This is a genomic window from Streptomyces tauricus (assembly GCF_014650955.1).
Taxonomy (GTDB): Bacteria; Actinomycetota; Actinomycetes; order Streptomycetales; family Streptomycetaceae; genus Streptomyces; species Streptomyces tauricus.
Genome location: NZ_BMVY01000051.1, coordinates 1 through 41177, shown reverse-complemented (window position 1 = coordinate 41177; position 41177 = coordinate 1). Strand labels below are relative to the sequence as shown.

39 protein-coding genes and 4 pseudogenes are annotated in these 41177 nt (G+C 68.6%); 17 read left to right on the top strand and 26 right to left on the bottom strand.

The window, feature by feature from the left end:
- Both IE278_RS43375 and IE278_RS39040 read right to left on the bottom strand, forming a co-directional pair.
- Nucleotides 1-422: transposase (locus tag IE278_RS43375; RefSeq protein ID WP_213089782.1), on the bottom strand; the 422-nt coding region annotated here is incomplete at its 3' end.
- Nucleotides 423-465: 43 nt separating this feature from the next.
- The gene (locus IE278_RS39040; RefSeq protein ID WP_189779758.1) at nucleotides 466-1014 is read right to left on the bottom strand and encodes a hypothetical protein; all 549 of its coding nucleotides are present in this window, start codon (nucleotides 1012-1014) and stop codon (nucleotides 466-468) included.
- Nucleotides 1015-1047: 33 nt separating this feature from the next.
- Here IE278_RS39040 and IE278_RS39035 point away from each other — a divergent pair, with 33 nt between their 5' ends.
- Nucleotides 1048-1593 carry a GrpB family protein gene (locus IE278_RS39035; protein ID WP_213089781.1) on the top strand — a complete coding sequence of 182 codons (546 nt, stop codon included), beginning with the start codon at nucleotides 1048-1050 and terminating at the stop codon, nucleotides 1591-1593.
- Nucleotides 1594-1718: 125 nt separating this feature from the next.
- Here IE278_RS39035 and IE278_RS39030 read toward each other — a convergent pair whose 3' ends face one another.
- A complete protein-coding gene (locus IE278_RS39030) occupies nucleotides 1719-2621 on the bottom strand; it encodes an SDR family oxidoreductase (RefSeq protein ID WP_189779757.1) in 903 nt (300 codons plus the stop codon).
- A 28-nt stretch (nucleotides 2622-2649) separates the two neighbouring features.
- Entirely contained in the window at nucleotides 2650-3054 is a 405-nt protein-coding gene (locus IE278_RS39025; RefSeq protein WP_189779756.1) for a Dabb family protein, read from the bottom strand.
- Nucleotides 3055-3176: 122 nt separating this feature from the next.
- Between IE278_RS39025 and IE278_RS39020 the strand changes: the two genes are divergently transcribed.
- Nucleotides 3177-3794: a TetR/AcrR family transcriptional regulator gene (locus IE278_RS39020; RefSeq protein WP_189779755.1), complete on the top strand. Its 618-nt coding sequence runs from the start codon at nucleotides 3177-3179 to the stop codon at nucleotides 3792-3794.
- 261 nt (nucleotides 3795-4055) lie between these two features.
- Here IE278_RS39020 and IE278_RS39015 read toward each other — a convergent pair whose 3' ends face one another.
- Complete coding sequence (locus IE278_RS39015; RefSeq protein ID WP_189779754.1) at nucleotides 4056-4709, bottom strand: TetR/AcrR family transcriptional regulator; 654 nt, start codon at nucleotides 4707-4709, stop codon at nucleotides 4056-4058.
- Nucleotides 4710-4823: 114 nt separating this feature from the next.
- Between IE278_RS39015 and IE278_RS39010 the strand changes: the two genes are divergently transcribed.
- Together IE278_RS39010 and IE278_RS39005 are read left to right on the top strand one after the other, a co-directional pair.
- The gene (locus IE278_RS39010) at nucleotides 4824-5279 is read left to right on the top strand and encodes a YybH family protein (protein WP_189779761.1); all 456 of its coding nucleotides are present in this window, start codon (nucleotides 4824-4826) and stop codon (nucleotides 5277-5279) included.
- A 107-nt stretch (nucleotides 5280-5386) separates the two neighbouring features.
- On the top strand, nucleotides 5387-7387 hold the full coding sequence (locus IE278_RS39005) for an alpha/beta hydrolase (RefSeq protein ID WP_189779753.1): 2001 nt from the start codon (nucleotides 5387-5389) through the stop codon (nucleotides 7385-7387).
- A 209-nt stretch (nucleotides 7388-7596) separates the two neighbouring features.
- Here the strand turns inward: IE278_RS39005 and IE278_RS39000 are convergent, their stop codons facing one another.
- Nucleotides 7597-8340 carry an SDR family oxidoreductase gene (locus IE278_RS39000; protein ID WP_189779752.1) on the bottom strand — a complete coding sequence of 248 codons (744 nt, stop codon included), beginning with the start codon at nucleotides 8338-8340 and terminating at the stop codon, nucleotides 7597-7599.
- A gap of 95 nt (nucleotides 8341-8435) precedes the next feature.
- On the opposite strand from IE278_RS39000, the gene IE278_RS38995 reads away from it, so the two are divergent.
- On the top strand, nucleotides 8436-9005 hold the full coding sequence (locus tag IE278_RS38995) for a TetR/AcrR family transcriptional regulator (RefSeq protein WP_189779751.1): 570 nt from the start codon (nucleotides 8436-8438) through the stop codon (nucleotides 9003-9005).
- Nucleotides 9006-9353: 348 nt separating this feature from the next.
- Here IE278_RS38995 and IE278_RS38990 read toward each other — a convergent pair whose 3' ends face one another.
- The 3 genes from IE278_RS38990 to IE278_RS38980 all read right to left on the bottom strand — a co-directional run bounded on the left by IE278_RS38990 (nucleotide 9354) and on the right by IE278_RS38980 (nucleotide 10777).
- Nucleotides 9354-9791, bottom strand: a complete 438-nt coding sequence (locus IE278_RS38990) for a DUF2267 domain-containing protein (RefSeq protein ID WP_189779750.1) — start codon at nucleotides 9789-9791, stop codon at nucleotides 9354-9356.
- 60 nt (nucleotides 9792-9851) lie between these two features.
- Nucleotides 9852-10247, bottom strand: coding sequence for a DUF2267 domain-containing protein (locus IE278_RS38985; protein WP_189779749.1), 396 nt, complete (start codon nucleotides 10245-10247; stop codon nucleotides 9852-9854).
- Between the two features lie 98 nt (nucleotides 10248-10345).
- Nucleotides 10346-10777: an Hsp20/alpha crystallin family protein gene (locus tag IE278_RS38980; protein WP_189779748.1), complete on the bottom strand. Its 432-nt coding sequence runs from the start codon at nucleotides 10775-10777 to the stop codon at nucleotides 10346-10348.
- Nucleotides 10778-11162: 385 nt separating this feature from the next.
- Between IE278_RS38980 and IE278_RS38975 the strand changes: the two genes are divergently transcribed.
- Both IE278_RS38975 and IE278_RS38970 read left to right on the top strand, forming a co-directional pair.
- The gene (locus tag IE278_RS38975) at nucleotides 11163-11774 is read left to right on the top strand and encodes an acyl-CoA-like ligand-binding transcription factor (RefSeq protein WP_189779747.1); all 612 of its coding nucleotides are present in this window, start codon (nucleotides 11163-11165) and stop codon (nucleotides 11772-11774) included.
- Between the two features lie 83 nt (nucleotides 11775-11857).
- Nucleotides 11858-13363, top strand: coding sequence for an FAD-dependent monooxygenase (locus IE278_RS38970; protein WP_189779746.1), 1506 nt, complete (start codon nucleotides 11858-11860; stop codon nucleotides 13361-13363).
- On the opposite strand, the gene IE278_RS38965 is transcribed toward IE278_RS38970, so the two are convergent.
- Together IE278_RS38965 and IE278_RS38960 are read right to left on the bottom strand one after the other, a co-directional pair.
- The gene (locus IE278_RS38965; protein WP_189779745.1) at nucleotides 13353-13634 is read right to left on the bottom strand and encodes a hypothetical protein; all 282 of its coding nucleotides are present in this window, start codon (nucleotides 13632-13634) and stop codon (nucleotides 13353-13355) included. The two genes, IE278_RS38970 and IE278_RS38965, sit on opposite strands and share 11 nt — an antisense overlap.
- Nucleotides 13635-13736: 102 nt before the next feature.
- Nucleotides 13737-14417, bottom strand: coding sequence for a TetR/AcrR family transcriptional regulator (locus IE278_RS38960; RefSeq protein WP_189779744.1), 681 nt, complete (start codon nucleotides 14415-14417; stop codon nucleotides 13737-13739).
- 108 nt (nucleotides 14418-14525) lie between these two features.
- Here IE278_RS38960 and IE278_RS38955 point away from each other — a divergent pair, with 108 nt between their 5' ends.
- The gene (locus tag IE278_RS38955; RefSeq protein ID WP_189779743.1) at nucleotides 14526-15491 is read left to right on the top strand and encodes an NAD(P)-dependent alcohol dehydrogenase; all 966 of its coding nucleotides are present in this window, start codon (nucleotides 14526-14528) and stop codon (nucleotides 15489-15491) included.
- Between the two features lie 389 nt (nucleotides 15492-15880).
- Here the strand turns inward: IE278_RS38955 and IE278_RS42720 are convergent, their stop codons facing one another.
- From IE278_RS42720 to IE278_RS38940, 4 genes are all read right to left on the bottom strand, one after another.
- Nucleotides 15881-16480, bottom strand: coding sequence for a Gfo/Idh/MocA family oxidoreductase (locus IE278_RS42720; RefSeq protein ID WP_246571496.1), 600 nt, complete (start codon nucleotides 16478-16480; stop codon nucleotides 15881-15883).
- A 9-nt stretch (nucleotides 16481-16489) separates the two neighbouring features.
- Nucleotides 16490-16978 carry a Gfo/Idh/MocA family protein gene (locus tag IE278_RS42715; RefSeq protein WP_246571494.1) on the bottom strand — a complete coding sequence of 163 codons (489 nt, stop codon included), beginning with the start codon at nucleotides 16976-16978 and terminating at the stop codon, nucleotides 16490-16492.
- On the bottom strand, nucleotides 16971-17363 hold the full coding sequence (locus IE278_RS38945) for an ester cyclase (protein WP_189779742.1): 393 nt from the start codon (nucleotides 17361-17363) through the stop codon (nucleotides 16971-16973). The genes IE278_RS42715 and IE278_RS38945 overlap by 8 nt, the downstream gene beginning before the upstream one ends.
- 202 nt (nucleotides 17364-17565) lie before the next feature.
- On the bottom strand, nucleotides 17566-18171 hold the full coding sequence (locus tag IE278_RS38940; protein WP_189779741.1) for a TetR/AcrR family transcriptional regulator: 606 nt from the start codon (nucleotides 18169-18171) through the stop codon (nucleotides 17566-17568).
- A gap of 149 nt (nucleotides 18172-18320) precedes the next feature.
- On the opposite strand from IE278_RS38940, the gene IE278_RS38935 reads away from it, so the two are divergent.
- Together IE278_RS38935 and IE278_RS43370 are read left to right on the top strand one after the other, a co-directional pair.
- Complete coding sequence (locus tag IE278_RS38935) at nucleotides 18321-19292, top strand: aldo/keto reductase (protein ID WP_189779740.1); 972 nt, start codon at nucleotides 18321-18323, stop codon at nucleotides 19290-19292.
- A gap of 252 nt (nucleotides 19293-19544) precedes the next feature.
- Nucleotides 19545-19745 (top strand): annotated as a pseudogene (locus tag IE278_RS43370) (DUF5959 family protein); the annotation flags it as partial.
- Here IE278_RS43370 and IE278_RS38930 read toward each other — a convergent pair.
- The 3 genes and pseudogenes from IE278_RS38930 to IE278_RS38920 form a co-directional block, all read right to left on the bottom strand.
- Nucleotides 19723-20111 (bottom strand): annotated as a pseudogene (locus IE278_RS38930) (transposase); the annotation flags it as partial. The pseudogenes IE278_RS43370 and IE278_RS38930 sit on opposite strands and share 23 nt — an antisense overlap.
- A 246-nt stretch (nucleotides 20112-20357) precedes the next feature.
- Nucleotides 20358-21344, bottom strand: a complete 987-nt coding sequence (locus IE278_RS38925) for an NADPH:quinone reductase (RefSeq protein WP_189779738.1) — start codon at nucleotides 21342-21344, stop codon at nucleotides 20358-20360.
- 175 nt (nucleotides 21345-21519) lie between these two features.
- Nucleotides 21520-22356, bottom strand: a complete 837-nt coding sequence (locus IE278_RS38920) for an enoyl-CoA hydratase/isomerase family protein (RefSeq protein WP_189779737.1) — start codon at nucleotides 22354-22356, stop codon at nucleotides 21520-21522.
- A 107-nt stretch (nucleotides 22357-22463) separates the two neighbouring features.
- Here IE278_RS38920 and IE278_RS38915 point away from each other — a divergent pair, with 107 nt between their 5' ends.
- Nucleotides 22464-22856, top strand: coding sequence for a winged helix-turn-helix transcriptional regulator (locus tag IE278_RS38915; protein ID WP_246571500.1), 393 nt, complete (start codon nucleotides 22464-22466; stop codon nucleotides 22854-22856).
- A gap of 699 nt (nucleotides 22857-23555) precedes the next feature.
- On the opposite strand, the gene IE278_RS38910 is transcribed toward IE278_RS38915, so the two are convergent.
- The 3 genes from IE278_RS38910 to IE278_RS38900 form a co-directional block, all read right to left on the bottom strand.
- A complete protein-coding gene (locus IE278_RS38910) occupies nucleotides 23556-24104 on the bottom strand; it encodes a hypothetical protein (protein WP_189779736.1) in 549 nt (182 codons plus the stop codon).
- A 137-nt stretch (nucleotides 24105-24241) separates the two neighbouring features.
- Nucleotides 24242-25507, bottom strand: a complete 1266-nt coding sequence (locus tag IE278_RS38905) for a NucA/NucB deoxyribonuclease domain-containing protein (RefSeq protein ID WP_189779735.1) — start codon at nucleotides 25505-25507, stop codon at nucleotides 24242-24244.
- Between the two features lie 388 nt (nucleotides 25508-25895).
- Complete coding sequence (locus IE278_RS38900) at nucleotides 25896-26606, bottom strand: nitroreductase (RefSeq protein WP_189779734.1); 711 nt, start codon at nucleotides 26604-26606, stop codon at nucleotides 25896-25898.
- 1539 nt (nucleotides 26607-28145) lie between these two features.
- Between IE278_RS38900 and IE278_RS38895 the strand changes: the two genes are divergently transcribed.
- A complete protein-coding gene (locus tag IE278_RS38895; protein WP_189779733.1) occupies nucleotides 28146-28862 on the top strand; it encodes an NADPH-dependent F420 reductase in 717 nt (238 codons plus the stop codon).
- A 356-nt stretch (nucleotides 28863-29218) separates the two neighbouring features.
- Here IE278_RS38895 and IE278_RS43365 read toward each other — a convergent pair whose 3' ends face one another.
- Together IE278_RS43365 and IE278_RS38885 are read right to left on the bottom strand one after the other, a co-directional pair.
- On the bottom strand, nucleotides 29219-29629 hold the full coding sequence (locus IE278_RS43365) for an NAD(P)-binding domain-containing protein (protein ID WP_213089780.1): 411 nt from the start codon (nucleotides 29627-29629) through the stop codon (nucleotides 29219-29221).
- Between the two features lie 162 nt (nucleotides 29630-29791).
- On the bottom strand, nucleotides 29792-30415 hold the full coding sequence (locus IE278_RS38885) for a TetR/AcrR family transcriptional regulator (protein ID WP_189779732.1): 624 nt from the start codon (nucleotides 30413-30415) through the stop codon (nucleotides 29792-29794).
- Nucleotides 30416-30992: 577 nt separating this feature from the next.
- Here IE278_RS38885 and IE278_RS38880 point away from each other — a divergent pair.
- On the top strand, nucleotides 30993-32597 hold the full coding sequence (locus IE278_RS38880) for a DHA2 family efflux MFS transporter permease subunit (protein ID WP_189779731.1): 1605 nt from the start codon (nucleotides 30993-30995) through the stop codon (nucleotides 32595-32597).
- Nucleotides 32594-33933 (top strand): annotated as a pseudogene (locus IE278_RS43360) (NtaA/DmoA family FMN-dependent monooxygenase). The gene IE278_RS38880 and the pseudogene IE278_RS43360 overlap by 4 nt, the downstream one beginning before the upstream one ends.
- 62 nt (nucleotides 33934-33995) lie before the next feature.
- Here IE278_RS43360 and IE278_RS42700 read toward each other — a convergent pair.
- On the bottom strand, nucleotides 33996-34376 hold the full coding sequence (locus tag IE278_RS42700) for an alpha/beta fold hydrolase (protein WP_246571490.1): 381 nt from the start codon (nucleotides 34374-34376) through the stop codon (nucleotides 33996-33998).
- 251 nt (nucleotides 34377-34627) lie between these two features.
- Nucleotides 34628-37417, bottom strand: coding sequence for a helix-turn-helix transcriptional regulator (locus IE278_RS38865; protein WP_189779730.1), 2790 nt, complete (start codon nucleotides 37415-37417; stop codon nucleotides 34628-34630).
- A gap of 181 nt (nucleotides 37418-37598) precedes the next feature.
- Between IE278_RS38865 and IE278_RS38860 the strand changes: the two genes are divergently transcribed.
- The 3 genes from IE278_RS38860 to IE278_RS38850 are packed head-to-tail and all read left to right on the top strand — an operon-like array spanning nucleotide 37599 to nucleotide 40440.
- Nucleotides 37599-38513, top strand: coding sequence for an MBL fold metallo-hydrolase (locus IE278_RS38860; RefSeq protein WP_189779729.1), 915 nt, complete (start codon nucleotides 37599-37601; stop codon nucleotides 38511-38513).
- A 22-nt stretch (nucleotides 38514-38535) separates the two neighbouring features.
- Nucleotides 38536-40026: a carboxylesterase/lipase family protein gene (locus IE278_RS38855; protein ID WP_189779728.1), complete on the top strand. Its 1491-nt coding sequence runs from the start codon at nucleotides 38536-38538 to the stop codon at nucleotides 40024-40026.
- A gap of 30 nt (nucleotides 40027-40056) precedes the next feature.
- The gene (locus tag IE278_RS38850; protein ID WP_189779727.1) at nucleotides 40057-40440 is read left to right on the top strand and encodes a RidA family protein; all 384 of its coding nucleotides are present in this window, start codon (nucleotides 40057-40059) and stop codon (nucleotides 40438-40440) included.
- A gap of 11 nt (nucleotides 40441-40451) precedes the next feature.
- Here IE278_RS38850 and IE278_RS38845 read toward each other — a convergent pair.
- Nucleotides 40452-41080: pseudogene (locus IE278_RS38845) on the bottom strand (IS5 family transposase); the annotation flags it as partial.
- Nucleotides 41081-41177 lie beyond the last annotated feature (97 nt).

Genomic DNA, 41177 nt, shown 5'->3' with positions numbered 1-41177 from the left:
CCCCGCCAGCTGCCGTACTTCTCCGGCAGGTGCACCCACTGGGTGCCGGTCTGGAACTTGAAAGCGATCGCGTCAATCACCTCACGATGGTCCCGCCAGCGGCCACCCCGCTTCGGCGTCCGGTCCGGAAGCAACGGCTCAATCCGCGCCCACTGCGCATCAGTCAACGGCACACCCGGACCAACGACCGACTGATCCAAACGAAATGACCTAGCGGCAAACTCCAGGGTTATCCGCGTTGCTGGTCCGCAGCCTGCATGCGTCGCACCGTGGCTACGCCACCGTGGCCCAGGACGGGCGATGGCGAGTCTCCTCACGCTGACCCGACCGTGAAGGCATGCGTATGAGCCCTTTCCGGGCGGTGTCTCTGTCCAGATCGGCCGCCAGATGCCCTGGGCTCCCCGGAGTGCAAGTCCCGTCATCTGGGGCTCCCTTCTCGTCGGTACGAGGGGGGACCAGGTGTTGTCACTCGTAGCCGAGATCTTCCTCGGAGTGCAGGCGCCACCCGTCGTGCCGCTTCACCAGAACGAAGGCGGTGCGCTGAAAAACGTCGTAGTACCCGGAATCCGGGTCGTGGCCGCATGTGAACCAGAGCGCCTCGACCCGCGCCGTGTCCGGGGTCTCGCTGACGACGGTCACCCTTTCCAGCGTTGACTCGGCGCCGAATTCATCGGTCTTCTTACAGTTGTGTGCCTTGGTGTACTCGGCGCAGAAGTCGGCAGGGCTCTGGTAGAGCATCTGAACCTCTTGGGTGAGGGGTGCGGCCGGTTGTCTGAGCATGATGGCATTGTCGCGCTCACGGAAGTCGCCGTTTCTCGGCCCGGATCGCGCTTCCCGCCTCAGGAACTCGAAGGAGTTGCAGTAGTCGGTCGTGCCGTTCCCTTTTGACCGCGGCTTTGACTTCGGCTCAAGCCGGGAAAACGACGGACGGGCCAGAAACTGGTGCAACCGCCCGTCGAGGCTGGGACACGCCGCCTTAGCAGCACCAACCTCCCTGCTGACCTGCTTCAACACGCAGATTCAGGGAATCGTGGAAGACTTTTTGGTGTGGGAGACCCCGTCGAGATCATGCCGTACGACCCTGCTTGGCCAGCCATGTTCGCCAGGTGGGGCGTGGGCCTGCGTGCAGCCCTGGGCGATGCTGCGGCGCGTATCGACCACATCGGGTCGACCTCGGTGCCGGGGCTGGCGGCCAAGCCTGTGATCGACATCCAGATCTCACTGGCATCGCTGGAAGCGTTGGATTCGTTCCTGGGCCCGCTGACCGGTATGGGGCTCGTGTACCGGGCGGACAATCCCGAACGGACGAAGCGATACTTCCGCGAACCTCCAGGTCAGCGCCGGACACACGTGCACGTGCGGCAACTGGGCAGCTTCTCCCAGCAGTTCCCCCTGCTGTTTCGCGACTACCTCCGGTGCCATTTGGCTGCCGCGAACGAGTACGCAGCAGCCAAACAACACTGCGCGGCCGAGTTCCGCAACGACCGTCCCGGTTACGTCCAGGCAAAGGATGCCTTCGTATGGGACATCATCCGACGTGCTGACGCCTGGGCCCAGCACACCGGCTGGGCCCCCGGTCCCAGTGACGCCTGACCATGCCTCCTGATCACACCTGAAGCCAAGATCATTTGGGGTTACAGGACAGCCTGCTGCCGTGAGCACGGACGTTCACGGTGTCGGCGGGCCTGCCGTCGACGTGCCGGTGTGGCCGTGGGAGTTCAGCCGACCTCGTTGCGGACGGCGGTGTCGAGGTCGGTGGCGGTCAGGTCGAAGGTCTCGGCGGTCTCCGTGGCATCCATGTGGAACGGCGCGTACCACTGGTAGTCCATCTCGGCCATCTCGCGGGCGATCGGCACGATCAGCCCGGCCGTACGCGTCACGGAGCGCGGTATCCGGATCAGTTTGACCGGGGGCCGGCCCGCCGCGACGGCGTAGCGCCGCGCCAGCTCGCGAATGGTGACGGCCGGCGGGGACGGCACGTGCCAGGGGCGGCCCCACGCACGTTCTTCCGAGGCCAGCGTGATGAGGGCCTGTGCCATGTCGCCATTGAAGGTGAAGGTGTGCGGCATGTCCAGGTGGCCGGTGATCCAGGCCGCTTTTCCCTTCTGCAGGGCCGACTTGATGAGCAGGGAGTAGATGCCGTTGGCGTCCTTGCCGATGTAGTCGGAGCCGCGGACCTCGACGGTGCGGATCCCCCCGGCGAGGGCCTGTTCCCACATGCGTCTGCGCAGGCGGCCCTTGTGCCCGGTGGCGGCCATGGGGGTGTGTTCGTTCATCCGGCCACCGGGCTGCGGACCGTAGGCGTAAAGGCTGCCGGTCAGCGCGAGGACGGCGTCGTTCGCCTTCGCGGCGGTGATGGCTGCCGTCTGCAGGGGCGGCAACAGGCGTTCCCACACCGTGTATGAGGGTGGATTGGCGCAGTGGTAGATGACTTCCGCGCCGCGGGACAGCTCGGTGAGGCGGGTCGGGTCGGACGCGTCCGCGGCGACCCGGTCGATCAGCGGGTGCTCGGGGCCGGAGCCGCTGCGGGTGACGATCCGGATGCTCTCGCCGCGCTCGGCGAGCAGACGAGCGACGTTGGTACCGATGGAACCGGCACCGATGACGACGTGCTTGGCCATAACGATTTCTCCTTCTCCGGGGTATCGGTCAGTCGTCCACGCCGGAGCCGGTATAGGTGGGCACGTCTGCGAGCATGTCGGCGATCTGCGGGTTGAGTTCGTTGCGGCGCCGGTGCAGTTCCTGGATCTTGGCGTTCAGGTCTGGGTCGCCGTCGTCACTGACGTCGAAGATCTCCAGCCGTTCGACCAGGTGCAGCCCGAGGTGGTCGGTCTGGTAGGTGGTCGGGTGCGTCAGGTAGGCGAAGAGCCCGTCGAGATCCTCGACGACGAACACCGCACCGTACGTGTAGTCGCCGCCGTGGTCGCGACCGACGACGAAGGACTTGATGGCGGGGTTCGACCGGCCCTGATCGCGCCAGCTCTCCAGCACCGCCTCGATCTGCTCAGGCGTCGCAGTGGCCTTCAGCGTGACTCTGTTGATGTGGTAAATCATGACGTACCATCCATTCCTAACGTTGTTAGATTTCCTAACGGCGTTAACTATGACGCGCGTCGCCGACGCGGTCAAGGCGGTGGCTAGTGTTCGGGGACACCATCGAAGCGAAGTGACGGACCATGTCGACCAGCACGAGACGGGCCCGCGAACGGGCGAACACCCGGGAGCGGATCATCGAGGCCGCGCTGCACGTTCTCGAGACCGAGGGCGTCGCGGCTCTGACGATCCGGCGCATCGCCACCGACGTCGAATATTCCGCGCCCGTCGTCTACCAGCACTTCGCCAACAAGGACGCGCTCGTACTGGAGCTGGTCGCGCACGGTCACCGCCTGCTGTTGAGCGAGTTCCACCACGCCGCGCAGGAACCCGATACGGACCGGCGCATGACGCGCATCGCGTCGCAGTACGTCCGGTTCGCCGGCGAGCATCCCCACCTCTTCCGGGTCATGAACGACCCGGTGGTCGACGCGGACGAACGCCGACGCGTCGCGGAACCGGTCATCGACGTCCTCAAGGAGCTGCTCACCACCTGGTCGGCCGCCCACAACGTGGTCCTGGCCGACCTCGACCAGGCTTGTGAGATCCTCTGGGGCACGCTGTACGGCATCGCGTCACTGAGTTACCTCGGCAACGTCGGCGGTGATCGCGCCCGCTACCTCGCCGAACAGGCGCTTCGCGCGATCCTCCTCGGCTGGCGAACCGAGACGCCGGCGAACGGTCGACCGGCGAGCAACTAGGTTCTCTGACCGCTGTGGTTCGCCGGGTTCAGCGGGGTGGCCGGAGTGCTCGTCGAGAGCGCTTCCTGCGGCTGCCGCTCATCGTGACGACGTCGAGGAGGCTCTGGAGAGGGCGTTCCCAGTCGTGGTCGGGCTGGCGAGGTGCCCCGGGTGCCGTTCGACGTATTGGATGCCGACCGCAAGCTGGACACCTCGCCGTGGTGGGTCCGGTTCGTCGCGGCCGCGGAGGGGTGCGACGGTCCACTCAGCCGCAAGGCTTGTCTACTGACGTACCAGAGGAAGGCCGGCTGCGGTGGCCGCCACCATGCGTTTCAGTGTCGGGCGGAACGGCGGGAACGCCCCCGCGATCTCCGGCTCGCGCGCGTACAGTTCACGCAGCGCCTCAGGTGGACGGGTGATGGGAAACAGCTTCGCGACGAAAGCGCTGGCTGTCATCACGAGTGCGGCGCCATCGGCGGGGGTCAGTTCCGGGCAGGCGGTGGAGATGCGCTGGCCGACCGCCCAGTAGGTGTCGATGGCCCACCTCTTGAAGACCTTCAGCACTTCCACGGACACATTGTGTTCGAGCATCGTCTCCGCGTGCGTGGTCAGATCACAGTAGAAGGGCCGGTCAACGAAGGCATCCGCGAGAACGCCCGCCGCTGCCTCGGTCCCACTCACTTCCTGCAACCGGGCACTGACCACACTCGCCCACTCGGAACCTGCGCTCATCAGCAGATGCAGGTAGATCTCCTCACGCGTGCCGAAGTAGCGCAGCACGTTGGACTTGGCGAGTCCGACCGCGGTGGCGATGTCCTGCAGGCTGACCCTGGCCACTCCGGAGCGCTCGGCGAGCTCCCGCGCGGCCGTGAGGATGGCCTCGCGGCGCTGGTCCTTCTGATCAGGGCGTCGAGCCCGCTGGAATGGCGCTGACATGACCGTTCATCCTAGTCCAGATCTAACAGAACACCCATCTCTTGTTAAGGGACGGGTGTTCTGTTAATGTCCCGGCATCCGACAGCCCCACCGCGCTCCTGGGAGTGAACGGCCATCTCCGCCACCTCGACCAACCTCAGCCAGACCATCGACGACTTCGTTGCCGCCTTCAACGAGCCGAGCCCCGATCTCGACAAGGTCATGTCGTTCTTCGCCGACGACGCCGTGTACCTGCCCGGCCACCTGCCGGAGCGACATGGCATCGCGGCGATCCGCAAAGAGTTCGAGCCGCACTTCGCCGGACGCTACGGCGCCATGCACTTCGCCGTGTACGACAAGATCGTCGACGAGCCGAACCGGCGCGCCACGATCCGCTGGGCCTGCCGGCTCGACATGAGCGGAGAGTCCGGCCGTCATGTGCCGTTGCCACTGCGCCTGTTCGCCCGTGCGCGCTACGGCGGCCGCATGCAGTGGCACGGTGTGGACGTGTTCCACTTCGACACCGCAGGACGTATCAGCGGCAAGTTCACCTACGCCATGTTCCGGTTGCCGCTGTGGGAGCGGGGCTGACAGGTCTCCCTGACGGTCCGAACCACCCGAGACGACCTCACATGCCCATGCCCGCCGTACCTCCCCTGGGGAAAGCTCGGGCCCGCGCGCACTCATACGGAAACGAAATGACACTTCTCAAGTCATGGCGGCCCCTGCTCGCCTTCGTGGTCACCGGCGGACTCCTGGTGTCGCTCTGCTACTTGGCGCTGCGGCCGGAACATCTCCTGTCCGTACCCGAGGGGGCCGCCCCCGGGTCACTCACCATGCGCCCCTGCGACTACGACACCGAAGCCGGAACCGTCGCCGCCGACTGCGGCACACTCGCCGTCCCGGAGAACCGGCGCGACCCCGAGTCCGAGCTGATAGCACTTCCGGTCACCCGCGTCCGGGCCACTTCCGCCAACCCCGCGGAACCGATCTTCCGACTGGGCGGCGGCCCCGGAAGAACGAACATGGACTTCCCGCAGGCAAGCCGACTCACCGGCAAGCACGATGTGGTCCTGGTCGGCTACCGGGGTATCGACGGATCGCGCCGTCTGGACTGCCCCGAGGTCGCCGCGGTCATGCAGTCCGGCGACGGAATCGCCGCATCGAAGACACTGCCTGCCACGACCAAAGCGTTCGATCTGTGTGCGGACCGCCTCACCGACGACGGGATCGACCTCACCGGCTACTCCGCCCTCCAGCGGGTGGAGGACCTGGAAGCGGCCCGTACCGCCCTGGGCTACTCGCAGATCAACCTCCTCAGCTCCAGTGCTGGAACACGCACCGCCATGATCTACTCCTGGCGGCACCCGAAGGTGCTGCACCGCTCCGCGATGGTCTCGGTCAATCCGCCCGGCCACTTCTTCTGGGACCCGCGCATCACCGATGCGCAGTTCGCCCAGTACACACGGCTGTGCGCGGACGACGACGCCTGCGCCGCGCGTACATCCGACCTCGCCGAATCGGTCCGGAAGACCGCCGGCGAGATCCCTGAACGCTGGGGGCCCTTCCGCATCAAGGACACCAACGTCCGAGTACTGAGCCAGTACGCCATGCATCACAACGGTCAGGCCTCGGCACCGAACAACGCTCCGACCGTCATCGACGCCTACCTCAGCCGGGACACCGGCGCCATGTGGGCCATGTCTGTCCTCGGCGACCTCACCCTGCCCGATTCCATCGTCTGGGGCGAGTTCGCTTCCTTCGCCATGATCGATGGTCCAGCAGCACAGCGCTACTACGACAGCGGTGGCGATCCGGGCTCGATCCTGGGCAACGCCTCGACCGACTTCCTGTGGGCCGGAGAGTCCGGTCTGTCCACGGTGTGGCCGGACAGCCCCGACAACGCCAAGTATCGCAAGATGCGGTCCAGTGACGTCGAAACCCTCCTCGTCAGCGGTGAGGTCGATTTCTCCACCCCGGCGCAACTGGCCACCGACGAACTGCTGCCCGCCCTGTCCCGGGGACAGCAGGTGATCCTTCCCGGGCTGGGCCACACCGCCGACTTCTGGGAGCACCGCCCCGAAGCCGGAAAACGTCTACTGACCACCTTCTTCGACACCGGCAAGGCGGACAGTTCCCGATTCGACAAGCGGCCCGTCGACTTCGAGGCCGTTCCGTTGAGCATGTCCACGGTGGCCAAGCTGCTGACCGCAGTCACCCTGGCCGGCGTAACCCTCGGCCTCGCCCTGCTCGCCGTGATCGCACGCTGGTCGCGCAAGCGCGGTGGCTTCGGTCCCCGCGCGAGTGTCTGGATACGAACCGGGACCGTGATCCCGCTCGGCCTTGGCGGATGGCTGATGGGGGTTCTGCTGATCTGGACGGTGGGACCCGATGACTTCGTGGCCAGCGCGAGTGTGATCGTGCCCGGGACGGGCCTGATGGTGGGCATCGGCGCCTATTTGGCCTGGACCCGTGCTGAGCGCTCATCACGGAGGCGGCGCGCAGGGTTGGTGGCCGCGGTCTGCGGGGCGTTCCTCGGGGCATGGATCGGCTGTTACGCGCTCTCCGGTCTCCTGGCGCCTGCCGCAGCCATAGTCGGCGCGGGTGCGGCAGCGAATCTCGGGTTGCTGTGCGTCGAGCACTTCCGCAAGTGGCCGGACCGCATGTGGCAGATACCGGCGGTACTCAAGAGCTCTTGAGTCCGTAGGGGGAGAGTACGGGGTGGGCGGGCATCGCGGGGACCTGCGACGCCCGCCCACCAAGCTGTTTTCTGCGGACCGGTTCCTTGCTCTCACCGCGCTCGTCGTCGGCATCGGGATGCCGCACACCCACTTCCTGTGGTGCACCGAAGGCCGAGGTCGATCTGTACGCGGCGGTCCGCCGTTGCCCTGACCGGTGGCGGCAGGTGTCATGCCTGGACAGTGGGGCGAACGTTGATCTCGCCGATCTCGACGTCGCCGGGCTGCTCGATGGCGAAGGCCACCGCGCGGGCGACCGCCGCCGGCGGGATGCCCACCGCGTCCATGTACTTGCGCGTCTGCTCGCGGATGTTCGGGTCTTCCATGGAGTCGGCGAGATCGGTGCGTATGTATCCCGGCGAGATGGCCGTCGTGCGCACCACTCCGTCGGTGGACTCCCTGCGTAGCCCTTCGTGGACGGTGCGCACCGCGTTCTTGGTCGCGGCGTAGACGGCCATCGAGGGGGACGCGCCGTACAGGCCGGCCACGGAGACGATGCTCACGAAGTGGCCCGACCCTTGTTCGCGGAAGGCGGGCAGCGCGGCGGCGATGCCGTTGAGCGTGCCGCGAAGGTTGACATCGATCATGGCCGACCAGCTCTCGGTGTCGAGGTCGGCCAGCGGGCTGATCGGGGCGATGCCGGCGTTGTTCACCAGTACGTCGATGCGGCCGTACCGATCGATGGTGGTGGCGACCAGGCGCCGCAGGTCCTCGGCCCGGGTGACGTCGACGACGCACGTGGCGGCACGGGCGCCCTCCTGCCGGATGTCCTGCGCTATGGCCTCGATGTGCTCACTGCGGCGCGCCGCGAGGACGACTGCGGCGCCGCGCTGAGCGAGGAGACGGGCCGTGGCCTCACCGATGCCGCCGCTTGCTCCGGTGACCGCGACGATCTTGTCATGAAGAGAGAGCACTGCTGCCTCCAGATAAAGTGGACACGTGTCCGGTGCGCTATCCACCCTACCGGACTCGTGTCCACTTGTGATGGACGGAACGTCAGGAGACGCCTATGAGCACACCGGCACGCCGTCCGGACGCGGCGCAGAACCGGACCCGCATCGTGGAGGCCGCCCGCGCGGCCCTCGCGGAATCCGATGACGTCCACCTCAAAGAGATCGCCAAGCGCGCCGGTGTGGGACAGGGAACGCTCTACCGGAACTTCCCCAACCGCGAAGCGCTCCTCGCCGAGGTCTACCGGCGCGACGTCGAAGAACTCGTGACCGCCGCTTCCGTCCTTCTCGCGGAATACGAGCCCGTGGAAGCCCTGCGCCACTGGGTTGACCGAGTGATCGACTACGCCGAGATCAAGTACGGCGTCCTGGCGGCGCTTGAACCCGCGGCGTGGCAAGACCTTGTCACCCACAGCCAGAACCCCATCGAAGGCGCCCTCGGCCACCTGCTGGACGCCGGGAAAGCGGCCGGTTCCATCCGCACGGACGTGGACGCCCGCGGGGTCCTCCTGCTCATCGCCTACCTCGGCCGACTGGACCGGGACGAATGGGGGACAACAGCACGGCCTTTGATGAACGTCATCCTGGAGGGCCTTCGCCGACGACAGGACGCTGACGGGCGGGGGTAGCAGGCCTTGAAGGCATCCTGAAGAGCAACCGCAGCATCACCGAACAGCAGAGTGGCTATGTCACTTCAGTGGGGTTCTGGCCTACTTCCTGTGGTGCGGGGCCGTGCGGTTTTGGCAGAGGCACCTGACCGGCACCGCATCCGGACGGACGGCCGATGTCGAGCAGCCACGATGTCGACCGAGTAGCGGACGCATGAGTGTTCAGGGGCGCAAGGGCTGCCGTAGGGCCGGTCGCAGTTGCCGTAGGCGACCTCGCGCAGGGTGAAGTGCTGCATGCGGCAGGCTCGTCGACCACGGCGGTGCGCTGTCTGTCCGCCGCGGTGCCGCCCCGGCCACGTACGTCGTCGTCTACGCCACGGGTGTGAGTTCCGCGCAGCCGAACAGCAGGGCGTAGCCGGTGGGGAGTTGGTGGAGGATGCGGGTGACCAGGTCGCGGCCGGCGTAGGCGGCGACTGCGGAGAAGACGGATCCGGTGTCCCAGCGGGTGGTGGCCAGGGAGGCACCGGAGCGGGCGGCGAGGTCTTTGACGAACTCCCAGCCGGTCAGCGGCTGGGTGTCGGGGATCTGCGCGGTCAGCACGCGTGCGGCTTCCAGTGGCAGGCAGGCGGCCAGTTCGACGCGTTCGTCGCCGGTCACCTGGCGTCCCAGTCCAGCAAGGACCAGGCGGACGGCTTCGTCGGCTTGCTCGCGGGTGGGGTAGGCCCCCTCGTGGCGGACCTTCTCCAGCATCTGCTCGTATGCCGTCCCGTACGGCTGCTGGGTCGGTACGTGCCGGTCGGAGATCACGGGGGTGGTTGCCTTTCTTGCTGTAGCCGGTACTCGGGCACCGGTGTGTGTGCGGGATGCTCAGATGGGCTGGGGGCGGCCGAAGAGCAGGTCGTAGCCGACGGGGAGTTGGAGCAGGATCTGGCCCAGCAGGTCATCGTCGGCGGCGTCGGCGACGGTGGACAGCACAGCGCTGACGTCCCAGGCCGCGGTCTGCTCGGTGGCGCCTTCGATCCACGCGGCGGCCGCGCGGACGAACCGCTCCGGGGGCAGCGGCTCGGCGCTCTGCAGCGGGTTGAGCAGGATCAGGGCGAACTCTTCCGGCAGGCGCGCCGCCAGCTGGGCGCGGACGTCGCCGACCAGGTGTGCGCCGAGCAAGGCGAGCACCACGCGGGCCGCGCGCTCGGCTTCGCCCGGGGTGTCGTACTCGCCGCGTTCCTTCACATGACCGAGGAATGCTTCGCGTCGCAGAGTCATCACGGCGGCCCTCTTCTTCTTCGGACTGCTTACGGGGGTGCGGAGAGCGAGGTGGGGGAGAGGCCTGGTGCCCGCCCTCCGCACCCGTGCGGCCGGTGTCAGCCGGAGATCTCCGTGCGTCCGGATCCGACGCCGATGGAGATCTTGCGGGGCTTGGCGCGCTCGGCGATCGGGATGCGCAGGGTGAGCACGCCCGCGTCGTAGTCGGCCTGGATGTGCTCGGTGTCGAGGGTGTCGGCGAGCACGATCTGACGGGAGAAGACGCCCAGCGGCCGCTCGGACAGCTCCATCTGCACGTCGTCGGCCTTCGTCACCGGCCGCCGCTCGGCCTTGACGGTGAGAATGTTCCGCTCGACGTCGATGTCGATCGCGTCCGCGGTGACACCGGGAAGGTCGAAGGCCACCACGTAGTCGTCGCCCTCGCGGTAGGCGTCCATCGGCATCGCCGACGGGCTGGACCAGGTGCCTGGGCCGGTCAGCTGCTGTGCCAGGCGGTCCAGCTCACGGAAGGGGTCAGTGCGCATCAACATCGTGAAAACACCTCCAGCAGGTTCAGGCAGTTACTGCCAATGCGCCTCACTGACACCGTTGTAACACGTCATCCAAGAGATGACAAATATGATGTCGTCGATGCGATGACAATCTGGGGGATGCCGGGATCCGCAGCCGACGACTCGCCCACGACCAGCACGAATGGATGCGGAGGATGCCGGCTTTTCCCGGCCGGAAGCGTGAACCCTCCTGTGTCCAATGTGCGACAGGTGTCGGGCGCGGAGGCGGCTGGATGCCGCACGAGGGTCTGTTGGCGCATCGGGCGGCAACTGCCTCATCCAGTTCGAGCCGACAGATCCCTGAAGGGAAAGTTGCGTGGCGCGTATATTTGCGCAGCGCGCAAGTTCTGCTAGCGTGAAGGGCATGAGTGGTCTTCGGGAACGGAAGAAGGAAGCCACGCGCGCGGCGCTGAGCTGGGCCGCGGTCCGGCTCACCGTCGAGCGCGGGTTGAGTGCGGTCAAGGTGGAAGACATCGCCGCGGCGGTCGGGGTGTCTCCGCGCACCTACAACAACTACTTCTCCAGCAAGGCCGAAGCGATTGCGTTTCGCTACCTTGAGCGCTCCTTGCGCCTCGCGGCCGAGCTGCGTCACGGACCGCCCGGCGAACCCTTGTGGGAGGCGATCACTCGGGCGGCACTACGGCAACTGGAGCCCGGCCCTGAGGTGGAGCGCATGCCACCCCAGGAGCCCGATGAGTGGGCGGCCGGTGTGCGGGTGATGTTGGCCGAACCCGCGCTGGAGGCCGAGATGCTGCGGGCGAGCAAGATCGCGGAGAAGGAGCTGGCCGCGGCGATCGCTGACCGCACGGGCACGGATCCCGGATCCGATCTCTACCCTCGCCTGGTGGCCGCGAGCGTGATGGCCGCGAACAATGTCGCCCTCGAGCTGTTCGTGCAAGGCGGCACGGGCGAGCCGATGGAGGTTCTGCTGCCCCGGACTCTGCGCATGGTGGCGGCCGGACTTCCCACTCCGTAGCCCTCTCCTTTCCAACCCTGACCCTGAACAGGGGCTGCTGCTTGCAGCCTCTACGTCGTCATGCCTCAAAAAGGAGAATTGTCATGCTTGATGTAGTGATTGTCGGTGGCGGCCCGAACGGGTTGATGCTCGCCTGCGAGATGGCACTGGCTGGGGTGCGTCCGGTTGTGCTGGAGCGTCTCTCCGGCCCGAAGACCGAGCCCCGAGCGAACGGGCTGGTCGGTCAGGTGGTGCGCATGCTCGACCGACGTGGTCTCTACGCACGCATCAGCGGCTCCACTGCGCCGCCCCGACCCGCGCCCCGCTACATGTTCGGCGCCTTCACGCTGGACCTCACAGGACTCGACGACAACCCCGTGAGCCTGCTCCCGGCGCCGCAGGAGCAGATCGAAAGGGTCCTCGCCGAACGAGCCGTGGAACTCGGCGTCGACCTCCGCAGGGGGCAGGAGGTGGCCGATCTGCACCAGGACGACGATTTCGTCCGGATCACCCTCGCCGACGGTGAGGCTCTCACCGCCCGTTACCTGGTAGGGGCCGACGGGGGGCACAGCCTGGTGCGACGCCTGTCCGGCATCGGCTTCCCCGGCGTGACCACCGACGACTTCGTCACCCGCTCCGCGAACGTGTCCGTGGCGGACGAATACCTGGGCCCGGACGGCAGCCTGCACGTTCCCGGCTACGGGAACCTGCCATCCCTGCTGTACGTGCGCACGGAGCGCGGCACGATCGCGTGGGGCCTGCTGCCTGGCCGAGTGCCGGTCCTCAACACCACCGAGACCGGCAGGCCGGACGAGCACACCACTCCGATGACCTTCGAAGAGATGATGGCGAGCGCCGAACGCGTGCTGGGTGTGCCCGTCCCGCTGGGTCCGCCGCAAGGAGAGGGACCGCACCTGCTTCGACGACTCGCCGGCGGAAACACCCGACTGGCAGACCGCTACCGGGACAGGCGGGTACTGCTGCTGGGCGACGCGGCCCACGTGCACTCGGCGATCGGCGGCCCGGGCCTCAACCTCGGCCTGCAGGACGCGGTCAACCTCGGTTGGAAGCTGGCCGCCACAGTGCGAGGGTGGGCCCCCGAAGGTCTGCTCGACACCTACGACGAGGAACGCCGACCTGTCGCGGAACACGTCGTGGCCTCGACCCTGTCCCAGTCGGCACTGATGCGCCCCGGACCGGAAGTCAGTGCCCTGCGGACCGTCTTTGGCGACCTGCTCGCCTCACCTGGCGGCACTGAACGCATCGCCCACCTGCTCGCTGGAACCACCGAGGACTTCGCGCCCGACCTCGTGGTCCACACCGGCGCAGGCCCCCGTCGGCTGGCCGACTTGACCACCACCGCCCGGCCCTTGCTGTTGGACCTGTGCGGCGACTTCGCCGAGGCCGCGAAGCCCTGGCACGACCGGGTCGATGTCATGAGCGGCACGGCAGAGGGCACGAGCGTGACCGGCCTGCTGCTGCGCCCCGACTCCCACATAGCGTGGACCGGACACGGGCCGGACGACGTCGACGGTCTGCGAGCCGCACTGCACCAGTGGTTCGGCGGACCGCTGAGCGACGCCCGTGAGCTGGAGCAGGTCAGCGGTTGAGCCGGTTCATCAGCTCGCGGTTGGTGGCACGTGCGGCTTCGAGGTCCTCGTTCCGTTCCGCGCGTTCACCGCGGAGGTCGAGAATCTGCTGTTCCAGCTCGGCGGCGCGGCGTGTGAGCGTCTCGATGTCGGCCGGGGCGCCGAGGCCGGAGGTTTCCCGAGCCGTCTTTCCCAGAGCCTCGGACAGGCGGCGTTCGAGCCGGGTGATGTGCGCGGCCGGTCTTCCGTTGCGGCCGTCTTCGACGGCGACATCTTCGTCTGCACGCTGCACCGCCGGCCCTCGAAGCTGCCGCAGGGGGTTGTACGTCTGGGGCCTGTTGGGAAAGTGGCGCGGTCGCCCGGAGGGCGGCTACGCGGCAGGCACCGCTGCGTATCAGGCTCCGGAGGACCGCTGTCCCTGCGAGCCGTAGGGCGCGAGCGGAAGACTGCGCAGCGACAGCGCGCTCGGCGCCGGCAGCGCTCCGTGGGCCGCCTCAACGCGGAACGACTGGAGCAAGTACGCCACCAGACGCCGGGACGCCGCACGGTCACCCGGCAATGCGGTGACCAGACCGCAGTGGGACAACAGGGCCACGGCAAAGTCGGAGGGGTGGAAGTCGGCCCGCAGCGCGCCCGCCGCCTGAGCCCTTCGGACCAGGGTCAGGAAGTCCTGCTCGGCCTGTTGCCGTACCCGCGCGTATTCTCGCGTGCTGTCCGGAAAGGCCGCGACGAACGCGGCCGGGAAACCCCGTTCCTCTCGTTGCAGTTCGCAGACCGTCTCGACCAGTTGCTGGAAGCCCTGCCACGGATCGGGTTCGGCCAGCGCCTCGGTGAGTGCCCGAGCGCAGGTGTCCAACTGGTGCGCGAACGCGGCCCGCACCAGGGCGTCCCGTGTCGGGAAACGCCGGTACAGCGTCGCCACGCCGACCCCCGCCCGCCGGGCCACGGTCGTCATGGGCGCGTCGATGCCGTGCTCGGCGAAGACCAGGCGGGCAGCCGAAAGGATGCGCTGCCGGTTGCGCCGGGCGTCCGCCCGCAGACTGTCCTGCCCCGTGATCCGAGAGGATTCCCCCACCGCTGTCTCTCACCTCCGGTCAAATGGACGATCTCGTCCACTTGCGAGCCTACGCTCGGCGCCACGATCCCCCGCACGGCCCCTGGTGGCGAAGGTGAGAACGCGACGATGGACGACCGCACGATGAAAGCCGTACTGTTCGACCGCTTCGGCGGCCCCGAGGTGCTGTATGTGGGCCGGGTCCCACGTCCAGGACCAGCACCCGGCGAAGTCCTCGTGCGCGTACGCGCGTTCAGCGTGAACGGCGGCGAACTGGCGGCCCGTTCCGGTCGGGTCCGCCTCGTCACCGGCCGGAAGTTCCCGCAGCGCATCGGGCTGGACTTCACGGGCGAGATCGCCGCACTCGGCGCCGGCGCGACCGGCGTAGCGGTCGGCGACCAGGTGTGGGGCGTCCTGGGCCGCAGCTCCGGATTCGGCAGCGCCGCCGAGTACGTGACGGTACGGCCCGAGCGGCTCGGCCGGGTCCCGGACGGACTGGACCTCGTGGCCGCTGCCGCGCTGCCGGTGGCCACCACGGCCATCACGGCCCTCCGCGACAAGGCCGCACTGCGCCCCGGCGAACGGCTGCTCGTACGGGGCGCGGCGGGCGGGGTCGGCAACGCCGCCGTCCAGTTGGGACGGGCATACGGTGCCGAGGTCACGGCCCTGGCCCGCGTCGCCAACCTCGACTTCGTCCGTACGCTCGGTGCCCACCACCCTGTCGACCACCGGACCGTGTCACCTGCGGAACTGGGCCTGTTCGACGTGGTCCTCGACACGGCGGGCACCGATCTGCGTACCGTGCGGCGGATGCTGAAGCCGGGCGGACGCATGGTCACCATCGCCTTCGACCTGACGCGGCCCGCCGCCTCGCTCGGGTACATCGCGGCCAGCGCCGTCCACGGACGCGGCCGGGTGCGCTTCTTCAGCGGCAACCCCGACCGTGCGCTTTTCGACGACCTCGCCCGCCAGGTGACGGAGGGGAAGCTGCGGCCGGCGGTGGACACGGTGTTCCCGCTGGAAGAGACGGCGGCCGCACACCGGGCGCTGGAGGCGGGCGGGGTACGGGGCAAGTACGTGGTCAAGGTCGCCTAGGGGTTGTCGGGAAGGTGCTGGTCACAGCCACTCGTTGAGAACCGTGACCAACACGGTCGCCTCGTAGCGGACGGCGAGCTTGTCATAGCTCGCAGCCACGGCCCCATGGCGCTTGAGGTGACCGAGGCCGCCGCTCCGCGCAGGGGCCGTGCCGGGAAGATCAGTGACCGGTGGAGCCGCAGCGCCTGGGGCGGACGGCGCGACGGGCGGTCCCGTCAGGGGTGACGGGCCAGGACGCTGTCAGTAGACGGATTCTGCTGCGCCGAACGCCATGCTCGCCCGCATCTGCTCTCGATCGGTCAGCGTGCGGCCGGCTATGCCGGCACACATGGCGGGGGCCGATGTGGCGAAGTGATGTCGGACAGTGCCGAAATCAACTGGCTGCGCGCCTAAGGGTGAAGGGCTTTTCGTTGGCCTGTGGCAGCGGACCGCACGATCGCGTCAAGGAGTCGGTGGCGCTTGACGGCGTGGGTGAAGTCCGGGGCGACAGCCGTTCCGTGGACGAGGTCGTCCCGAATCGCGGCGTAGGCGTGCACCAGCGTGTGGATCGCTGTTCCGGCCAGGCCGGGATGGGCGTCGTAGCCGCTGGGCAGCGTGAGCTTCGTGGGCCGACCGCCGCCGCGTGTGCCACGCACCGTGACCGGACCGATGTGCGGGAACTCGGCGGCGGTGATCTCAAGTCTCCCCTCCGTGCCGTCGATGATCAGAGAGAACCCCGCACCCGACGCCGCGCCTCCACGGTGGTGGACGGACAGGATCGCCCCACCTTCCACGGTGCCCGAGATCGCGATCTGGTCCTCGGCGGTCATGGGAACGACCTGCCCGGTGCGCCCGAGGGGAACCTGGCGGCGCCGGGTCGCAGTTGTGGCGACCACTTCCTGAAGCTCGCCGACGACCATCGACACCAGGTCGACCGCGTGTCCGAACGCGATGGTCAGCATCGTGGCCCCGAGCTTGCGGTCGAGCGTGTAGAGCATGTTCGGAGACACCGCAGTGCCTCATTCGGTCGAGGACGCCACGACAGTGGCGGAGAGCACTTGCCCCACGAATCCTTCGGACACGAGGTCGGCCAGCCAGCGGAAGGTGGGCGAGGAGCGTCCCTGAAGACCGACGAAGGTGCGCGTCGTCCCGGCGGCCCGCTCCATCTCCTCGGCCTCGCGCAGGTCGACGGCGAGCGGCCACTCGGAGAGCACCGGCACTCCTGCCTTCAGCGCGGGTAGCACGAGTTCTCGATGCCGGGGCACTTTGACGGCGACCACCACGAGGTCGACGTTCTCGTCGTCGGCGAGTTGCTCGACCGACGTGTACGCGGGTACGCCATACGCCGCTCCTGCGGCCTGGGCCGAGTCTTGGGAGCTCGCCGCCAGCGCGCGAAGCTCGATTCCGTCGACGGCGTTCAGCGCGGGCAGGTGAGCCCCGGCCGCCCAGCCTCCCGTGGCGCTCAGGCCGACGATGCCGACGCCGATCGGTTCACGAAGGTCAGGCACCGAGCTGCCGCCTCAGGGTCTCGGCGTCGTGCAGGGCCGTCATGTGTACGAACCGGCCGTCACGAACCTGGTAGATGGCGTACTCGACTATCTCGAACGAGGCGCCGGTGGGGGCCACGCCGAGCCACTCCTTGGCGGGCGTGCCCGTGTTGGTCAGACGGGCGGCCAGGCGATCACCGTCGACGGCGATCTCCCGGGGTTCCCAGTGGAAGTCCGGGACCGCGTCGATGATGCCGTTCAGCACGGCGATGACCTGGTCCCGAGTGCCCGGCTCGCCGTTCAGGGTGGGCTCGTCGTTGATGAACTCGTCCATGCGGTGGATCTCGTGGGCGTTGAGCGCCCCGATGTAGCGCAGGTAGAACTCGCGCAGGTCGGCGTCGGACATGATCTCCTTCTTCAGCCTCCGGAGCGGAGGTCGTGCTCGGTGTTGCGCGACGGTCCTTGACGGTCTAGTCGCGGTGATCGTGGGCGTGGCGAGGGAACCACCGCTCGACACTTCCGTACCGGACGGTACCGAAGTTTTGCCGCACTGTCACGGCCCTCACCTGAGGAGGTGTCTCACCGGGGGAGGCGAAGGGGTGCGGCCGCTACGCAGGCCAGCCGAGCATCGCCGTGTCGACGATCTCATCGAGCTCGGCAGGGCCGAGGCCGTTGGCGGCCTGCACCGCGATGCCGAAACCCATCGTCATGACGAACCGGGCAAGACGCCGGGGGTCGGCGTCGCGTGGAAGATCGCCCTCGTCGACGGCGCGCCGGAAGCGCTCCTCGAGGCGGACTCCTGCGTCGTTGCGCCAATCGACAAGCAGGTCGTGGACGGCTTGGCTCTCGTCGCCCGCCGCCAGCGCGCCCTGCACGGTCAGGCACCCGGAGGGGCCCTCGGGAGGGGTCGTGGTGCGGACCGCTCCGCGGAGGAACGCCAGGGCCACGGCCCGTGCGGTGGGCTCCTCCAGGGCGCACGTGGCATAGGCGGCCGGCCCCGCTCCGTAGCGCTGGAGGGCCTTGCGGAACAACTGTTCCTTGTTGCCGAAGGCCGCGTACATGCTCGTCTTGGTGATCCCCATGGCGCCGGTCAGCTCGGCGAGGCTTGCGCCTTCGTAACCTCGCGCCCAGAACACCCGCATCGCGCGTTCCAGCGCCTGGTCGATGTCGAATCCTCGCGGCCGGCCCATGACGGCCTTGCGGGAGTTACCCATCCAACAAGCGTACCTCTCGGTACAGATCTACGCTGACCGGCGTTTTCATCCCGCTCAAGGGGGTGAACGCATTTCAGTACCGGCCGGTCTTGATGTGTTAGCGTTCTGCACCGTTCGGTACCTAAGTGATGGGAAGGGAAGTCCGCGCCATGAAAACCGTTCTGCTAGGCAGCCTCAAGGTCTCGCGCATCGGTCTCGGAGCCATGGGGATGTCGGCGTTCTACACCGGAGCCGGCCAGTTCGACGACGAGTCGATCCGCACGATCCAACGTGCTCTGGACCTCGGCGTCACCCATATCGACACCGCCGAGGGGTACGGCCCCTTCATCAACGAGGAACTGGTCGGCCGGGCCGTGCGGGGACGCCGGGACGAGGTCGTGCTGGCGACCAAGTTCGGACTGATCTCCCACACCGGTGGCACGGCTCCGGACAGCACCCCGGCCAACATCCGCCTGGCCGTGGAGGGGTCACTGAAGCGCCTGGGTACCGACTACATCGACCTCTACTACCAGCACCGGGTGGACCCCGGCACGCCCATCGAAGAGACCGTTGGCGCGCTGGCCGAACTGGTGGCCGAAGGCAAGATCCGCCACATCGGCTTGTCGGAGGCCGGCCCCGCCACGATCCGCCGCGCTCATGCCGTGCATCCGGTCAGCGCGGTCCAGTCCGAATACTCCCTGTGGACCCGCGACCCGGAGGCCGAGATCCTGCCTGTCCTGCGCGAACTGGGTATCGGCTTCGTGCCGTACTCCCCACTTGGCCGCGGCTTCCTGACCGGCAACATCCGTTCCCTGAACGATCTCGACACCGACGACTGGCGCCGCACCAACCACCGCTTCGCCGACGGCAACCTGGAACGCAACCTGCGGATCGTCGACGAGGTCCGGGCCGTAGCCGCCGAGATCGACACCACGCCCGCACAGGTCGCCTTGGCCTGGCTGCTCGCCCAGGGTGACGACATCGCGCCCATCCCCGGCACCAAGCGAGTCGCCCGGCTGGAGGAGAACGCCGCCGCCGACCACATCGAGCTCACTGCCGGCCACGTCGCCCGCCTGAACGACCTGCCCCGGGCCTCCGGCGAGCGCTACGACGCGGACAACATGGCCGCCATCGACGGCTGATCAAAGACCTACCGCCACGCACGCCGCGGGTCTGCATCCGGGCGAAGAGTGCCGCATTCCCAAAGAGACCTGTGCGACATGAAGTACGCAGGTCACGGTCTGGTGTGCGGGGCGGGCGGGGTACTCGTGCTGGTCGTCGGCGGGTGCCCATGGTGAAGATCGTCTGATCTGCCGCCAGGGCGGTTGCCGGGTTCGGCTGCGCCGCCCGCCGTGCCCCTCCTGGCCGACGGGGGCAGCAGCGTCCGGCTGCGGATGCTTGGCCGACACGGGCCGGGGGCGACTCGGTACGACGACTACGTCGATGCCGAGGCCGTCGTCACGAGCGGCTTTGCCAACGGGCGCCTTGAGATGTGTCTGTCACCCGAGGATCTGGACGGCTGGTCCTCGTCCCTGGACGAGCTGGCAGCCGACAGAGACATCAGATGGCTGAGCGGATCCGCAGGCGGAGAAACCAGTACAGACAGGCGAAGACGCGCTCCGCGACCCGGCGTTGGGGGCCAGGACCCGAGCCGCGTGCGGTGTCCCGGTGCGCGATCAGTGGCTTCACGCCGAGCAGCCGGAGCAGGCGACGGTACTGGTCGTGGACGTAACCACGATCAGCGAGGACAGCGTCCGGTCGACGGCGCGGCCGGACATGCTTGCCCCGTACCGGTGGTAGTGCTTCGAGCAGCGGGACGAGTTGAGTGACGTCATTGCGGTTGCCGCCGGTCAGCGTGATCCCGCTGGAGGGAAGCCGGGGGCATCGGTGAGCACATGGTGTTTGCTGCCCGTCCTGCCCCGGTCGACAGGACTTCGTCCTGTCGTGGAGCCCCTTTTGCACTGGCTCCAACAAGTGCCGTTGAGCGTGTGGCTGTCGGCTTGTCTGTTCGTTGGTCAGGCTGGCGAAGCGTCAGTCGCGGCCGCGGATCGTGTCGGATGAACTGTGACCGCTCATCAAGCCGTTGCTGCCCGCGCCCCGCCCCGCCGCGCGGTCGGCCGGGGCCGGCGGCGCGGCGCCCGGACTCACGGATGTGGCAGCTGCAGGATGTCCGGCTGGCCCTCTCCGCCTTGCGTTGGCTCAAGCGGTCAGCGCAGGTCGACTACAGCCTTACCGATGAGGCCGTTCTCGACGGCCTCATGTGCGAGTGCCACGTCATCGAGGGTGAAGGAGTGCACCGGCAGTGGCGTGAGGGCGTCCTCGCGCAGGGCAGTGGTGATCTCTGCGGCGGCGCGCAGCAGCGCCTCCCGTGGTTCGGTGAGAAGCAGGGCGAACCGCAGCACCAGATTGGACCACATGAGCCGGAAGACCGGCAGCGTCGGGTCTTCGGGCTGTGCCGCGTAGGTCACGATGGTCGCGCCCGGGCCGGTGACGGCCAGGTCCAGTTCGAGGTTGTCGGTCAGCGACACCTCGATGATCCGGTCGACGGGCCCGGCCTTGTCGAGGATCTGCTGGGCGGCGTCGGCGTCGCGGTAGTTCACGACGAGGTCCGCGTCCGCGGCCCTGGCCAGTGCGGCCTTCTCCGGGCCGCTGACCGTCGTCACGATCCGTGCGCCGGCGATCCGGCCGAGTTCGATCGCGTAGTGCCCGACGGCGCCCGCACCGGCCGCGACGAGTACGGTGCGGTCGCGGGGCGAGCCGTCGGCGTGCAGGCACCAGTGGGCGGTCATCGCCGGGATGCCGAGGCAGGCGCCGAGTTCGTCGGAGATCCCGTCCGGCATTGCGACAGCCTGCTCGGAGGGTACGACGGTCCACTCGGCCGCGGTTCCCCAGGGATGGCCGGCACCGGCCATCCAGATCCACACGCGCTCACCGATCCGGCTCGGGTCGACGCCCGCGCCGACCTCGTCGATCGTTCCGGTGCCGTCCTGGTGCGGAATGCGGCCGGTGTGCTCCCCGACCCGCTGGAAGTCCTGCGGGGTGGAGTTCAGCCGCATGAACATGTCGCCCGGGTTGATCGCGGAGAGCGCGACGCGGACGCGGACCTGGCCGGGACCGGGCTCGGGGCGCTCGACGTCCAGCACCCGCAGCACACTCTCGGCGGGACCTGGCGTGTCGTAGAAGGCTGCCCTCATTGGTCATCTCTCCTCTTGAGTGGGGCGCGCTTCCGGCACCGGCCCGGGGAACGAGCGCGTCGCCACCGGTGGGCTTCCCCACGTCGCGGTGTGATTCCTTGGCGGCGAGGTTGCCGCCTCTCGAAACGGTCGGGACGGATGTTGTCTGCGGGTTGCCCGGCTCGTGACTCTGGCTCTACAGGCCGGCGGCGACGCTTCGCATGACCGATTCCAGATCGCGCTCGCCCGCAGGGGTCTGCGCACCGCGCTCCAGGGCTCCTGTCATGAGTCGTGGCGGCAGATCCCCACTCACCAGCTCGGCCCACGCGTCGTTTTCCGCGCGCAGGCCGTCTGTCAGGTCCGCCGGAGGGACCAGCTGCTTGGCGGCGGCGATGAGCTCCGGGGAAAGCGCGGCGATCTTTTGCGCCACGCTGTCGACGAACGCGTCCAAGTCAGCCGCGGGCACCGCACGGTTGATCCACCCGTAGGCGGCCGCCGTGTCCGCATCCACCAGATCGCCGGTGAGCAGCAGTTCCAGCGCCCGGTTGCGCCCGACCCGCTCGCGCAGGTACTGCGTGCCTCCGCCGCCCGGCACGATGCCCATCAGTACCTCGCTCTGGCCGATGCCCGCGGTCTCCCGCGCGGCGAAGGCCATGTCGGCCGCCGCGACGAACTCGGCGCCTCCGGCCCGCGCCTTGCCCGCCAGTTTGACGATCGTCACCTGCGGCTGGTGGCGGAGCAGTTCGCCGACCCCCTGGAAGAGGTTGGCGTCCGGGTTGCGGTCCGCGATCGCCTGCAACTCGTCCATCTCGTTGAGGATGTGGATGTCGACGTGGGCGATGAACAGCTCGGGGTTGGCGCTGGAGAACACGATGACGCGGACCGAGCGGTCGTCCCGCAGCGTCCCGAGGACGTCGTGCAGTTCCCGGATCAGGGTTCCGCTGAGCACGTTGACAGGGGGGTTGTCCAGGGTGATCCACGCGACTCCGGCGTCGATGCCGACGCGGAGCGTCGTGTACTCGTGCAGATTCATGAGTGTTCCAAGGTTTGCGATGAGCCAGTAGGTTTGCAACGCATACCTAGCCTGGGCCGCGCGCCGAGGACGGTCAATAACGCACTTTTTGACAACCAAGGATCATGATGGATACCAACCCCACGCCCCTGCCGCCCCGCAGCATGCCGCGGTTCAGTGCCGAGTGCCCGAGTCGGCCCATCCTCGATCAGATCGCCGACAAGTGGTCCATGATGGTCCTGGCGGTCCTGGAGCAACCCACGCGGTTCAACGAGATCAAGCGGCAGCTGGAGGGCGTGACCCAGCGGGTACTGACCCAGACACTGCGCAAACTCGAACGCAACGGCCTGATTCGACGCCGGGTGCTCGCGACCTCTCCCCTCGGCGTGGAGTACTCCCTCACCCCCCTCGGCGAGTCCTTCCGTGAACCCTTCACCCGTCTGTACGACTGGACGGTCGAGCACAGCGACGACGTCCTGACGGCGCAGCACGAGTACGACGCACGGTCACCGGGACAGTGAACACTCACCCGGCCGATCCCTCGACGGCCTGGGACCCTCGACGGACGTGGCCGGGCGCATGGGGCCGGATGACCTAAAGCGCCTCCCGCGCTTCCTGGCCGCGGCAGCGCCCGGCCACACTGGACTCTCCGCGGACAACTTCTGCCGCAGCATCCTGTTCTTCGACATGTTCCGTCACTGCGCACGAACGAAAGGACGGTCGCACTGCTCTGAGGTTCGCTCGTCCACGCCATGCGCCTCACGCGAAGGCCGACCCGTCCCGGGAAGCCGGGTACGCCGACGCGAAGGGAAGAGCGCCCGAATCAAATCAGGGCCCGGAGACGGTCGTTGAGCGCGGCACCGGCGTCGGGGCAGTTCTTCCGGATGGTGTCGAGGAAGGCGCGCAGCACCGGCGAGTGGTCGCGGGCGGTGAAGGACAGGACCGGTTCGCCGAACTCGAGGTGGAGCTGGCCCGGGGCCGGCTGTGCCCGGCTGGGAGGACCAGCGCCGGATCCTGGCGAGAATCCGGGCACTGATCGCGTGGCAGCTCCAGCCGGAGGCCTCCTCGGCGGCTGCCGCACCGGCACGGCTGGTCCTGACGGTCTCCAACCGGACTACGACTCACTCGGGCAGAGCCCGGGCGGCCCGCGCCGCTCACAAACCGAGCCGGCTACGGTACCGAGTGCAGCCGTTTTCGCGGACCCCGCCGCTTTTGAAGAGCTACCCGTGCTGGGAGCGCCAGTAGGCGCCGGTACGGTCGGTAGTTTTGAGGGTGTTTGGCTGGTCTGGTTTTGCCGGCCAGATTTGCAGCAGATGTTCTTCCGGCGTGTCGTCCTCGGTGCGGTCTTCGCCCAGGTCACGACCTCTTACGTGAGCGCGGATGCGGTAGGAGCCGGGTTCGGCGTGTTCGTAGAGGGTGATCTCGTCCGGTTCGTCGTCGTCCGAACTCCAGAGGACCATGCGGCCACCCGGCCAGGGGAGTGAGATCTCGGCGATGTCTTCCCAGGGCTCATCGGCGATGAGCGGTGTGGTGGGCCAGGTCTCGGTGGTGATCCGGATGTCACCGATATGCGTGCCGCAGGTGACCGAGGCGGCGATTCCGCCCCTGTGGGTGATGGCCACGACGCCGGTCTCCACCGGATCGGTGAAGCGCTCGGGGGGCGCTGCCGGATTCACGAGCGCATACGTGTTGTCCTGGATGAACAGGGTCTTTTGGACACGCGTCAGCGGTCCCGATTCCCGCGGCGTCCCGGGCGTGGTCTCGGTCATGGCGACGCAATCTCCTTGGGTGTTTCGGCGGTGGGGGACCGCCGTGTTCTGACGGCGGTCCCCTACCGGGATTGTTCCTGCTCACCGCGGCCCGGTGGATGATCAGGTTGCCTGCGGCCGGGGCGGGCGGCTGCTGTTCAGGCCATCGAGGGCGGCAGCCAGTCGGGAGCCGCGGCCGCTCCGGCCGGGGGGAGGATGATGCGGACCCAGAACTGGTCGTTCTCCAGAAGGCGGTTGGTGGTGTACCAGGGCCGTCGGTAGTCCCGGCCCTCTGCGGTGTTCTGGCGCGCGTCGATCATGTGCCAGGAGAAGTCCGGGTTCTTGGAGGCGCCTTCGTGGGTGGTCGCGAAGGGGTACTCGTCGCAGGACTGGCCCGGGGGCCTGGGGGAGGGGGCCGCCCTGCATGCCTCGGTGCGGTTGTCTCGGATGAGCTGCCGGTCCCTCGTACGCGTGAGGGCCGGGCCGTAGCCTTCGCGGCCCCAGGCGGTGACGAGGTTGTTCTGGGCCCACCAGACGTGCCAGGCGACTTCCTCGGTGTTCGGGTCGAGGGTCGACAGGTCGTAGGTGGGCTTGTAGCGGTAGTAGACGCAGCCGCCGGTGGCGGGGCCGACGTTGGGGGTGGAGTCACAGCGCACGTCGGCCCGGGGGCCGATCTCGTCGACGAGCGGGTTGGGTGCGGTGGACTGGATGGTCATCATTGCTACCGGGTTGGTGAAGTCGGTGGTGGTTCCCGGTGATTCCGTCAGGGCCCGGAAGCTGTCGTAGCCGGTGGTGCGGAAGGGCAGCAGCTTGGGCGGGGGAGTGGTTGTCGGGGTGCAGGACGTGGTGCAGCTGATGAGGACGGTGGCCAGTACTCCTGCTCGCACGACCCCGGTGGCCTGGTAGAGGGACAGGCGTACTTCGTGCTCCATGCGGCGCGCGCGGTTGTCGACGTAGCCGTACACGACTTGGAGGATGGATCCCCTGCCGATCACTTGCTGGGACGGGATCAGCCTCACCACGAATGCGAACTCACCGAGGTAGCAGGATTTGAAGCGATTGGTCTCCAGCTCGTTCGCGGGACAGTCGACCGCGAGCGGGCCGGGCGTGTCTGCCCCGTCGTCGTCCGTGCCGGTGAAGTCCGCGGCCGCTTTGCCATCGGCTGCGGTGAGTCCCAACGAGGATGCCTTGCTGCGGAGTTCGGAACGGGCGAGCCGGGGCGCCTGGGGGTCGATGCACATGGCTGAGCTGCCACGTGCTTTGAATCTGCCGGCCTCGACGTCCGCACAGGTCGGCATCGTTTCGGCCAGTGGTCTTGTTCCCGCTGCGGGGCTCTGGGCATCTGCTGAACTGGTCAGGGGCGCGATCAGGACCGCGGTCATGAAGGTGACCAGGAGGGCTCTGATCGATAATCGTGAGGTCATGGCATCTCTCCCATGTGGCACAGGCGCACTGCTGTGTGTCGAGTTGGCCATGTTTGACGGCCCGTCAAGTTCCCGAAAGTCCGGAATCGGACATGTCATTTTTCTCTGCGGCGGCCGCAGCGGCGCGATTCTCAGAGCTTTTGCGGCTTTCCTCCCGTGTCTGAGGAGGCCGGAAATCCGTTGAGGGGCGGCCGCCCCTATCGGTGTGGCCGGGCTACGTGAGGGGGACGGTCCAATCGGCTATCTGGGCATCGGCAGCTGAACTGACGATCTCGTCCTGCAGCGAAGCCATGGCTGCATCATTGGCAGGGAAATGTCCATGTAACCATCGGTCCGGAATGTGTCGGCGGCTCCCGATCGCCTACCTGGTGCTGCCGACAGAGAGGTGCTACTCGTTGAGGACGCCGGGGGTGTCGTGCAGGACGACGCTCTGTTCCAGCGGAGCGCGTCCCATGTGGAAGCCGTTCACCGTTGCGGTCGTGTCGGCGGTGCCGAAGGAGATGCCGAACAGCAGTTTGAGCCCCTTGGGAACGTTCAGGAACTCGCGGACGGTGTCGGCGTACTGCCCGAGCATGGTCTGCGGAATGCCTCCGAGGCCCCGGGCCGTCAGGGACAGCAGGAAGTTCTGTGCGTACATGCCGATGTCCCCGGCCGCCCGCACCCCGTCGCCGAACGCCGGCATGAAGAGGAAAGCGGCGTGGGGGGCGCCGAAGAATTCCAGGTTCTCGCGGGCGTGGGCGTACCTCGACGCCTGGTCCGAGCGGGATATTCCCACGGACTGATAGACAGTCGCGGCGTGGTTGTGGGCCCGGTCGATGTAGGTGCCCTCGCCGAAGTCTGCGTAGCTGAAGGAGAAGTCGGGGGAGAACCGCTTCTCCTCGTCGGCCTTGAGCAGTTCCTTGCTCAGGGCGTCGCGTGCCGCGCCCGATACGACGTGCACCGTCCACGGCTGGGTGTTGCAGTTCGACGGAGCGGCCTGGGCGTCTTCCAGTACACCGCGAATGTCTGATGGGGACAGCGGGGTGGGCAGGAACTTCCGGACGGAGTACCGGGAGCGCACGATGTCGGTGATGGGCGAGGGCGTGGAGGTGGGGGGCAAGAGAATTCCTTTCAAGGGTGGTCCATTGCGGTGGCCACTCGGGTCTCAGGAGGTGCTTCTGCAAGGTGGGGGAGGACAGCGGGTGGGTGATTCCGAGGCGACCCGGGGGTCTGCGGGAAGGGGACGGACGGGACGATCAAGGCCGGGTTTCGGACGGCATCCGCATGCCCGCGTTTCGCAGCGGCGCGGTCGGTCGATCGGGTAAGCCTGCTGCCATCCGGGACGGTCAGGTGCGGTGGCCGATTGGTCGTGGAAGGGCTCCGCTGTGCGGCATCCGACGGCGCTGGCATTCAACCGCGCGGCGAACGGCTGACGGCCTACTCCGGATCGTCCTGTTCGCGGTATCCGACCTCGGTGCGGGCGTGCAGACGATCGAGCGCCTCTTCGTCACGGGCATCGGCGCCCTCAGTCCAGGCCGGATAGACGACCGCGAGGTACAGGTTTTAGCTCCTCACTGAGGGATGTACGTGTCCCATACGCTGTGCGGCCCGCGCGTACTCCTCGGTGGTGGCGAGGTTCCTGCGACCTGGCCGCGGCCATGAGCGGTTCCGGCAGCCCGCTGAAGGCGCTGAAATACTCCTCCATGGCCCGCAGCCACTGCCGCAGCCTCTCGGAGGCGTCACCGAGTTGGGCGATGTCCGCCCGGTGGGCACCAGTTCCGCGGAGCGCGTCTGCAGCACGGCCGCCGGCAGCGCCTCCCGCGTCGGGAAGTACCGGCAGAGTGTGCCGGTCCCGACGCAGGCCTGCTCGGTCGATCTCTCCAGGGAGGCGCCGACCCTGTCCCTCTGGGACTGACGCTGCGCCACCTCCAGCAGGGCCGCACGGTTGTGCTGAAAGCTCGCACGGGGCTTGTGTCCCTGCTGGACCTCGACGCTCATGCGTCCTCCCGGTTCATGCGTGGTGCTGCGGTTCCGATGGAAACGGAGACTGTCTCCGGACGGATGCAAGCGTAAAGTGGAGGGTTCCTCCGGTCAAGCTGGCTGGCGCCTTCTGGGGTCTTGCCGGGTTCGCGGAGGATTGAGAGCGCGACCACTCGGCCCTCTCGGCCGCCCTCCGGGATTCCCTGCGGTTGGGTGCCGGTTCGGGCGTGGGTGCGACGTCGAGGGCGTGCGCATGCGGTCGCGGAGTGCGTGTTTGCGCCTCGTCGGCACCCCCGGGGCGGTGACCTCATCCTTTGACAAAGCGGAGGCACTCTCCGTATGGTCGGAAGTGAAGCGAAGCGACGCCGGACCTGTTCATACGAGGCGTACAGGCCGCCGAGCGCGGCAGTACCCAGCCGCTGTTGTTCGTGGACAACCCGGCGGCGACCACACTGTCCTGCTGGCCCGCGTAACGGAAGCGGAGCCGGGCGAGGACTCCCTGAGACCACTCACGTGGTACCAGCGCTTTTTCGGCGCCCACACATCACAGGCCCAGTGATCGTGCGGTACGTCAAAGAAGGTATGGGCTCAGGGTCTGATCACGGGCCGGGCAGGAGACGGCGACCATCATCGAGACCTGACCGGACCGCTCGCCACACCAACGAAGCAAGGAGCAGCGATGCCGACCCTGGGAATCATCGGAAGCGGCAACATCGGGTCCGCGGTCGCACGGCTGGCGGTGGCCGCGGACATCGACGTGGTGATAGCCAACTCACGCGGTCCCCAGAGCCTGAAGGACCTCGTAGAGGAACTGGGGCCGCGCGCCATGGCAGGAACCGTCGAGGAGGCCGCCCGCGCCGGGGAGGCGACCGTGCTCAGCATTCCCCTGACCGCGTACCACGACCTTCCCGCCGGTCTCCTGACGGGCAGGACCGTGCTGGACACCGGCAACTACTACCCCTACCGCGACGGCCGGATCGCCGCACTCGACTCCGAGGAGGTGACCACGGCCGAGCTGGAGCAGCAGCTCCTGCCCGGCGTGCTGCTGGTCAAGGCGTTCAACAACATCCTGGCCCACCACATCCCCCAGTTGGCCCGGCCCACCGGGGCCCCGGATCGCAGCGCCCTGCCCGTCGCGGGCGATGACCGCGGTGCGAAAGCCCGAGCGGCAGACCTGATCGGCCGGCTCGGCTTTGACGCGGTGGACGCCGGAACCCTGGACGAAAGCTGGCGCTTCGAGCCCGAGGCCGGTGCCTACACCCGTATCTACCTGGCAGATCCCGACGTGCCGGCCGAGCGCATCATGCAGGCCCCTGCGGCACCGCTGCCCGCCGACAAGCTGCAAGAGGCCCTGCGGACGGCCCGGCGGGTGAAGGTGGCCGCACGCACCTTCTGACAGCACGTGTGAGGGCAGCGCCGTAACCCCCTTCCACTCCACATACCTTGCCCCCGACGCCGACCGGCGTCGGGGGCAAGGTATGTGGAGTGGAAGGGGCGCGTACTGGTCGACGGCCGATGTGCGCATACGGGGCACATGAACAGGGCCCGGCTCGGGCGGACGATGTACTCCGCATCGGGGTTGGTTGTGGCCTCCCTGATCCTTTCCTGGGTCGCGGCAACGGCCATGTCGCGCCGCTTGGGCAGCCGCTCGGCTTCCGCCGCCAGCGCACCTGGCATTCCCTCGCGGGTGAGGTCGGTGCAGTAGCAGGGCGGGCCGGCTGTAGGCGCCATGAGTCTGCGAGCGTTTCTGCGTCAAAGGCGTTGAACCCGGTGTCCTCGACCAGCTCCATGGCCACCTGGCGGTCCTGGTCGTGGTCGGCGGCAGTGGGGATGGCGATGCGGCCCGGGCTCCCGCGGGCCTGCCTTTAACCGCGAACGCGTGGGAACCGATCGCGTTCCAAGCCTTGGCGATCGGCCGGCCCCGCTGTTCGGTGACCCACAGGCTCTCGACCTGACCGGCGTCGGCGGCCCCGATCCGGCGGCCCGTGCCCGGTAGTGCGCGGCCTCCGCTGCTGTGACCGCGCGCCCGCCCGAGGGCAGCGCATCGGCCTCGATCGTGTGCGGGCCGCGCGAGTTGGCCACCTTCACGGCATGTCCCGCGGCGCTGAGTCGCTGGGTCAGGGTCTTGCCGATGTGTCCTACGCCCGAAGTGCCGATCTCCATGGTGGATCTCCTCGCATCGAAGCGGGGGCGGTCGGCGGCCGATGCGGCGCCGGCGCTCTATCGGCATCCGAGGGCAGTGCGGCCGGCCTGGCCCGGCCGGTGAGTGGTGTCCGGCAGTGAAGCCCTTAATGGCGCTTAGCCGCCGCGGAGAGGGGCCGCGCTTTAATTCACTCGCGCCTGCGGCGCCGAGGGACCTTCGTCGCTCGACGGCGTCTCCCAACCGGTGCGCATGAGGGAGACGAGCGCGTCGGGCGACGACTCGTCGGCCATGGCGGCACCACGGGCCCAGGCCGTGGCCAGCGTGCTGAGGAACAGGTCACGTCCCCGCACCCCGGGATTGGCGTAGCCGTCGCGCTGTGCCGCGCGGAGGAAGTCCTCGGTGGTCGTCACGAAGCCCTGACAGGTGAGCGCCAGCGGGGACGTGCCCTCGGTCAGCGCGGCCCGCAGGGGGTCGGGCAGACCATCGAAGGCTGACACCCATTCGCCCATCGCCTGAAGCCACTGTGTGAGTGCGGCGCGGGAGTCGGTCACTTCGCGCTGGATAGCGACGCGGCGGGCCTCCAGCTCTTCGTCGCGGGCCTGCAGCAGGGCGGCCAGCAGCGCCTCCCGGTTGGGGAAGTGCCGGTAGAGCGTGCCCGGGCCGACGCCGGCCCGCTTGGCGATGGCGTCCAGAGAGCCGGTGATGCCCTGCTCGGTGAAGAACTGCTCCGCGACCTCGAGGATGTGTGTGCGGTTGCGCTGCTTGTCCGTCCGCTGTCGGCGCTCGCCGGCGGCTGCCTCGCCCATGTCCGTGTGCCTTTCATTGGCAATACGGAGACTCTCTCCATGTTGCCGTTCGTGAAACGGAGATTATCTCCTCATTCGTACTTGATGTTACCGCCGGCCTTGGCGGGCGTCCCCCTCCTGGCGCGGCACGCAGGCGATTCGCATCGGCGGCCGTCGGGGAGTCGGCCGCCACCCGCCTGGATGTGGAATGCCGCCACGGCCGGCTCCACTTCACGCGGGCGCGCGTACGGGTGCGACGAGCTGAATTGCCGCCGCCTGTCGGTCGCGAGCCCGGGATGCCCGTAGGTCGCCTGTGTCCAGGCGCTTTGTGGTCTCGGTCGCGTCCGCTCGGCCGCCGTTGACAGGCGGAGACCGTCTCCGTATCGTCCTCACGTGAGCGGAGGCTGTCTCCGTTTACTGTCCGGTTCATCGAAGTCCCGGACGAGGCCCCGGTGGCCCCCGCGGATCGCCGGCGGCTCACTGCCGGCTGACGTCCTCGCCCACGCCGGATGCCGGCCCACCGGCCCGGACCCGACCCCTGCCTGCCCGGCGACGGGCCGGGCACGTCGCTGCGACTGATCTTTTCCACCCTCACGAGATGGCGAGCACGTACATGACCACCCCATCGGCATCCGGCGTCGCACCCGCGGCACCGACGACCCACTCCAGCGATCGGCTCCCGCCGGGTGTCGCCCTGGTCATCGGGGTCCTGATGGTCTCGACGTTCATCGTTTTCCTCAACGAGATGCTCCTCGGCGTCGCCCTGCCCACGCTGATCGCGGACTTCGGGGTCAGCCCGAGCACCGGGCAGTGGGTCACGACCGGCTTCCTGCTGACCATGGCCGTGCTGATCCCCGCCAGCGGATTCGTGATGCGGCGCTTCCACATGCGAACGGTCTTCCTGGTCGCGATGTCGCTGTTCCTCGTCGGGACGACACTCGCCGCGATCGCGCCGACGTTCGGCCTCCTGGTGGCCGGCCGGGTCATCCAGGCGTCCGGCACCGCCGTCTTCCTGCCCCTGTTGATGACCACCACGCTGCGCTTGGTCCCGGTCGGCCGCCGCGGCCAGATGATGGCGATCACAACAGCCGTCCCGTCCGTGGCACCGGCCCTCGGGCCGGCGCTGTCAGGTCTCGTGCTGTCCGCACTGAGCTGGCGCTGGCTGTTCATCCTGATGCTGCCGATCGCGGTCGCCGCCCTGGCACTGGGCGCATGGAAGCTGCGCAACACCACCACCCCGGAGCCGGTGGCCCTGGACGTACCGTCGTTGCTGCTGTCCGCGATCGGCTTCGGCGGCCTGGTCTACGGACTCTCCCTGATCGGCGAGGCGTCTGCGGGGCACTCCCCGATCTCGCCGTACCTGCCGCTCGCGGTGGGCCTGGCGGGCCTGGTGGCGTTCGTCCTGCGACAGATCCCCCTGCAGCGTCGCGACAGCGCGTTCCTGGACATGCGGATCTTCCTGCGGAAGTCATTCGTCCTACCGATCCTGGTGATGGTGTTCGTGGCGGGCAACGGGATCGGTCTGCTGGTCGTGGTCCCGCTGGTGCTGACCAACGTCACCGGCCTGAGCACCCTCCAGCTAGGCCTCTTCCTGATCCCGGGCGGGGCGGCGATCTCGATCGTGTCGGCCCTGAGCGGCCGCTTCTACGACCGCTTCGGCCCGCGTCCGCTGGTGATTCCCGGTGCGATCGTCTGGCTGGCCGTCCTGTGGTTCCTCAGCCGGGTGGACGAGAGCACGAGCGTGATCACGCTGATCCTCGCGTGGCTGGTGTTCACCAGCGCGATGGCCACGATGTGGGCGCCGCTCACGACCAGTGCGATGGGCGCCCTGCGGAGCGAGCTCTACCCGCACGGCACAGCTGCCTTCGCCACCGTCCAGCAGCTCGCCGGTGCCGGTTTCGGTGCGGTGTTCATCTCGGCCTACACCATCGGTTCCGGCGCCCGGGACGCCGCCGTGCTCACCACGGCGCAGGCCGAGTCCGCCGGACAGGCGGCCTTCATCACCGCCTGGGCAATCGGCCTGCTCGTGCTGGTGGGCGCACTCTTCCTCGGCCGGACACCGAGTCCGGCCGCCGATGAGACAGCCGCCGACGGGACGGTCGCTGCCGCGCCGCGGCCGGTCGGCAACGAGACGATAGACGGCGAAACGGCCAGCGGGACGTCGGCCGACGGCGAAGCGATCTGCAAGACGGGGGCCCGATGACCACGGACAGGAAGCTCGTTCTCGGGATGGGGCTCATCGACGGATACGGTGGCCTGCACGGCGCCTGGCGTGCCCCGCACGTGGACCCCGGGACCTACACCGACGTCGATGCCACCGTGCGTCATGCAAGAGCCGCCGAGCGCGGCAAGTTCGCCTTCCTCTTCACTCCCGACTTCCCCGCCGTACGCGGTGACGTCGAGCACTCCACCATCAACAACCTCATGGACCCGCTCATCCAGCTGACCGCCGTCGCGCGCGAGACGACGAACATCGGCTTCGTCGCGACCGGGTCGACGACGTTCCAGGAACCGTTCAACACGGCACGCCAGTTCAAGGCCCTGGACGTTCTGAGCCATGGGCGCGCAGGCTGGAACGCGGTGACGACCAGTGACCCCGCCGTCGCCGCCAACTACGGACGGCCCGTCGCCGAGCGCGCCGAGCGATACCAACGGGCGCACGAGGCGATCCAGATCGTCCAGGCGCTCTGGGGCAGCTGGCAAGAAGACGCGTGGATCAAGGACCAGGCAGCGAACCGCTTCATCGACCCGACGAGATTGCAACCCGTCAACTTGCAGGGCCAGTACGTCGCTTCGCGGGGCCCCTGGCGATCCCACCGTCGGAACAGGGTCAGCCCGTCGTCTTCACGTCCGGCGGCCCCAGCCCGCACCTCCTGTCGATCGCGGGCCGCTACGCGAGCGGCTTCATCGCCGAGGTGTGGACGATCGAGGAGGCGCGCGCCCAGCGCGAGCTCGTGCGGAACGCGGCACGCGAAGCCGGCCGCGACCCCGACGAGATCAAGTACATCGCAGGCATCATGACCACCGTCGCGCCGACCGTGCGCGAGGGCCTCAACCGTCGCCTGAAATACTCAGGCGACGTCATCGAGGCCCGTCTGCCCCACCTCGGCGCGATGCTCGGGATCCATATCCACCCGGATCGGTTCGACGAACCTCTCACACCGGAGCAGCTGTCGTCCGCGCACGCCTCACCGCGGGACCCGCGCTCGGCGAACGCTCTGGCGGTGGCACGCGAGGGGTGGTCCCCGCGCGACGTCCTCGCCCATGGCGTGATCGACTTCCATCCCACCGTCGTGGGCCCGGGCGCGCTCCACGCCGACCACCTCCAGGAGTGGTTCGAGGCGGGAGCCGCCGACGGCTTCTGGGTGACACCCGACATCTACGAGGACGGCATCAACGCATTCGTCGACGAGGTGGTGCCGATCCTGCAGGAACGCGGCATCTATCCCACCGAGTACCCGGGCACGACCCTGCGCGCCAACCTCGGCGTTCCGCACCAGTACGGACTCGACCCGCGCATCACCGGAGAGCCGGAGTGATGGTCAAGATCTGTGGATCGATAGCCATGCGCGGGATCTGACTCTTGGTGTAGTTGAGAGTTTCAGGCGAGACCCTCAAGGAAGTCCGAGAGCGCGGTGTGCAGGGTTTCGGGCTGTTCCAGGTGCAGGTCGCGGCCGGTGCCGGGGATGCTCATGGCCATGGCGGCGGGTCGTTGCCGGAGCATCTCGTCGGCTTCCTGCGCGGAGATGAAGCTGGATTGGGCCAGGACGACCAGGGTGGGGCAGGCGACTTGCCTCCACTCATCCGGAAGGATCTCTGTGAAGCCGACAGCCAGAAGCATGACAGAGGACTGATTCAGCACGGTCAGCGCGGCCACGGTGAGAGTGAGGCCGAGGACGCTACGCGGCCCGGCGGCCGGACGCAGGAGCCCCGGGTCGGCTGCGGCAAAGCCGTCCCATAGCGACGCTGTCTTCGCAGCCACCGTGGATGTCCGTTCCCTCGTCGTGGTCGGCCGTCCCCGTCCCGCCACGACGAGCGAGGCCGTGTTCAGCCCCGCCCACTGGCCCCTGGCCTGCGTTTTCGCAAGGCCTTGAAGACAAGCGGGGGCATCGGGATGCCAGGGCAAAGGGGTCACCTGGCGGGTTACCGCTGCCACGCCCTTGTGGCCTGTCTGGTCCGGTGGGATGGCGTGCGGTATACGTCGGGTGACTGCTTCCATGGCCGGGCGTGCCCCTATTCCTGGTGGGCCGCCGTCGCGAGGGTGCCCTCGATGAGGTCGCGCAGTTGGGAACGGGCGGTGATGCCCAGCTTGGGGAAGCTGCGGTAGAGGTGCGAGCTGACCGTGCGCGGGGAGAGGAAGAGCTTCTCGCCGATCTCACGGTTGGTCAGCCCGCGGGCGGCGAGCCGGATGATCTGCTGCTGTTGCGGGGAGAGTTCGGCGAGCGCGCCGGGGGCCGCATCCGTGACGTCGAGGCCGGCGGCGCGCGATTCGGCCCGGGCTCGCTCGATCCACGGGTGCGCGCCCAGGCGACGGAAGATCTCCAGGGCCTCGGTGAGCGGCCCCCGCGCCTCCGCGATGCGCCGACGGCGCCGCAGCCACTCGGCGAGGTCGAGTAGGGTCTGTGCGCGTTCGAAGGGCCAGTATTCCAGTACCGGATCCGCCAGAGCCGCCCGGAAGTGCGGTTCGGCGTCCTCGGGGTCCGCCAGCAGGCCACGGGCTCGGCTGATCAGCGCACGCAGACGAGGTGAGGCGTTGTCCGCCAGCGCGGATGCCGAGCGCTCGACGATCGCGACAGCCTCCTCATGGCGGCCGCAGCGCACAGCGGCGGCGGCCAGATCCGCGAGGGCCGGGTAGGCGGCGTGGTAGTGCACAGGCGCGCCGTCGGCCGTGAAGACCATGCGGAGTTGGTCGTACGCGGTCTCGTAGGCGCCTTCTGCGGCTGCCGCGGCACCGAGCGCACGACGGGCGTAGACGGAGACCGAGCGGCTTTCCAGCGGATCTATGAGAGCGAGCGCGTCCTCGGCCCGGGTTCGAGCCGAGGACGCATCGCCCTGGAAGGCCAGCACGATGGCGTCCACGGTAGCCGCACAGGCCACGGCGTGGTCGAGGCCGGCCGCCCGGCCGACCGCGGTGGTGCGGGTGCAGGCCTCACGAGCCTGTTCCCATCTTCCTCGCTCCACGTAGGCCCAGGCGACCGCGCCGCCCAGACCCTCGGGCAGCGCTCCCTGCAGCTCCCAGCGGTCGAAGGCCTCGTCGAAGGCGCGGACGGCCCGTGGTGTCTCGTCCAGGAGCCACGCCATGATCCCGACGGTGGTGAGCCGCTCCGGCCGGGTTTGCGCCTCGGCGACCAACTGCGGAAGCAGGGAGACGAGTTGGGCCCGGTCGTCGAAGGGGTCCGAGACGGCTCTCACCCAGGTGCGCAAGCCTGCGTGTGAGGCGTTCTCGGGAAGGCGCCGCAGGATGTCCTGGATGCGGTGGCGCTGGGTGTCCTCTCCGGAGTAGAAGCGGACCACGGCGGCGCCGGCCACGAGGTCCAGCGCGGCGGCGGGCTGGGAGAGCGTCAACTCCTCGGCAGCGTCAGCCAGTCGGGAGAAGACCATGGTGTGGCGTTCGGTCAGGACAGCCAGCCTTCCGGCTTGCACAGCGGCGGAGGCCAGCAAGGCTGCGTCACCCGTGCGCGCGCGTGCCGCAGCGACCAGTTCCTCGACCCAGGCGATGTCTCCGGTGAACACGGCCGCCGCGGCGGCTTCGACCAGCAGCCGGGCGCTGTCCTCGCGCCGCGGTGCGAGTTCCGCGGCGCGCTGCAGGGCCTGGGCCGCCGCCGCATGGCCGCCGCGTCGGCGGGCCCGGCCGGCGGTCCGCACCAGCTCCGCCGACACGGCCGCGTCCGGGTACGGGCTGGCGGCGGCCAGGTGCCAGGCACGCCGGTCCGGTTCGTCCCGCAGCAGTTCGGCGAGCACGAGGTGTGCCTCGCGCTGGGCGGCCAAGGATGCGGCGTGATAGACGGCGGACCGGACCAGTGGGTGGCGGAACCGGACGTCCCGGCCGGTCCGCCGGACCAGTCCGGCCTGCCCGGCGGGCAGCCAGGCCGCATCCTCGGCGCGCGGCAGTCCAGCCGAGGCGGCGACAGCGGAGTCGGCGCTGTCCATGGCGGCCAGGAGCAGCAGGGCCCGCGTGGTGGAGGCGGGGAGGCTGTTCAGGCGGGCGGCGAAGATCCGCTCCAGGTGATCGGTGAGCGGAAGCGGACCTATGGACGGCAGCGGTGCAGACGTGTCGTGTACCAATGCTGTCCTCGTCAGTTCCACCAGCGCCAGCGGATTGCCGCCTGCCTGGTCGAGGATCCGCGACCTGGTGTGGCCAGTGGGGCTCTTCGGCTGCAGGTCCAGCAACTGATGGGCCGCAGCGGTGTCGAGCGGTCCCAGGGTGAGCATCGGCACATGGCGGTCGAGCCCCGGAAGGTGATCGCCGTCACGGGCCCCGATCAGCATCGTGACCGGTTCACCTGCCAACCGTCTGGCAGCGAAGGACAACGCATCCAGGGAAGCACGATCGAACCACTGCACATCGTCCAGCACCACGAGCACGGGATGGTGGTCGCCCAGGCCTGACAACAGGCCCAGGACGGCTACCCCGACCAGCATGAGATCGGGTCCTGAGGTCGCCGACCCCTCGCCGAAGGCGTCCTGCATCGCAGCGCGCTGTCTCCCTGGCAGTCCGTCCATCTCGGCCGGCACCGGCCGCAGCAACTGATGCAGTGCGGAGAACGCCAGGCTCGACTCCGACTCGCTCCCCTCGGCACGCAGTATGCGAGCACCACCGGCTTCGGCCCGGCGCACCGCGTGCTCCAGCAGCGCGCTCTTGCCCGTGCCCACGTCACCGACCAGCATCAGCACCGGATCGGCCGACACCGAGTCCACCGCACGAAAGAGGCGTGCCAATTCCGCGTCCCGGCCGACGATCAGCGCCCCCGGATTCAGCTCCGGTCCCATGACCGCACCGCGGTCGCCAGTGTGCTCGTCCACGGAGTCTCCCGGAATTGCGGCTTTCGACCGGGGTCGCCCTGCCCTGGCCCGTCCAGGCTACAAGCGGCCGGGTGCCCAGTGCCCGGGCCATGCGCGCAGGTGCAGTCACGTTACGGATACCGCGCGCGCCGAGGCCGTTCGTACGGTTCCAGGAAAACCTCCCCCTCCCCAAGGATGTCTCATGGAACAGATCAAGCTGGGCGACGTCTCCGTCACCCGGGTATGGGAGTACTTCGGCTCCGTCGAAATGACGCCCGACACCTTCTTCCCGGAAAGTCCGAAGGAAGTGTGGGACGACAGCGCGCCCTGGCTGACCCCGCATTTCCTGGATTCCGAGACCAATATCGTGAATACCGCGATCCAGACCTGGCTGCTGCGCAGCGGAGGCAGGACCATCCTCGTCGACACCGGCGTGGGCAACCACAAGGACCGCCCGTACGCGCCGGTCTGGAACCGCCTCGAAACAGGCTTCCTGGCCAATCTCGCGCGCGTCGGCGTCGCGCCCGAGGACGTGGACATCGTGATCAACACACATCTCCACATCGATCACGTCGGCTGGAACACGTACCTGGACGGCCGGCAGTGGGTGCCCACCTTCCCCAACGCCACCTACCTGATGCCGAAGGACGACTTCGACTTCTGGAATCCCGAGAACGGCCACAAGCCGCTGCTCGGCCGCGGCAACCAGAACGTCTTCGAGGACAGCGTGGCCCCGGTGCACCAGGCCGGCCGGACGCTGCTGTGGGAGAACAGCCACCAGATCGACGTCGGCCTCCGCCTGGACGCGGCTCCCGGACACACCCCTGGTTCCTCCGTACTGACTCTCACCTCGGGGACGGACCGCGCGGTGTTCGTCGGCGACATGTTGCACAGCCCCGTGCAGATCATCGAGCCCGACTCCAACAGTTGCTTCTGCGAGGACCCCGTGGGTGCCCGCGCCACCCGCCGCAAGGTGCTGGGCTGGGCGGCCGACAACAACGCACTCGTGATCCCCGCGCACCTGGGCGGCCACGGCGCCGCCGAAGTGGCACGGGAGGGAGACAAGTTCGCCATCAAGAGCTGGGCCCCCTTCGCCCCGTACACCGAGCAGGCCTGAGTCCTGCGGAAAGGCACGAGACATGAGCCACCACACCGAGCCCGTCGTGACCACGGCGCAGGGATCCGTCCGCGGCCTGCGCCGGGGCGACACCGCCGCTTTCCTGAACATCCCCTACGCCGCCCCGCCCCGCGGCGTCGGCCGGTTCGAGCCGCCGCGGCCGCACGAGCCGTGGGACGGCGTACGGGACGCCACCGTGCCGGGGCCCAACGCGCCGCAGTCCGAACGCCGGCTCGGCACCGTGAACATGTCCCCCTACTTCGGCACCGGCTGGATTCGCGGCGAGGACTACCTCACCGCCAACGTCTGGACGCCCGCCGCCGCGAACGGCGACCTGCCCGTCATGGTGTTCGTCCACGGCGGCGGATTCGTCGCCGGATCGACGCGGTCCGCGCTGTACGACGGCTCCGCCTTCGCCCGTGACGGCGTCGTCCTCGTCACCCTCAACTACCGGCTCGGCATCGCCGGGTTCCTCGACATCCCCGGCGCGCCGGCCAACCGCGGCCTGCTGGACGTCGTTGCCGCGCTGCGCTGGGTGCGGGAGAACATCGCCGCCTTCGGCGGTGACCCGGACAACGTCACCCTCTTCGGCCAGTCGGCCGGGGCCACCATCGTCGGCGGCGTCCTCGCCGCCCCGGAAGCCGCCGGCCTCTTCCGCCGGGCAATCGTCCAGAGCGGCAGCGGCCTGGGGGCGTTCACCACCGAGCAGGCCGCCCGCGTCACCAGGGCAGCAGCCGAGGCCCTGGGCGTCGAGCCCCGGGTCGACGCCTTCGCAGACGTCTCCGACGACCGCCTGGTCGAGGCCGGCTCCCGGCTCGCGGGCATCGACCTGCAGACCCAGACGCACCACGACCCGCTGATCGGACTCAGCCCCTTCAGCCTGGTCCTCGACACGCAGCCCGCCGAATCCGTCGCCGCCGGCCTCAGCAGCGCCATCCACCTGCTCATCGGGACGAACACCGAAGAGGGAAACCTCTACCTGGTCCCGGTGGGCAAGTACGCCACCTCGACCGCCGGTGATGTCGACGATGCCGCGGCGCGCGCGCACCCGAATCCGGCGCGACTCGTCGAGACGTACCGGAAGGCACGCCCCGAGGCGTCCTTCGGCGAGCTGCGCTCCGCCATCATGGGCGATGCGCTGTTCGGCGCGGGTAGCTGGGCCTTGACCGGCGCGCATGCCGCCCACCTCGAATCCGCCACCTACGCCTACGAGTTCGCCTGGCGCTCCCACGCCATGGACGGAGAGCTCGGTGCCACCCACGCGGTCGAGCTGGCCTTCGTCTTCGATGTCGCCCACCTTCCGCAACTGCACGGACCCGCCGCCCTGCTCGGCCCTGACAAGCCCCCCGCGGGTCTCGCCGCCCGTATGCACGAGACATGGGTCCGGTTCGCCAGGACCGGCAACCCCGGCTGGGACCCGTACGACGACGAGCGCCGGGCCACGATGCGCATCGACGCCGAGTGGACCCAGGTCGACGACCCCCGCAGCCAGGAACGACAGGCCTGGCGCTGACCCTCCGGCCACGATGCCCAAGGACACACCATGACCAGAACCGTCATCACCACCGAGAACGCACCCGCCCTCGCAGCCCCGCTGTCCCAAGGCATCCGAAAGGGCCCCGTCCTGCAGGTTTCCGGGCAGCTCCCGCTCGATCCGGACACGGGCCATGTCGTCGGGACCACGGTCGCCGAGCAGACCGAGCAGACCCTGCGCAATGTCATCGCCGTACTCAAGGCGGGCGGCGCGGGCCTGGAGGACGTGGTGATGCTCCGCGTGTACCTCACCGATCCCGCCCACCTGGCCGAGATGAACGGGGCGTACGCGGCAGCCGTCGGTGAACCCTTCCCCGCCCGCACCACCGTCTACATGCAGCTTCCGCCGGGGCTGCTCGTGGAGGTCGATGCCCTGGCAGTACTGGACGACTGATCAGGATGGCCGCCGTGCGCGGTGCCTCTGCGGGCGATCTTCGGCGTGATGCCGCGGGCCCGGGGGAGGCGACGGTATTTGTCGTAGTCGTAGCCCCGGTCGGCGAACAGGCGCCTGGGCCGCCGACGGGGGTGGCTCCGGGTCCCGCGGATGTGTGGGATCGCGTCCAGCAGCGGCATCAACTGCGTGACGTCATGACGGTTTCCGCCGGTCAGGGACACCGCAAGGGGTGTCCCGTTCCGGTCGGTGATCAGGTGGTGCTTGCTTCCCGGACGAGCCCGGTCGACCGGCGAAGGTCCGGTGTGAGCCCTCCTTTGAGGGCCCGGACGTGTGAGCCGTCGACCGCCGCGTCGTCCATCTCCAGCAGTCCCGCCCGGCGCAGGTCGGCCAGCAGGACCTCGTGCAGACGCGGCCAGACGCCGGCCTCGGTCCAGTCCCGCAGCCGCCGCCAGGCCGTCACGCCGCTGCAGCCGATCCGTTCTGTGAGCACATCGGCCCAGCTCACACCCTTGCGCAGTACGTAGGCGATGCCGCGCAGAGCAGCCCGGTCATGCACCGGCAACCGTCCCGGATACCGGCGCCGACGCGGCGGACGAGGAGGGAGCGACGGGGCCACACGGTCCGACAGGCCATCAGGCACAAGAGTCGACCAGGCAGCACACCGCGTCGATCATCCAATGCCACGAAGTTAAGGGCCCGATGGTGACGTCAAGGGCTCGGTGAACGGGATCTTGTAG

What these genes read in the sequence shown, in the direction of transcription:
- IE278_RS38945 (WP_189779742.1), bottom strand. Translation starts at nt 17,363, where the DNA reads ATGTCCGACGCCGACCTGCGCGAGTTCTACCTGCGCTACATCGGGGCG.
- IE278_RS39030 (WP_189779757.1), bottom strand. Translation starts at nt 2,621, where the DNA reads ATGGCCAAGCACGTCGTCATCGGTGCCGGTTCCATCGGTACCAACGTC.
- IE278_RS38925 (WP_189779738.1), bottom strand. Translation starts at nt 21,344, where the DNA reads ATGAGGGCAGCCTTCTACGACACGCCAGGTCCCGCCGAGAGTGTGCTG.
- IE278_RS38985 (WP_189779749.1), bottom strand. Translation starts at nt 10,247, where the DNA reads ATGACTCTGCGACGCGAAGCATTCCTCGGTCATGTGAAGGAACGCGGC.
- IE278_RS38885 (WP_189779732.1), bottom strand. Translation starts at nt 30,415, where the DNA reads ATGGGCGAGGCAGCCGCCGGCGAGCGCCGACAGCGGACGGACAAGCAG.
- IE278_RS38895 (WP_189779733.1), top strand. Translation starts at nt 28,146, where the DNA reads ATGCCGACCCTGGGAATCATCGGAAGCGGCAACATCGGGTCCGCGGTC.
- IE278_RS38855 (WP_189779728.1), top strand. Translation starts at nt 38,536, where the DNA reads ATGAGCCACCACACCGAGCCCGTCGTGACCACGGCGCAGGGATCCGTC.
- IE278_RS38910 (WP_189779736.1), bottom strand. Translation starts at nt 24,104, where the DNA reads ATGACCGAGACCACGCCCGGGACGCCGCGGGAATCGGGACCGCTGACG.
- IE278_RS38995 (WP_189779751.1), top strand. Translation starts at nt 8,436, where the DNA reads ATGAGCACACCGGCACGCCGTCCGGACGCGGCGCAGAACCGGACCCGC.
- IE278_RS38915 (WP_246571500.1), top strand. Translation starts at nt 22,464, where the DNA reads ATGGATACCAACCCCACGCCCCTGCCGCCCCGCAGCATGCCGCGGTTC.
- IE278_RS38955 (WP_189779743.1), top strand. Translation starts at nt 14,526, where the DNA reads ATGGACGACCGCACGATGAAAGCCGTACTGTTCGACCGCTTCGGCGGC.
- IE278_RS38880 (WP_189779731.1), top strand. Translation starts at nt 30,993, where the DNA reads ATGGCGAGCACGTACATGACCACCCCATCGGCATCCGGCGTCGCACCC.
- IE278_RS38860 (WP_189779729.1), top strand. Translation starts at nt 37,599, where the DNA reads ATGGAACAGATCAAGCTGGGCGACGTCTCCGTCACCCGGGTATGGGAG.
- IE278_RS38975 (WP_189779747.1), top strand. Translation starts at nt 11,163, where the DNA reads ATGAGTGGTCTTCGGGAACGGAAGAAGGAAGCCACGCGCGCGGCGCTG.
- IE278_RS38850 (WP_189779727.1), top strand. Translation starts at nt 40,057, where the DNA reads ATGACCAGAACCGTCATCACCACCGAGAACGCACCCGCCCTCGCAGCC.
- IE278_RS38970 (WP_189779746.1), top strand. Translation starts at nt 11,858, where the DNA reads ATGCTTGATGTAGTGATTGTCGGTGGCGGCCCGAACGGGTTGATGCTC.
- IE278_RS39020 (WP_189779755.1), top strand. Translation starts at nt 3,177, where the DNA reads ATGTCGACCAGCACGAGACGGGCCCGCGAACGGGCGAACACCCGGGAG.
- IE278_RS38920 (WP_189779737.1), bottom strand. Translation starts at nt 22,356, where the DNA reads ATGAATCTGCACGAGTACACGACGCTCCGCGTCGGCATCGACGCCGGA.
- IE278_RS38980 (WP_189779748.1), bottom strand. Translation starts at nt 10,777, where the DNA reads ATGTTGATGCGCACTGACCCCTTCCGTGAGCTGGACCGCCTGGCACAG.
- IE278_RS39015 (WP_189779754.1), bottom strand. Translation starts at nt 4,709, where the DNA reads ATGTCAGCGCCATTCCAGCGGGCTCGACGCCCTGATCAGAAGGACCAG.
- IE278_RS38905 (WP_189779735.1), bottom strand. Translation starts at nt 25,507, where the DNA reads ATGACCTCACGATTATCGATCAGAGCCCTCCTGGTCACCTTCATGACC.
- IE278_RS38935 (WP_189779740.1), top strand. Translation starts at nt 18,321, where the DNA reads ATGAAAACCGTTCTGCTAGGCAGCCTCAAGGTCTCGCGCATCGGTCTC.
- IE278_RS38940 (WP_189779741.1), bottom strand. Translation starts at nt 18,171, where the DNA reads ATGGGTAACTCCCGCAAGGCCGTCATGGGCCGGCCGCGAGGATTCGAC.
- IE278_RS43365 (WP_213089780.1), bottom strand. Translation starts at nt 29,629, where the DNA reads ATGGAGATCGGCACTTCGGGCGTAGGACACATCGGCAAGACCCTGACC.
- IE278_RS39025 (WP_189779756.1), bottom strand. Translation starts at nt 3,054, where the DNA reads ATGATTTACCACATCAACAGAGTCACGCTGAAGGCCACTGCGACGCCT.
- IE278_RS39005 (WP_189779753.1), top strand. Translation starts at nt 5,387, where the DNA reads ATGACACTTCTCAAGTCATGGCGGCCCCTGCTCGCCTTCGTGGTCACC.